Annotated in this window: 59 protein-coding genes; 52 read left to right on the top strand and 7 right to left on the bottom strand. The window is 49.5% G+C overall.

The annotated features are described in order from the left end of the window. Nucleotides 1–130 precede the first annotated feature (130 nt). From M0Q40_02935 to M0Q40_02790, 30 genes are all read left to right on the top strand, one after another. Nucleotides 131–466 carry a hypothetical protein gene (locus M0Q40_02935; GenBank protein MCK9221572.1) on the top strand — a complete coding sequence of 112 codons (336 nt, stop codon included), beginning with the start codon at nt 131–133 and terminating at the stop codon, nt 464–466. 168 nt (nt 467–634) lie between these two features. Then, the gene (locus M0Q40_02930) at nt 635–1,093 is read left to right on the top strand and encodes a ribosome maturation factor RimP (GenBank protein ID MCK9221571.1); all 459 of its coding nucleotides are present in this window, start codon (nt 635–637) and stop codon (nt 1,091–1,093) included. Nucleotides 1,094–1,158: 65 nt separating this feature from the next. Beyond that, on the top strand, nt 1,159–2,574 hold the full coding sequence (gene nusA, locus M0Q40_02925) for a transcription termination factor NusA (protein MCK9221570.1): 1,416 nt from the start codon (nt 1,159–1,161) through the stop codon (nt 2,572–2,574). Nucleotides 2,575–2,589: 15 nt separating this feature from the next. Then, nucleotides 2,590–2,889 (top strand): YlxR family protein, encoded by a 300-nt coding sequence (locus tag M0Q40_02920; GenBank protein ID MCK9221569.1) that lies wholly within the window; start codon nt 2,590–2,592, stop codon nt 2,887–2,889. Continuing rightward, nucleotides 2,889–3,206, top strand: coding sequence for a ribosomal L7Ae/L30e/S12e/Gadd45 family protein (locus M0Q40_02915; GenBank protein ID MCK9221568.1), 318 nt, complete (start codon nt 2,889–2,891; stop codon nt 3,204–3,206). The genes M0Q40_02920 and M0Q40_02915 overlap by 1 nt, the downstream gene beginning before the upstream one ends. A 57-nt stretch (nt 3,207–3,263) precedes the next feature. Further along, nucleotides 3,264–5,279, top strand: a complete 2,016-nt coding sequence (infB, locus tag M0Q40_02910) for a translation initiation factor IF-2 (protein MCK9221567.1) — start codon at nt 3,264–3,266, stop codon at nt 5,277–5,279. Between the two features lie 13 nt (nt 5,280–5,292). Then, complete coding sequence (locus tag M0Q40_02905; GenBank protein ID MCK9221566.1) at nt 5,293–5,574, top strand: DUF503 domain-containing protein; 282 nt, start codon at nt 5,293–5,295, stop codon at nt 5,572–5,574. Between the two features lie 44 nt (nt 5,575–5,618). Continuing rightward, entirely contained in the window at nt 5,619–5,987 is a 369-nt protein-coding gene (gene rbfA, locus M0Q40_02900; GenBank protein ID MCK9221565.1) for a 30S ribosome-binding factor RbfA, read from the top strand. Continuing rightward, on the top strand, nt 5,956–6,954 hold the full coding sequence (locus M0Q40_02895; protein ID MCK9221564.1) for a bifunctional oligoribonuclease/PAP phosphatase NrnA: 999 nt from the start codon (nt 5,956–5,958) through the stop codon (nt 6,952–6,954). The genes rbfA and M0Q40_02895 overlap by 32 nt, the downstream gene beginning before the upstream one ends. Next, nucleotides 6,915–7,829 (top strand): tRNA pseudouridine(55) synthase TruB, encoded by a 915-nt coding sequence (truB, locus tag M0Q40_02890; protein MCK9221563.1) that lies wholly within the window; start codon nt 6,915–6,917, stop codon nt 7,827–7,829. Before M0Q40_02895 ends, truB begins: the two co-directional genes overlap by 40 nt. Before the next feature lie 8 nt (nt 7,830–7,837). Next, nucleotides 7,838–8,755 carry a bifunctional riboflavin kinase/FAD synthetase gene (locus tag M0Q40_02885; GenBank protein MCK9221562.1) on the top strand — a complete coding sequence of 306 codons (918 nt, stop codon included), beginning with the start codon at nt 7,838–7,840 and terminating at the stop codon, nt 8,753–8,755. A gap of 172 nt (nt 8,756–8,927) precedes the next feature. Beyond that, complete coding sequence (rpsO, locus tag M0Q40_02880) at nt 8,928–9,200, top strand: 30S ribosomal protein S15 (protein ID MCK9221561.1); 273 nt, start codon at nt 8,928–8,930, stop codon at nt 9,198–9,200. A 65-nt stretch (nt 9,201–9,265) separates the two neighbouring features. Next, on the top strand, nt 9,266–11,377 hold the full coding sequence (gene pnp / locus M0Q40_02875) for a polyribonucleotide nucleotidyltransferase (GenBank protein ID MCK9221560.1): 2,112 nt from the start codon (nt 9,266–9,268) through the stop codon (nt 11,375–11,377). A 257-nt stretch (nt 11,378–11,634) separates the two neighbouring features. Then, nucleotides 11,635–11,838, top strand: a complete 204-nt coding sequence (locus M0Q40_02870) for a 4Fe-4S dicluster domain-containing protein (protein ID MCK9221559.1) — start codon at nt 11,635–11,637, stop codon at nt 11,836–11,838. Between the two features lie 34 nt (nt 11,839–11,872). After that, on the top strand, nt 11,873–12,913 hold the full coding sequence (locus M0Q40_02865; GenBank protein MCK9221558.1) for a 3-methyl-2-oxobutanoate dehydrogenase subunit VorB: 1,041 nt from the start codon (nt 11,873–11,875) through the stop codon (nt 12,911–12,913). After that, on the top strand, nt 12,907–13,674 hold the full coding sequence (locus M0Q40_02860) for a thiamine pyrophosphate-dependent enzyme (protein ID MCK9221557.1): 768 nt from the start codon (nt 12,907–12,909) through the stop codon (nt 13,672–13,674). The genes M0Q40_02865 and M0Q40_02860 overlap by 7 nt, the downstream gene beginning before the upstream one ends. Beyond that, complete coding sequence (locus M0Q40_02855; GenBank protein ID MCK9221556.1) at nt 13,664–14,212, top strand: 2-oxoacid:acceptor oxidoreductase family protein; 549 nt, start codon at nt 13,664–13,666, stop codon at nt 14,210–14,212. The genes M0Q40_02860 and M0Q40_02855 overlap by 11 nt, the downstream gene beginning before the upstream one ends. Further along, nucleotides 14,202–15,320, top strand: a complete 1,119-nt coding sequence (locus M0Q40_02850; GenBank protein ID MCK9221555.1) for a M20/M25/M40 family metallo-hydrolase — start codon at nt 14,202–14,204, stop codon at nt 15,318–15,320. The genes M0Q40_02855 and M0Q40_02850 overlap by 11 nt, the downstream gene beginning before the upstream one ends. A 12-nt stretch (nt 15,321–15,332) precedes the next feature. Next, nucleotides 15,333–16,415: a DUF3866 family protein gene (locus M0Q40_02845; protein MCK9221554.1), complete on the top strand. Its 1,083-nt coding sequence runs from the start codon at nt 15,333–15,335 to the stop codon at nt 16,413–16,415. A gap of 39 nt (nt 16,416–16,454) precedes the next feature. Next, entirely contained in the window at nt 16,455–17,618 is a 1,164-nt protein-coding gene (locus M0Q40_02840; GenBank protein ID MCK9221553.1) for an endonuclease Q family protein, read from the top strand. Between the two features lie 352 nt (nt 17,619–17,970). Beyond that, nucleotides 17,971–18,654, top strand: a complete 684-nt coding sequence (spoIIM, locus tag M0Q40_02835; protein ID MCK9221552.1) for a stage II sporulation protein M — start codon at nt 17,971–17,973, stop codon at nt 18,652–18,654. A 216-nt stretch (nt 18,655–18,870) separates the two neighbouring features. Further along, a complete protein-coding gene (gene xerD, locus M0Q40_02830) occupies nt 18,871–19,752 on the top strand; it encodes a site-specific tyrosine recombinase XerD (GenBank protein MCK9221551.1) in 882 nt (293 codons plus the stop codon). A 22-nt stretch (nt 19,753–19,774) separates the two neighbouring features. Further along, nucleotides 19,775–20,968 carry a phosphopentomutase gene (locus M0Q40_02825; protein MCK9221550.1) on the top strand — a complete coding sequence of 398 codons (1,194 nt, stop codon included), beginning with the start codon at nt 19,775–19,777 and terminating at the stop codon, nt 20,966–20,968. Then, complete coding sequence (locus M0Q40_02820) at nt 20,955–22,265, top strand: thymidine phosphorylase (protein MCK9221549.1); 1,311 nt, start codon at nt 20,955–20,957, stop codon at nt 22,263–22,265. Before M0Q40_02825 ends, M0Q40_02820 begins: the two co-directional genes overlap by 14 nt. Before the next feature lie 63 nt (nt 22,266–22,328). After that, on the top strand, nt 22,329–23,516 hold the full coding sequence (locus M0Q40_02815) for a D-alanyl-D-alanine carboxypeptidase (GenBank protein MCK9221548.1): 1,188 nt from the start codon (nt 22,329–22,331) through the stop codon (nt 23,514–23,516). 182 nt (nt 23,517–23,698) lie between these two features. After that, the gene (locus tag M0Q40_02810) at nt 23,699–24,085 is read left to right on the top strand and encodes an anti-sigma factor antagonist (GenBank protein ID MCK9221547.1); all 387 of its coding nucleotides are present in this window, start codon (nt 23,699–23,701) and stop codon (nt 24,083–24,085) included. A 12-nt stretch (nt 24,086–24,097) separates the two neighbouring features. After that, nucleotides 24,098–24,544, top strand: a complete 447-nt coding sequence (gene spoIIAB / locus M0Q40_02805) for an anti-sigma F factor (protein ID MCK9221546.1) — start codon at nt 24,098–24,100, stop codon at nt 24,542–24,544. A 7-nt stretch (nt 24,545–24,551) separates the two neighbouring features. Continuing rightward, nucleotides 24,552–25,337, top strand: coding sequence for a SigB/SigF/SigG family RNA polymerase sigma factor (locus M0Q40_02800; GenBank protein MCK9221545.1), 786 nt, complete (start codon nt 24,552–24,554; stop codon nt 25,335–25,337). Beyond that, the gene (locus M0Q40_02795; GenBank protein ID MCK9221544.1) at nt 25,334–26,176 is read left to right on the top strand and encodes a PHP domain-containing protein; all 843 of its coding nucleotides are present in this window, start codon (nt 25,334–25,336) and stop codon (nt 26,174–26,176) included. Before M0Q40_02800 ends, M0Q40_02795 begins: the two co-directional genes overlap by 4 nt. 232 nt (nt 26,177–26,408) lie before the next feature. Continuing rightward, nucleotides 26,409–26,957 (top strand): GNAT family N-acetyltransferase, encoded by a 549-nt coding sequence (locus M0Q40_02790; GenBank protein ID MCK9221543.1) that lies wholly within the window; start codon nt 26,409–26,411, stop codon nt 26,955–26,957. A gap of 17 nt (nt 26,958–26,974) precedes the next feature. Here M0Q40_02790 and M0Q40_02785 read toward each other — a convergent pair whose 3' ends face one another. From M0Q40_02785 to M0Q40_02775, 3 genes are read right to left on the bottom strand one after another with little or no spacing between them, the layout of a single operon-like run. Next, nucleotides 26,975–27,556, bottom strand: coding sequence for a chromate transporter (locus M0Q40_02785; protein MCK9221542.1), 582 nt, complete (start codon nt 27,554–27,556; stop codon nt 26,975–26,977). Then, nucleotides 27,556–28,152: a chromate transporter gene (locus M0Q40_02780; GenBank protein MCK9221541.1), complete on the bottom strand. Its 597-nt coding sequence runs from the start codon at nt 28,150–28,152 to the stop codon at nt 27,556–27,558. The genes M0Q40_02785 and M0Q40_02780 overlap by 1 nt, the downstream gene beginning before the upstream one ends. Before the next feature lie 2 nt (nt 28,153–28,154). Then, nucleotides 28,155–29,357, bottom strand: coding sequence for an ROK family protein (locus M0Q40_02775; GenBank protein MCK9221540.1), 1,203 nt, complete (start codon nt 29,355–29,357; stop codon nt 28,155–28,157). 1,164 nt (nt 29,358–30,521) lie between these two features. Here M0Q40_02775 and M0Q40_02770 point away from each other — a divergent pair. The 7 genes from M0Q40_02770 (at nt 30,522) to M0Q40_02740 (ending at nt 38,317) form a co-directional block, all read left to right on the top strand. Then, nucleotides 30,522–31,142, top strand: a complete 621-nt coding sequence (locus M0Q40_02770; protein MCK9221539.1) for a MotA/TolQ/ExbB proton channel family protein — start codon at nt 30,522–30,524, stop codon at nt 31,140–31,142. Nucleotides 31,143–31,194: 52 nt separating this feature from the next. Beyond that, nucleotides 31,195–31,599 carry a biopolymer transporter ExbD gene (locus tag M0Q40_02765; protein MCK9221538.1) on the top strand — a complete coding sequence of 135 codons (405 nt, stop codon included), beginning with the start codon at nt 31,195–31,197 and terminating at the stop codon, nt 31,597–31,599. An 18-nt stretch (nt 31,600–31,617) separates the two neighbouring features. Beyond that, complete coding sequence (locus M0Q40_02760; GenBank protein ID MCK9221537.1) at nt 31,618–32,511, top strand: energy transducer TonB; 894 nt, start codon at nt 31,618–31,620, stop codon at nt 32,509–32,511. 19 nt (nt 32,512–32,530) lie between these two features. Further along, entirely contained in the window at nt 32,531–34,567 is a 2,037-nt protein-coding gene (locus tag M0Q40_02755; protein ID MCK9221536.1) for a cellulosome anchor protein, read from the top strand. A gap of 42 nt (nt 34,568–34,609) precedes the next feature. After that, nucleotides 34,610–36,814, top strand: coding sequence for an S-layer homology domain-containing protein (locus M0Q40_02750; protein MCK9221535.1), 2,205 nt, complete (start codon nt 34,610–34,612; stop codon nt 36,812–36,814). 50 nt (nt 36,815–36,864) lie between these two features. Next, on the top strand, nt 36,865–37,152 hold the full coding sequence (locus M0Q40_02745) for a stage II sporulation protein P (protein ID MCK9221534.1): 288 nt from the start codon (nt 36,865–36,867) through the stop codon (nt 37,150–37,152). 421 nt (nt 37,153–37,573) lie between these two features. Next, nucleotides 37,574–38,317, top strand: coding sequence for a hypothetical protein (locus tag M0Q40_02740; GenBank protein MCK9221533.1), 744 nt, complete (start codon nt 37,574–37,576; stop codon nt 38,315–38,317). Between the two features lie 61 nt (nt 38,318–38,378). Here M0Q40_02740 and M0Q40_02735 read toward each other — a convergent pair whose 3' ends face one another. Continuing rightward, nucleotides 38,379–38,921: a hypothetical protein gene (locus tag M0Q40_02735; GenBank protein ID MCK9221532.1), complete on the bottom strand. Its 543-nt coding sequence runs from the start codon at nt 38,919–38,921 to the stop codon at nt 38,379–38,381. Between the two features lie 138 nt (nt 38,922–39,059). Continuing rightward, nucleotides 39,060–39,401, bottom strand: coding sequence for a LysM peptidoglycan-binding domain-containing protein (locus M0Q40_02730; protein MCK9221531.1), 342 nt, complete (start codon nt 39,399–39,401; stop codon nt 39,060–39,062). A gap of 183 nt (nt 39,402–39,584) precedes the next feature. Here M0Q40_02730 and M0Q40_02725 point away from each other — a divergent pair, with 183 nt between their 5' ends. The 9 genes from M0Q40_02725 to M0Q40_02685 all read left to right on the top strand — a co-directional run bounded on the left by M0Q40_02725 (nt 39,585) and on the right by M0Q40_02685 (nt 49,649). Beyond that, the gene (locus M0Q40_02725; GenBank protein MCK9221530.1) at nt 39,585–39,926 is read left to right on the top strand and encodes a hypothetical protein; all 342 of its coding nucleotides are present in this window, start codon (nt 39,585–39,587) and stop codon (nt 39,924–39,926) included. Between the two features lie 607 nt (nt 39,927–40,533). Beyond that, complete coding sequence (locus M0Q40_02720; GenBank protein MCK9221529.1) at nt 40,534–40,920, top strand: DUF134 domain-containing protein; 387 nt, start codon at nt 40,534–40,536, stop codon at nt 40,918–40,920. A gap of 11 nt (nt 40,921–40,931) precedes the next feature. Beyond that, nucleotides 40,932–42,059, top strand: a complete 1,128-nt coding sequence (locus M0Q40_02715) for an anaerobic sulfatase maturase (GenBank protein ID MCK9221528.1) — start codon at nt 40,932–40,934, stop codon at nt 42,057–42,059. A 26-nt stretch (nt 42,060–42,085) separates the two neighbouring features. After that, entirely contained in the window at nt 42,086–43,393 is a 1,308-nt protein-coding gene (miaB, locus tag M0Q40_02710; GenBank protein MCK9221527.1) for a tRNA (N6-isopentenyl adenosine(37)-C2)-methylthiotransferase MiaB, read from the top strand. Next, complete coding sequence (locus M0Q40_02705; protein MCK9221526.1) at nt 43,393–43,764, top strand: hypothetical protein; 372 nt, start codon at nt 43,393–43,395, stop codon at nt 43,762–43,764. Before miaB ends, M0Q40_02705 begins: the two co-directional genes overlap by 1 nt. 244 nt (nt 43,765–44,008) lie before the next feature. Then, entirely contained in the window at nt 44,009–46,606 is a 2,598-nt protein-coding gene (mutS, locus tag M0Q40_02700) for a DNA mismatch repair protein MutS (protein MCK9221525.1), read from the top strand. Then, a complete protein-coding gene (gene mutL / locus M0Q40_02695) occupies nt 46,603–48,354 on the top strand; it encodes a DNA mismatch repair endonuclease MutL (GenBank protein ID MCK9221524.1) in 1,752 nt (583 codons plus the stop codon). The genes mutS and mutL overlap by 4 nt, the downstream gene beginning before the upstream one ends. Next, nucleotides 48,341–49,273: a tRNA (adenosine(37)-N6)-dimethylallyltransferase MiaA gene (gene miaA / locus M0Q40_02690; GenBank protein ID MCK9221523.1), complete on the top strand. Its 933-nt coding sequence runs from the start codon at nt 48,341–48,343 to the stop codon at nt 49,271–49,273. Before mutL ends, miaA begins: the two co-directional genes overlap by 14 nt. Before the next feature lie 121 nt (nt 49,274–49,394). Continuing rightward, nucleotides 49,395–49,649 (top strand): DUF1540 domain-containing protein, encoded by a 255-nt coding sequence (locus M0Q40_02685; GenBank protein ID MCK9221522.1) that lies wholly within the window; start codon nt 49,395–49,397, stop codon nt 49,647–49,649. Nucleotides 49,650–49,775: 126 nt separating this feature from the next. Here the strand turns inward: M0Q40_02685 and M0Q40_02680 are convergent, their stop codons facing one another. After that, nucleotides 49,776–50,387 carry an FAD-dependent thymidylate synthase gene (locus M0Q40_02680; protein MCK9221521.1) on the bottom strand — a complete coding sequence of 204 codons (612 nt, stop codon included), beginning with the start codon at nt 50,385–50,387 and terminating at the stop codon, nt 49,776–49,778. Between the two features lie 263 nt (nt 50,388–50,650). Between M0Q40_02680 and speD the strand changes: the two genes are divergently transcribed. Both speD and speE read left to right on the top strand, forming a co-directional pair. After that, nucleotides 50,651–51,028: an adenosylmethionine decarboxylase gene (gene speD / locus M0Q40_02675; GenBank protein MCK9221520.1), complete on the top strand. Its 378-nt coding sequence runs from the start codon at nt 50,651–50,653 to the stop codon at nt 51,026–51,028. Between the two features lie 376 nt (nt 51,029–51,404). Further along, nucleotides 51,405–52,244, top strand: coding sequence for a polyamine aminopropyltransferase (gene speE / locus M0Q40_02670; protein MCK9221519.1), 840 nt, complete (start codon nt 51,405–51,407; stop codon nt 52,242–52,244). Between the two features lie 193 nt (nt 52,245–52,437). Here speE and M0Q40_02665 read toward each other — a convergent pair whose 3' ends face one another. Beyond that, the gene (locus M0Q40_02665; protein MCK9221518.1) at nt 52,438–53,370 is read right to left on the bottom strand and encodes an N-acetylmuramoyl-L-alanine amidase; all 933 of its coding nucleotides are present in this window, start codon (nt 53,368–53,370) and stop codon (nt 52,438–52,440) included. Nucleotides 53,371–53,560: 190 nt separating this feature from the next. Between M0Q40_02665 and M0Q40_02660 the strand changes: the two genes are divergently transcribed. The 4 genes from M0Q40_02660 (at nt 53,561) to M0Q40_02645 (ending at nt 57,585) form a co-directional block, all read left to right on the top strand. Beyond that, nucleotides 53,561–54,523 (top strand): AAA family ATPase, encoded by a 963-nt coding sequence (locus M0Q40_02660; protein ID MCK9221517.1) that lies wholly within the window; start codon nt 53,561–53,563, stop codon nt 54,521–54,523. Continuing rightward, a complete protein-coding gene (locus tag M0Q40_02655; protein MCK9221516.1) occupies nt 54,520–55,128 on the top strand; it encodes a 50S ribosome-binding GTPase in 609 nt (202 codons plus the stop codon). The genes M0Q40_02660 and M0Q40_02655 overlap by 4 nt, the downstream gene beginning before the upstream one ends. Next, on the top strand, nt 55,121–55,696 hold the full coding sequence (locus M0Q40_02650; protein MCK9221515.1) for a hypothetical protein: 576 nt from the start codon (nt 55,121–55,123) through the stop codon (nt 55,694–55,696). Before M0Q40_02655 ends, M0Q40_02650 begins: the two co-directional genes overlap by 8 nt. Before the next feature lie 416 nt (nt 55,697–56,112). Beyond that, a complete protein-coding gene (locus M0Q40_02645) occupies nt 56,113–57,585 on the top strand; it encodes a sulfatase (GenBank protein ID MCK9221514.1) in 1,473 nt (490 codons plus the stop codon). The last annotated feature ends 86 nt before the right edge of the window (nt 57,586–57,671 follow it).

The following is a 57,671-nucleotide window of genomic DNA, read 5'->3' as shown; positions in this document are numbered from 1 at the left end:
GACAGTGTATAATAAAAGCAAATAAAGGGCTTGGCACATCTGGGCGATTGGATGTTTTCGTGCTAGGCGTAACTCACATCCTGAAAATTGTAAAGTGTCAGCAAATGGTGATGCACTTGGAGGGACTGATGTGAGCAGAGAATTGAGCTTAAATCAACCACTGGGCAGAAACGGTGATTTCACTTTAGAAGATGTCCTGTCGGTCTATGAAACTGGCTACGAAGTGATGGAAAACGAGGAACTTGTCCTTCAAGTACTTAAAGAGCTAGACGCAGCTGATCTTGAATTCTTGAAGGGGTTAGCCCAGTGTATGGATCGGCCAGGATCATTGACCGAGGACTATTCGGTCTGTGAAATCCGCCAAGGACTGCTGATGATTGCGCACCGCATCGGTGAAATTGCAGGAAGCACAAACTGTGCCATGGTTCTTAAGGAGATCCTACGCCTGTTACACAGCTGCAAGTAGTACTTGCATCGGGGGGCAACCGATGCTATAATACTAATGGTAATTATGTTGTTGTGGTCAGTAGTTGTTAGTTTTTGACTTTGCGAATAGGGGTTTGCTTTGCGAAAGAGTGGGTGGATACCCACTCTTTCGTATTATCAGGGCAGGGAGTCTTAAGGAGTGTGGAACATGAAGGCCAAGGATATTGTTGCTCTCGTTGAGGAGCTTTTTGCGGAGGTAATTGATCCGCAGTATGAACTGGTGGATGTTGAATTCGGTTCAGGTAGGAATGGTGCAGCCTTAAGGGTCTATGTGGATAAAGAAGGCGGTATCACGGTGGATGACTGCCAAGATATTAGTACAATTTTAGGACCTCGGCTTGATGAAAGAGATCCCATTGCCACCCCCTATGAATTTGAAGTATCATCCCCGGGTTTAGAACGGCCCCTGAGGAAGTTGGAGCATTTCCAGAAGGTCGTTGGTAGTCAGATCCGGGTCAGGACGTACGGTCCTATTGACGGCCGGAAGAATTTCAAGGGCGAGCTTGTGGAGATCGATGATACCGTGTTGAAGATGAGTATTGATGGAAAACTATACTCTGTACCCTTTAAGCAGGTATCGAAAGCAAACTTGGTTTACGAGTTCTAATATGTGGCCCCGAATAAACTTGGCGCCGAAGGTAAGCGCCCATATTCTTGGAAGGAGTTATTGTAATGAACGCTGATTTAATTGGAGCGCTTAGAGAACTGGAAAAGGAACGGGGAATATCCCGGGAGGTCCTTTATGAGGCAATTGAGGCGGCTATTCTCTCCGCATACAAAAAGGATTACGGCAATAATCAAAATGTGTCCGTTAATATCGAAGAATCCACAGGTTCGATTAAGGTCTATGCCCGTAAGGCAGTGGTAGAGGAGGTTGAGGCTGGGGAGGATGAGATCTCCTTAGAGGAAGCCAAAAGAATCGATCCCCGCTATGAAGTAGGAGATATGGTGGAGACTGAAGTAACACCCAAGGATTTTGGCCGCATAGCCGCCCAGAACGCCAAGCAAGTTGTTGTGCAGCGGATCCGGGAGGCGGAACGGAGTGCCATTTATGATGAGTTCTCCAACCGTGAAGGGGACATTGTCACCTGTATAGTCTATCGTCATGAGGGTGCTAATGTCATCGTAGATCTAGGTAAGACCGAGGGGTTGCTTCTACCATCTGATCAGATTCGCCACGAACCGTACAATCAGGGAATCCGACTTAAGGTATATATCGTAGAGGTGCGAAAAACCACCAAGGGACCCCAGGTTATTGTCTCCCGGACACATCCGGATTTACTTCGCCGTTTATTTGAGCTGGAAGTGCCCGAGATCCATGATGGTATTGTGGAGATCAATGCAGTAGCACGGGAAGCGGGTAACCGTTCTAAGATTGCCGTCTCCTCCCGGGATCCAAAGGTTGACCCGGTGGGAGCCTGTGTAGGGACTCGAGGTATGCGGGTACAAACGGTCGTGCGAGAGCTCAGAGGAGAAAAGATCGACATTATTTCCTACCATCCGGATCCGGGATCCTTTGTGGCCCGGGCCCTTAGTCCGGCGAAGGTCAGTAAGGTGATCATTAATTCCAAGGAAAAGCAGGCCCGGGCAGTTGTTCCGGATAACCAACTGTCCCTTGCCATTGGGAAAGAGGGTCAAAACGCCAGATTGGCAGCAAAGCTAACCGGGTGGAAAATAGATATCAAAAGTGAAAGCGAAATGCAGGAGCTGGCAGAACGGCAGATCTTTGGCAATGTTTCCACTGATGAGCCTGTGGAGGAGAAACCGCCAGTGGCAGAACCTGCGGAGGAAGAAGCCTTGGATGAGGCTATCTTAGAGGGAGTAGGCCCTGAGTCCATTGAGGAGGACATCTCAGCTGAGGCGGAACCTGAGACCGAAGTGGAATTGGATGAAGTCTTCGATGACCTTGGCGCAGATGACCAAGACGGTATGTCTATTGCCATGCGGAAGTTCATGCAACGGATGAATGCGGCGAAAAAGGTGAAGAAGTCCCGCAGGAAAAACGACAAACAACAAGAGGATGATGGGGATGATGAGGAGAGTGTCCTTCGCAGTCTAGCTGATCTAGATCCCAATGACTTTCGTTAAGATAGGAGGGATTCCATGGGTGCAAAAACGCGGATTCCCCAAAGGACGTGTATTGCATGTCGCATGACCAAGGATAAAAGGTCCCTAGTGCGGATTGTACGCACCCCCGAAGGGGAAGTGCTGATGGATTTAACGGGCAAACGGTCCGGCCGGGGAGCATATATTTGTCCCACCGAGGAATGTCTGGAACTTGTCATTAGCAGGAAAGGCATCGAACGTGCCCTTGGATGTTCCCTGGATCCTGAGGAGTTAGCCCGGTTGCGCCATACGATTCTGCGGGCAGATATTGTCGGTCTGGGGAAGCAGGAGCGCTAATGCTACCGCGAAGTTTCTACAGTCTCTTGGGATTTTGCCAAGCCGCTGGGAAAGTGTGTTCAGGCTATAACACTTGTGAGGTAAATATGAACAAGGGCAATGCTTACTTGGTGGTGATTGCAGATGATGCAGCGCCCAACACTAAGGAGTTTTTTGAAGGATTGGCGTTACGTAAAAAAGTCCCAGTGATCAGAGGTGGAGCCAGTGAGCTATTGGCAAGGGCTATTGGAAAACCGAAACGAGTTGTGCTGTGCATTTTAGATCAGCAATTTGCAGCTTCTCTGCTAAATGCAGCAGGGGAAGCGGGAAAATGCTAGATATGGAGGGCGAAAGCATAATGTTACGATCATAATGTTGCTATAGGGGTGATACTCATGCAAAAAACGAGGATTTATGAATTAGCTAAGGAACTAGGGATACCCAGTAAGGAATTGGTTGAATTCCTAGATGATTTAGGGGCCGATGTTAAAAATCATATGAGTACTATTGACGATGAAATCGTGGATCTAATAAAAGAGCATTTTGATGTGGCCGACGAAGAGGAAGGTGCCAAAGAACGTTCAGAAAAGCGTAAGCCTGGGAAAACTACTAAGGGTAACAATCAGCAGCCTACCGAACAGACCAAGCGAAAGACAGAACCAGTCGAGAGTATTGTCTTGCCCAAGACCATTACCGTCCGGGAACTTGCGGATAAGCTTTCGATGCGTCCGGCGGAGCTGATCAAAAAGCTAATGGAACTAGGGGTTATGGCTGGCATTAACCAAGTTATTGATCAGGAAGCAGCCAAGGAAGTGGCCACTCGCGCTGGCTTTGCAGTGAAGCAACAGGAGGTTGAAGCCACGGTGGATTTCGGTAACCTCCAGATCGAAGCCCATCGCCTAGAACCAAGACCCCCAGTGGTGACGATCCTAGGCCATGTGGATCATGGAAAAACAACCTTGCTCGATGCTATTCGGGAGACGAAGGTGGCCGAAGGCGAGGCCGGAGGTATTACGCAACACATCGGAGCCTATCAGGTGGACCTTTTGGGAAAGAAGATTACTTTCTTGGATACACCGGGGCATGCCGCCTTTGCAGAAATGCGCGCTCGGGGTGCTCAAGTCACGGACGTGGTCATTTTGGTGGTTGCTGCTGATGATGGGATTATGCCCCAGACGGTAGAAGCAATCAACCATGCTAAGGCCGCCAATGTGCCAATCATCGTGGCGATCAATAAGAGCGATAAGCCCACCGCAAATCCCGACCGGGTAAAGCAGCAGCTAAGTGAACATGGATTAGTACCGGACGACTGGGGTGGGGATACTGTTACCGTGAGCGTTTCTGCCCTGCAGAAAGAAGGTCTTGACAGCCTTCTGGAAATGGTTTTATTGGTCGCGGAGATGGAGGATTTACGCGCCGATGCCAACCGGCCGGCCTTAGGCTCGGTAGTTGAAGCGGAGCTAGATAAGGGACGGGGACCGGTGGCGACGGTACTCATCCGACAAGGTACCCTTAGACTTGGGGACTATGTGGTGGCAGGCACAGCCACTGGTAAGGTCCGGGCACTCCTTGATCATCGAGGCAAGAACCTCAGTAGCGCTGGCCCATCTACTCCAGTTTTAGTTCTGGGACTATCGGAGGTGCCTGAAGCTGGGGATGTTTTTGAGGCTGTGTCCTCTAGTCGGAAGGCAAGGGATATTGCTAATGGACGTCTCCAGGAGAAACAGACCGAGGATTGGCGTTCCTCTCGGTTGACTTTGACGGACCTGTACAGCCGGGTAAAACAGGGTGAGGTAAAGGAGCTTCGGCTTATTGTTAAGGCTGACGTACAAGGATCTGTTGAAGCTTTGTGCAACTCCTTGCAGAAACTAGCAACAGATGAGGTGCGCGTGGGGGTGCTACACAGTGGGACAGGTGCGATCAGCGAGACCGACGTGAACTTAGCCGATGCCTCTGACGGTATTATTATTGGGTTTAATGTCAGACCTGATGCAGCAGCCCGTCGATCTGCGGAGCAAAAGGGCATTGACATTCGTTTGCACCGGGTGATCTATGAGGCCCTCGACGAGATTAAGGCCGCCATGGAAGGATTATTGGATCCGGAGTACAAAGAGGCTGAACTCGGACATGCGGAGGTAAGGGATACCTTCAAGGTACCAAAGGCGGGCATGATTGCCGGTTGTTATGTCAAGGATGGTAAGATTACCCGTAATGCCAAGGCCCGGGTGCTACGGGATAACGTTGTCATCTACGATGGACAGATCGTTTCCCTAAGACGTTTCAAAGACGACGTACGGGAAGTAAATGCGGGCTATGAGTGTGGAGTTGGCCTAGATAATTTCCACGATGTTAAACAGGGTGATATTATCGAGGTCTACGTCCTAGAGGCAATTAAGCGGACTTTGGACTAATAAGGGGAAGACAATGTTTGTAGCCGTGGGCAGGATCCAATTGACCATGCAGCAGAATAATTCTCTCAAGGACAAACGGCGACTACTCAGCTCAATTACAGGGCGGGTTCGCTCCAAGTTTAATGTCTCAATTGCAGAAGTGGATTTGCAGGATGTGTGGCGCCAAGGGGTACTTGGTATTGCTGTTGTAGGTAGCTCAGCTGCCTTTGCCCGGGAATCCTTAGAGACAGTAGTTCGCTTTATTGAAGGGTATTTCCCCGTGGAAATCCCATCGATCACCATCGATGTTTTGTGACTTGGGCCAGATGAATGATAGGAACCAGAAGGGAGTTGGCTCAAATGACAGTCCAGCGGGCCGAGAAGGTAAGAGAAGCTGTTCGGCAGGAAGCTAGTGATATTATCATGCGCAATCTGAAGGATCCCCGGGTGGGATTCGTCACTGTCACCGATGTGGAGGTTACCGGTGATTTGCGCCAGGTGAAGATTTTTGTCAGCGTCTACGGTGACGAAGAAAGCCGTAAAACCACCATGGAAGGATTATCTTCGGCGACGGGCTTTGTGCGCAGTGAGCTTGGTAAGCGGATCCGTCTCCGTCACACGCCGGAGATCTCCTTTGTTTTTGATGAATCCATCGAGCGGGGCGCTCGGATCTTCTCCTTACTGAGGGAACTGGATGATGCGCAAAAGGGAACGCAGTCCGATGAATGAACTAGGAATCAGACAGCAACTAGAGGAGATTGCCTCCCTTTTGCGGGAAGGTGATCACTATCTCATCTTCAGTCACGAGCGCCCTGATGCGGATAGTGTTGGTTCAAGTCTAGCTTTGGCCTATGCTTTGCGGAGGCTAGGAAAGCAGGTTAAGGTTTTCCTATCCGACGCAGGCTTTTACCAATTCGCGATTGGGGAAGAGCCCATCCACGGACCCGAAGATCTACCTACGGATCCGTGGCCCCACCCTGTGATTGTCCTCGATTGTGAAAGTAGTAGGACCGGGGAGTTTGCCGCCTTCACCCAGAATGCCCCGGTGATTGTGAATATTGATCACCATCCAAGCAATGTTACCAAGGCAACTTATCGTTTGGTGGAGCCGGAAGCTGCTGCCTGCGGAGAACTGGTATTTCATCTTGTGAAGACTTTGGGGGTTTCTTTGGATCAAAGGCTTGCGACCTTTCTCTACATTGCCCTAGCGGGAGATACCGGTGGGTTTCGTTTTTCTAACACAAAGGCCCGTGTTTTTAAGGTGGCGGCCAGTTTAGTGGAAGCCGGTGCCGATCCGGCGGATGTTGCTACCAACCTTTTTATGAGAAAACCCCTATCCTATTTCCGGATCCTCAGCCTCGCCCTTTCCAGGTTGCGACTTGATGCTTCGGGAAAGGTGGCATCAACTGCCATTACCCAGGAGGATCTTCGTGTTAGTGGTGCCAGCGAAGAGGAGTTAGAAGGAATCGTGGACTATACGCGGATGGTGATCGGTGTAGAAGTGGGTATTTTGTTTAAGGAGAAAACCGACGGGACCGTGGGTGTGAGCCTGCGTTCCACCGGTAGGGTTGATGTGGGTAGTATTGCCTCTGAATTCGGAGGGGGCGGCCATGTAGTCGCTTCTGGCTGTACTGTGAAGGGGAGTTTACAGGAAGTATGCACCAAGGTTATCAAAAGAACCTGTCAGGCTTTATAAATGTGTTGAAACCACCGGGAATGAGTTCCGCCGCTGTTGTATCCTATGTGCGCAGAACCTTGGATATGAAAAGGGTAGGGCACGCGGGCACTTTGGATCCTGGGGCGGCCGGTGTATTACCCATCGCCGTAGGATGGGCTACTAGGCTTGTGGAGTATCTGCATCAATGTACTAAGAGCTATCGTGCTGAGCTCACCTTTGGTATGGTCACAGATACCTATGATGCCCAGGGTGAGGTCATTGAACGTTACCCGGATTGTAAAGTAAATATGGAGGACCTAGAACAGGTCCTAGCTAGTTTCCAAGGGGAGATCTACCAGACGCCTCCGGCCTATTCAGCCCTTAGAGTCGGGGGGAGACGTCTGTACGAGTTGGCCCGGGAGGGCGTTAAGGTGACCCCCAAACCCCGTAGGGTACACATCAGTAAACTCAGAGTGGTTAAGGAGCTGCTTCCTGACCAAGAGAGGATTTCATCCTGCTTTATTGATGTGGAGTGTTCTAGTGGTACATATATCCGTTCTTTATGCTATGATATTGGCAAGCTCCTTGGCTGTGGAGCCTATATGTCCTTTCTCGTGCGGACGAGGGTGGGTCCTTTTTCCCTGGTAGAGAGCGTATGTCTAGAAGAGATTGGGAACGGACAGGCAGCAGAGGCAACGCTTAATAATCCCCAAGTAGCTATTTCCCACATGCCGAAAATTATGTTGACCCAAGAACAAAAGGACAGGTTTGTCCACGGTGTCCCTCTCGAACTAGAGTCGGTGTATGCCGAGGGGGAGTATGGAGTGTTTTGTAGTGGTACTGGCTTTCTTTTGGGTATTGGTGTTCTATCCAGGCACTATCTACAGCCGAAAAAAGTATTCCACAGGGATTGATTGCTGTTATGTCAAGTCAAACGATGCGGGGGCCCGTAGCTGCCCTGGGCGTTTTTGATGGAGTCCACCTAGGGCACCGCAGGATCTTGGAGCAGACGGTTCTTCGAGCGAGAACACTTCACACCGAATCATTGGTCCTAACCTTTGAACCTCACCCGCTGGTGGTGCTTGGAGGCAGGGTCCCAAAACTGATTAACTCCCTTACTGAACGTAGGCGACTAATCCACTCTTGTGGGGTGGACCGGGTTTTGGTGGAACCCTTTACGCCGGAGTATGCCGCCATGGAACCACAGGCCTTCTTTGAGCAGATCCTCGTCGGCAAAGTGATGATGCAGGAGATCGTGGTGGGCTATGATTATACCTTTGGAAGGGGAGGCCGTGGTGATGTGAGGACCCTCCGCACCCTTGGGGACCAACATGGGATCAAGGTTTTATCTGTGCCGCCGGTGGAAATCGATGGGGTGAAGGTATCTAGTACGGTGATCCGTAATCTGATTGCCAATGGTCGCCTGAGGCAGGTAGCAGATCTTCTCGGCCGACCCTTTTATCTTGTAGGTACTGTGATCTATGGGGATGGACGGGCAAGACGCTGGCAGGTTCCCACGGCTAATCTTCGGATCCCAGGGGAAATGCTAATACCCAAGGATGGAGTATATGTGGCATCGGTGGATTTGGGAGCGGCCCCGGATACTGGAACGAAGTTGCCTGCTATTGTCAGTATTGGTAGCAAACCGACCTTTGCCGGGAAGGAGCGGGCCATTGAGGTTCATGTCTTGGACCAACAGTTGGATCTATACGATGATGAGATTACGGTTTATTTTTACGATTACTTGCGCTCTCAATGCAGATTCAATAGTGAAGCGGAATTGTTTGAGCAGATTCGTCGGGACGTGGAGGTTGTGCGCGCCTTTTTTGGCCGGCGCTAGAAATGAATAAAGCAGCCAAAGATTGACGTAGCCCAATGGAGATAGTAGAATGAATGATAGGATCAAAGAACCTTTAGCTAGGGAGGACGATTCCCTCGACGTTATCCTTGGCTTGGGGGGATCCACTTGCCGAAGGAGAGTCATTCCTTGGGAGATTAGGAGGTGAGGGAAGTTGTCGCTGTCAAAAGAACGGAAAGAAGAGATTCTGAAGACCTATCAGGTACATGAGACTGATACCGGGTCACCGGAGGTGCAGATCGCACTTCTAACAGCTCAGATTAACAATCTGACTACCCATTTGGTCAATCACGAAAACGACCATCATTCACGTAGAGGTCTGTATAAGATGATCGGACAACGAAGAGGTTTACTTCGTTACCTACGGTCAAAAGATATTGAAAGATATCGGGCCTTAACGGAGAAACTAGGACTGAGGCAACAATAAAGAGCGGGAGGTTTTCCCGCTCTTTTTCAGATGTTAGTTGCTAACATTATACAGGAGGTAAGAGTATGCAGAAGTATCAATTGGAGTTCGGGGGGCGCCCCTTGGAAGTGGAGGTGGGTTGGTTAGCTGGTCAAGCCAACGGTAGTGTGTTGGTCAGGTACGGCGAGACGGTCTGTCTAGTTACTGCCACCATGGCGGCGGAACCCCGAGAGGGGATCGACTTCTTCCCCCTATTAGTAGACTATGAGGAGCGGATGTATGCCATCGGTCGGATTCCCGGCGGGTGGGGCCGTCGAGAGGGCAGACCCGGTGAAGGGGCTATCCTTTCAGCGAGAATGATTGACAGATGCCTAAGACCTCTGTTCCCTGATGGGTTTCATAACGATGTGCACGTGGTGGCAACAATCCTATCGGTGGACAATGATAATCCTCCAGATTTAGCCGCATTGGTTGGTGCATCCATGGCCTTGATGATCTCGGATATTCCCTTTGACGGTCCCATTGGCGGTGTGCGGGTGGGCCGGGTCGATGGGGAATTTATTATTAACCCAACCTTGGAACAGAATGCCCAGTCGGATATGTCGGTGACCGTAGCCGGCAGTAGTGATGCGGTTATTATGGTGGAAGCCGGAGCCAATGAGGTTCCCGAAGAGGATATGCTTGAGGCGATTATGTTTGCCCATGAGGAGATCAAAAGGCTCTGCTCTGTTCAAGAAAAGATGCAGACTGATATTGGCAAGGAAAAGGTGGATGTGCCCATTTATCGGGTGGATGCCACTTTAGAGGATGCGGTGCGCCAAAGGGCTACGGATCGCTTAGTAAAAGCAATCAAAAACCCAGATAAGCTAGAGCGGGAAGCGGATATCCAAGAGGTGTATGCGCAAGTAACTGAGGAGTTTTCCCAACAGATGTCGGAGGAGGAGTTTGCCCAGTCCAAGAAGGACATTTTGGTGGTCCTAGAGATGATCGTCCGGGATGAAGTACGACGGATGATTAGCGAGGACGGTATTCGACCTGACGGACGGGCCCTCGATGAGATTCGACCCATTTCCTCGGCAGTGGGGATCCTACCCCGGGCGCACGGTTCAGCTGTGTTTACGCGGGGACAAACCCAGGTACTAAACGTATGTACCCTCGGGGTGAAGTCCGACGAGCAGCGCCTAGACGATCTCGGGGATGAGGAAACCAAACGCTATATTCATCACTATAATTTCCCACCCTACAGTGTCGGGGAAGTAAAACCCCTCCGGGGTCCCGGTCGCAGAGAGATTGGGCATGGTGCCTTGGCTGAACGGGCTCTTCTACCTGTAGTTCCCGATGAGTTTGAATTTCCCTATACACTAAGGTTGGTTTCTGAAGTCCTTGAATCAAACGGGTCAACTTCCCAAGCCAGTGTTTGTGCCTCTACCCTGTCTTTGATGGATGCGGGCGTGCCCATTAAGCGTCCGGTGGCTGGTATTGCTATGGGGTTGATCAAACATGGTGATGAGTTTACGATTCTGTCGGATATACAAGGAATGGAAGACTTCCTAGGGGATATGGACTTCAAAGTTGCCGGTACGGAAAAGGGCGTTACCGCCTTACAGATGGATATCAAGATCCGGGGGATCACCAAGGAAATCCTACGACAGGCGTTAAAACAAGCCCATACTGGTAGAATGTATATCATGGAAAAAATGCTGCAGGCACTACCAACTCCTCGCACGGAACTATCATCCTATGCGCCGCGGATCATCACGATGGAGATTCCCAAAGAGAAGATCCGAGATGTGATTGGACCTGGGGGCAAAAATATCCGGAAGATCATCGATCAGACGGAAACAACCATTGACATCGAGGACGATGGCAAGGTCTATATTGCTGCGGTGAACCAAGCCGGTGGTGAGGCAGCTAAATTGGCCATCGAACGGATTACCGCTGATGTTGAGGTCGGTAAGATCTATACTGGGATCGTAAAACGGGTTGTTAAGTTCGGTGCTTTTGTGGAGATCCTACCTGGCAAAGAGGGTCTGGTACACATTTCCCACTTGGCTCCCAACCGGGTAAGTAAGGTTGAGGATGTTGTCAATGAGGGAGATTCGGTGATTGTTAAAGTAATTGAGATCGATCGACAGGGGAGGATTAACCTATCGATCAAAGAGGCCCTTCCCGCGGGAGACAATGGTAAAACCAGTTAAGCATATACATTTAAAGCAGGTATCCGCGCCTGCTTTTCCCCTCCCTGATTTCTTAGTATAAGAGATCCGGGATTCTTTTTTGTTCGGCACCAAACTAAGCCTATGATCGCTCCTTTCAGTTTGTAAATCATGCCACCGGAGATCCTTCGGGGGCTTCTTTTAAAAAGAGGACCATGGGGTGCTAGGTGTATCTGGACTAGTCCTTGTATTCTGACGCAAGTTGGTTTATATTTTTAGACAGAGAGGAGTTGCTGCTTATGGCAAAGATCACGATCGACAGAGAGCGCTGCAAAGGGTGCAGTCTATGTGTAGCTTTCTGTCCGCAGAAGATCCTAGAACTGGAAAAGGCAACTAACGCCAAGGGTTTTCACCCGGCTTCGATTAAAGATGAACAGAAATGTACCGGATGTGCCCAATGCGCAACTATGTGTCCGGATATCTGCATTGAAGTGTACCGGTAGTCTTGGAGGTGTCTACTTGAAAACGAAGCTATTAATGAAAGGTAATGATGCACTGGCCCGGGGCGCGGTTTTTGCCGGGTGTCGGTATTTCTTTGGTTACCCAATCACTCCCCAAAACGAGATCCCCACTTACATGGCGGAAGAATTGCCCAAGCTCGGAGGAGTTTACCTACAGGCAGAAAGTGAGATTGGTGCCATTAATATGATCTATGGCGCTGCTGGATGTGGGAAATTGGCGATGACCTCATCCTCAGGCCCAGGTCTAAGCCTGAAACAAGAGGGGATCTCCTATCTATGCGGAGCGGAGCTTCCCTGTGTTATAGTCAACATTATGCGGGGTGGCCCCGGTCTTGGTGGGATCTTGGCTAGCCAAGGGGACTATTTCCAGGCAACTAGGGGTGGCGGACATGGGGATTACCGGACATTGGTCCTGGCGCCAGCCACTGCCCAGGAAATGTATGATTTTGCCTGGGATGCCTTTGAAATTGCCTTTCGGTATCGAAACCCTGTGGTTATTCTAGGGGATGGTATCCTGGGTCAGATGATGGAACCGGTTGAACTGGTGTCCCGTCCTCCGGTAGATCCGGGCAATCTAGATTGGCCTACCACCATGGCCCAGGGTCGTAGCAAACGGTTGATCAATTCCTTGTATATCGATCCGGTAGACTTGGAGAACCACAATCGGAAACTTGGGGCAAAGTACGAGAGAATGAAAAAAGAGGAAGTACGCTATGAGGAAGTTGCCATGGATGATGCGGAGATCTGCCTAGTTGCCTATGGTACGGTGGCCCGTATAGCCCGTTCAGCGATCCAGCGGGCCAGGGAAGCCGGGATTAAGGCTGGCATGATTCGGCCCATTACCCTATTTCCCTTCCCAGACGAGATCATCCAGAAAAGGGCGGAACAGGTCAAAATGTTCCTTACGGTGGAACTGAGTCTAGGGCAGATGGTGGAGGATGTAAGACTGGCGGTAGCTGGTCGTCGTCCCGTGGAGTTTTACGGCAGACAGGGCGGCATGGTACCTACACCGAAGGAGCTTCTCACAGAGATTCAGAGATTGGGGGCATCATCGTGAAGAAAGTCTTTAGCAGACCAGAAAGCTTAGCAGATATTCCCTTTCACTACTGTCCTGGTTGCACCCACGGTATCATCCATCGTCTAGTCGCTACGGCCATTGACAGCCTGGGTATTAAGGAGCAGGCCATTGGCGTTGCTTCGGTGGGTTGCTCAGTTTTCACATACAATTACTTTGACTGTGACATGCAGGCTGCATCCCACGGCCGAGCTCCGGCAGTGGCCACGGGTATTAAGCGGGCGATTCCTGAGGCGGTAGTCTTTGCCTATCAGGGGGATGGGGATCTCGCTTCCATTGGAACCGCGGAGATTGTTCACGCGGCGGCTCGGGGCGAGAAGATTACTATTGTGTTTGTAAATAATGCCATCTATGCCATGACCGGGGGGCAAATGGCTCCAACAACTTTGCTCGGTCAAAAGACTACTACTTCTCCTGAAGGTCGGATGGTTGAGCGGGAAGGTTATCCGGTACAGGTATGTGAAATGCTGGAGAGCTTTCCTGGGGTGGCCTATCTAGAGCGGGTCTCGGTCCATGACCCCAAGGCAGTACGCAAGGCCCAAAGGGCGATCACCAATGCCTTTCGTGCACAGCAGCAGGGGTTGGGCTTTTCCCTCATCGAGGTCCTATCCACCTGTTCGGTGAACTGGAAAATGCGTCCGTTAGATGCCCTAAAGTGGCTGGAGGAGAATATGATCAACTACTACCCGACACAGAATTTCGTTAATAAGTTAGACAAAGGGGGGAACAATGATGTTGCATGAGGTGATCATGGCTGGTTTTGGAGGCCAAGGGGTCCTGCTTTGTGGACAGCTGGTAGCCCATGCGGGAATGGAGGCTGGGTTCAATGTAACTTGGTATCCCTCCTACGGCCCTGAGATGCGGGGTGGCACCTGTAATTGTTCTGTGGTTGTCTCCGATGAAGTTGTCGGATCCCCTGTCGTCAGTGAAGCTACGGCCCTGTTGGTTTTTAACAAACCTTCTTTGGAGAAGTTCGAGTCTGCGGTAAAGACCAATGGCATCATTTTGATTAATAGTTCCCTAGTAGATCTGACTCCCAAAAGAGAAGACGTGCAAGTTTACTACGTTCCCGCCAATGAGATTGCAGATGGACTCGGCTCTACTGTGGTGGCCAATATGGTTATGTTAGGTGCCTTCTTGGAGGCAACGGGGCTTTTGGGTGATGATGTGGTGGAAGCTGCATTGAAGGAGATTTTGCCTGAGCGGCGACATCATTTGCTGCCCATGAATATGCAGGCTGTCAGTGCCGGCAGGGATGTGGTGAAGGCCAATGACAACTAGTGGGTATATCAGCGAGGAAAGACTGAGAAAGCTATTCTTAGACTTAGTGCACATCAACAGTCCCTCCCGAGGGGAAAAGGACCTGGCGGACTTTGTCCAGACCCGTCTTGTGGAGATTGGTCTGGAAGTCACCCAAGGGGAACCCATTGCCGGGGGAAACTGCGGCAATGTCTTAGGGGTACTGCCCGGGGAGGGAAAGCATAAGATTCTCCTAGCGGCCCATCTGGATACAGTGGAATCCACCGAGGGGATCCTCTGTATTGAAGAAGATGGAGTAATTCGCACCGATGGCAGAACAATTCTGGGTGCTGATGATAAGGCTGGAATTGCTGCAATCTTGGAGGCTATCCGGACGGTGGTGGAACAGAACCTGCCCCATCCTACGGTGTATACTTTGTTTACCGTGGGGGAAGAGGTGGGCCTTTTGGGGATCAAATCCTGCCAGAGCTTGCCGCCGATCGATTTTGGTTATGTTATAGACAGCGACGGGCCACCGGGGACTATTGTCAATGGAGCGCCCTACCATTATGATTTTCGCGCGGTGATCCACGGTAAAGCGGCCCATGCTGGTGTTGCCCCGGAGCGGGGGATCAATGCCATTGTAGTTGCGGCCGCGGTAATCCAGCAGATCGAGTTTGGTCGCATTGGGCCTGATACCACCAGCAATATTGGGGTGATCCACGGTGGAAAGGCTCGGAATATTGTGCCTGATCGGGTGGAACTAACCGGAGAGATACGCAGTTTTGACGAGGAAAAAGCCCAGGCACAATTGTCGCGGATCAGGGAAGTATTAACGACAACCACAAGTGAGTATGGTGCCAAGTTTTGCTTCGATGTGGAAAAGTCCTATGGAGGCTATCGGGTCTTACCTGATCATCCCGGGGTGAGTATTGCTAAGCAGGCCGCAGAGCGGATAGGAATTACGCCAACGATTAAGCAAAGTGGTGGCGGTACCGATGCTAACATCTTGAATGAACTAGGCATTACTACGGTCCCTTTGGGTATTGCTGCCCAGGGAGAGCATACAAAGGAAGAACAGATTCGGGTTGCAGACTTAATAAAGGTGGCTGAGCATCTGACCGAGATTATGATCCTTTCGGCCGGCTAAGGGGGAACATGGGTGATTAGGATTAGACGGGGACGGGTATTATCTGTAGACGAACGGCACGTGGGTTACAGCAAGCTTACCGTGCAACTAGACGGCGAGAAACAAAGGGCCATCAACTATGACTCCCTAACTGGCAGTGTCGGCCAAGGGGATTTTGTCATCCTGAATACGACGGCCCAAAAGATGGGTTTGGGCACCGGGGGATATCACTTTGTCATATATGTTGAGGGCAATGATTACCGAGAGATCAATGAAGAGGGCCATATTTTCAAACTACGTTATACGCCGCAGCAGATCAAGGTACTCAGCGCGGAGGAAGAGGAAAGCCCCCATCATGATCTGGTTGCAGGCTGTCAGGAGATATCAGGTATGCCAGTGCTTGCTGGCTCCTTGCATTCCCAGGTAGCACCAGCCGCCTTGGCTATCGCCGCCTTGGCCGAGCCCGGTACGCAGGTAGCCTATATCATGACCGACGGGGGATGTCTTCCCTTAGTCTTTAGTGATCTAGTTCGGTCTCTAAAGAAGAAAGGACTGATTAGTACCACCATTACCTGTGGTCATGCCTTCGGTGGGGATTATGAAGCCGTTAACATCTACAGCGCTCTTATCGTGGCCAAAGCGGTTGCCCAAGCAGATTACGCCATAGTCTGCATGGGCCCTGGGGTAGTGGGTACCGATACTAAATGGGGGACCACTGCCATGGAGCAAGCCAGCATCCTGCATGCCACCGCTTCTTTGAAAGGAATTCCGGTTGTCATTCCCCGGATAAGTTTTGCCGACCCAAGGTCCCGCCATTACGGGATTAGCCACCATACCCTTACGGTGTTAACCGATGGGCTACATGTGCCCGTCTATGTTGGACTACCCAAGCTACATGGCGAAATGCGGGCCCACGTTTATTCCCAACTAGAAAAGGCTGGACTAGAAGAGCGTCACCGATTTGTGGAGCAGGATACGGCTTTTCTGGAGGAGCAGATGAAAGAAGAGGGTATCGCCCTTAGTACCATGGGTCGCTCCTTCGGCGAGGACCGGGAGTTTTTTATGGCCGCAGCCGCGGCCGGTGGCTTAGCAGTGGAGTTAGCTAAGAAAGATTAACGGAATAGTATCTGGATCTGTTTAGGGGGCACCGGCAAGTTGCAGGAGTATAAGGTTGATCTCCACGTGCATGTGGGGTTTGCCGAAAATGGGCAGGTTGTCAAGATTCCTGCGGGTAAAGACCTGACCCTGCGGGGCATTATTGACTACCTTTTGACTAGCGGTAAACTGGATTTAGTTGGAATCGTGGATTCCGCCTGTCCAGTGGTAATCGATGATCTGACTAGGCTAATAGAAGAAGGGTGGGGATCTCCCCTATCCGGCGGAGGGATCCTGTTTGCCGATAGACTTACGGTGCTTTTGGGCGTGGAAGTGGAGTTGGCCATTGGAGCGGGCAGGGCCCATTGTCTGGCCTTTTTTCCTCACCTCGAGGCGCTTCGTGCCTTTGGTGCTCGTCTCGATGGTCTAGTAACTAACCGTAATTTAAGCACCCAACGGGTGAGAATCTCCCCTGGGGACTTCATGAATTTGGTGGCAGTCTGCCAAGGTGTCCTAATTCCTGCCCATATCTTTACACCCTTCAAGAGTATCTATGGTGCATGTCATAGTACCCTCAAGCAGGCCTTCGGCTTAAGGCGAGCAGACCAGCTTTTAGCTGTCGAGCTTGGTCTTAGCGCTGATACAGCTTTAGCTGACCAATTTAGCGAGCTTCAGCACTACTCCTTTTTGACCAATTCCGATGCCCACTCCCTAGGGACAATTGCCCGGGAGTACAATATACTCTCCCTGGAGAAACCAGATTCTGCTGAACTAGTGCTGGCTTGTCAAAGAAAGCAGGGGCGGGGTATTGTGGCAAACCGTGGGCTCAATCCAGCTTTGGGTAAGTACCACAGGACCCTGTGCCGGGAGTGTGGGCGCATTGGTACAGACGCATGTGATCATTCCCGGGTTGTACAGGGGGTATATGATTATATCCTTGAAGCTAAGGATCTTCCACTACCCCAGCATCCAGATTATCGTCCTCCGTATTACCACCGCTATCCTCTCAGCTTCATCCCAGGGATTGGTCCAAAAACCCGAAAGCTCCTGTTGGCTGCCTTCCCCAGCGAGGAGTACATCCTGGATCGTGCCACCGCAGATGAGTTAGCCGCAGTCGTTGGTCATCGATTGGCTTTGCGGATCATCCAGGTACGTAAGGGCCAATTTCGCATTATTTCCGGTGCCGGGGGTATTTATGGAAAACTGGTGTTAGAGGACCCATGAGTCTGGTAACTGTGCACTGTTGAAACATGTGGATCTGGACAGACTGTTAGCAGCCGTACATTGTGGTGCCTCTATTTGGCGTTGAGGAGTCATGTCTCTTGCGATATCCAATTGCGGCGTGATGATCCCGCTTGCATTATACGCGGGTTTGTCAACAAAGAAGTACTTCACCTGTATCGTTGTTGGGGATTCAATGATTCGCTTTGAGTTGTTGGTTCAGGTACTACTTTCCGATATTTGTTAACCAGCCGGAGTTTTGTTTTCTAGACTCAGTTCATTCTCAACCGTCTAATTTAGAACTTGTCTGCATAGATTGTATGGACAGGACTTCTTGAGGGAGGATTAGACGGCCTTGAGTACAAAAACCGACGTTCTCATCCGCAATTACATTATGACCCGCAGAATTGCTCTATTATTTGTGAGTATCATTTGCATCATGGGGTTCATCTTTGGTGTTATTGCCATCAACACTATGGAGCCCTCCTATCGAGAGGAGTTATCCGGGTTTTGGGCAGGCTTTTCCCAGAAGGATGCCACAGAAAATTCCGGAGGGTCTGTGTTTCTGCACTCGCTGCTATACAATATTGTGTTCACGGCGCTTTTGGTTTGGGTTTTGGGACTAACCATTATTGGTAGCCCGCTAATAGTCGTGATCGTGTTTCTACGGGGATTTGTCCTTGGGTTTACCGGTGGCTTCATTGTCCAACAGATGAGTTGGAAGGGTATAGTGTTTTCCCTTGGCACCATTGGTCCGCACAACTTGGTGATTATTCCAGTGATTATATTGATTGCTACTTCTTCTCTGACGTTCTCCTTTGCTGCGTTGAAGATGCTGATCTCAAAGGATCGTTCAGCCATGTTTCCTCAGTTTGTGCTCAACCTGCTCCACCTGCTTATTGGCTGTGGGCTCTTAGTGATCGGGGTTCTGGTGGAGACTCATATTACCCCCTTGCTGATGCGTAGCCTATCTAACTTGTTGGCTTCCTTGGAACTAGATTCCTGGAGCATGGGTAAGCTGCTATTATGGTTTCGGTAAGTCCCTGAGCTTTCGGGAGCAGCCGCAAGGCACAGATATCTACGTGATCACTCCTTTAAGTGTTCACCTAGCTTGCCCTAGGGCCTACGTATCCTTTCTATGCTTCCCCGATCTCCAAAACAACCTAAATACACCCCAAACATACCCGCCCGGTTGGTGAAGGGGGTGTATGTCGTGGTACAATATGGTTAATGAAGGTAGGGTGGGGGTAGCAGGATGTCCGAGGAATTAGTGGGTTTTGTGAACTATCTGGCGTTAGAGCGGGGGCTTTCCCCAAATACTGTGGAGGCCTATCGGTCGGATTTGGAGGATTTTGTTTCATTTTTGTCCGGGTTTGATTGTCCCTTACTAGCCGTAGATCAAACGGTGGTGTTAGCCTACCTGGTGGATCTACGTAAAAGGGGGATGAGTACAGCCACAACAGCTCGGCGTATGAATGCTTTGAGGTGTTTCTACGGTTTTTATCACGAAATCGGTAAGCTTAAAGTCCTGCCTACGGATCAGCTGACAGCGCCAAAGCAGGAGCATTTGCTACCGCAGATTCTTTCGGTTGCCGAAGTGGATCTGCTTCTTTCGAGTATGCCGATAGATACCGCTATTGGCATCCGCAATCGGGCGATGCTAGAGGTCTTGTATAGTGCGGGGCTACGGGTGTCTGAACTAGTTAACCTCAAACAAGATGATGTGGATTGGGAAGAAGGATTTGTCTATTGCCTTGGTAAAGGATCCAAGGAACGCTTGGTTCCCTTAGGCAGAGTGGCCCTGGACTGGCTTCATCGTTACTTTGTCCATCGTAAAGAGATACATACCCGCCCAAAGACCCAGTGTATCTTTGTTAACCGCTTTGGAAATAGGTTAAGTCGGCAAAGTGTCTGGAAGGTGACTAAGGATGCGGCGAGAACGGCTGGTCTTTGTGCAGATATATCCCCCCATACCCTGCGTCATTCCTTTGCGACCCATTTACTTGAAAATGGTGCAGATCTTCGTTCGGTTCAGGAGATGCTAGGACATGTGGACATTTCGACCACTCAAATCTACACTCATTTAACTAAGGCCCATCTACGCAGTGCATACAACCGGACGCACCCCCGGGCCTAGGGATCTAGGAGGCGCATGGATATTGAAACGAGCAGTGATTCTGATTTTAGACGGTGTCGGCGTTGGGGCATTGCCCGACGCAGATAAGTACGATGATCTAGGGAGTAATACGCTCCAGAACACCGCAACAGCGGTGGGTGGCCTCCACCTGCCCCAACTAGAAAGATTGGGACTGGGCAATATTATCGATATTCCTGGGGTGAGCGAGGTTAGTGTTCCTTTGGGTTGCTACGGTAAGATGAAGGAACTATCCGCTGGAAAAGATACTACCACAGGCCACTGGGAGATTGCCGGAGTTCCTGTGCTACATCCTTTTCCCACCTATCCTGAGGGATTTCCGAAGGATCTAATAGATCGCTTTGAAGAGGAAATTGGTATTGGTACCTTGGGAAATTACCCTGCATCGGGCACGCAGATTATTCAGGAATTAGGGGAGGAACATATCTGCACCAAAAGGCCCATCGTGTATACCTCCGGGGATAGCGTATTCCAGATCGCAGCCCACGAAGAGGTTATCCCACCGAAAGAGCTCTATGAGATTTGTCTTGTCGCAAGGAGACTCTTAGTGGGGGAGCATGGTGTCGCAAGGGTGATTGCTAGACCCTTCATTGGGGATGGGACTAGGGGATTTACCCGTACTGAAGGGCGCAAGGATTTTAGCCTCCCACCGCCCCATCCTACGATGTTAGATGTCCTAAGCAGCGCGGGCTACCCGGTTTGCGGAGTGGGGAAGATCCCTGATATTTTTGCTGGGCAGGGGATTACCGAAAGACTACCTGCCCATAGCAACCAAGAGGTAATGACCCAGACAATCACCTGGTTGAAGGAGGCAGAAGCTGGTCTCATCTGGGCTAATTGTGTGGATTTCGATATGCTCTATGGACATCGAAATGACCCTTGGGGGTTTGCTAAGGCTTTAGAGGAAGTGGATATAAGGATCCCAGAGCTTCTTGGTCAATTGAGGAAGGATGATCTTTGCTTTATCACCGCAGATCACGGTTGTGATCCTACAACTCCAAGTACAGATCATTCCCGGGAGTATGTCCCTCTTCTTGTTTATGGTCCTTCGGGAGGGCCGGGTGTGCATCTTGGTATCCGGCACACCTTCGCTGATATAGCGGCTACCATTAGCGAGTTCTTTGGATTGGAGCCTCGCTTTGCAGCCCAAAGCTTCCTAAAGTCAGTTATGGGAGGTGCATCCTATGAGAACCGTTGACTTAATCAAGGCTAAGCGAGACGGTAGGATTCTTCAAACGGAAGAGATGGAATGGCTTGTAGTTGAGTATGCTAAAGGACACATTCCCGATTACCAGATGAGTGCCTTCTTGATGGCGGTGTACTTTAACGGATTATCCAATGAAGAGACCCTTGCCCTGACCAAAGCAATGGTTGCGCAAAGCGATCGTTTGGATTTAAGCAGCATCCCTGGTACGAAGGTGGATAAACATTCCACCGGTGGAGTGGGGGACAAGACGACGATTGTCTTGGTTCCGCTCCTTGCTTCCCTAGGGGTTCCGATGGTTAAGCTATCGGGACGGGGTCTTGGGCATACCGGTGGTACGGTAGATAAGCTTGAGTCTATTCCCGGGTTTTCCACTGAGCTTGCGCCAAGCCAGATCCTCAACCAGGGAAGACGGCTAATGGGGGTAATGGCTGGGCACACCCAGGATCTAGTGCCTGTAGACCAAAGACTATACCAGCTGCGAGATGTCACGGCTACCGTGGAGAGTCTCCCTCTAATTGCTGCTAGTATCATGAGCAAGAAAATCGCCAGTGGCGCCACAGCCCTTGTGCTCGATGTTAAGGTGGGAAGCGGTGCTTTTATGAAAGACCTCGACCAAGCCCGTAAACTGGCGCAATTGATGATTGACATTGGTACTTCTAGTGGGGTGAGGACTGTGGCCCTACTTACCGATATGTCCCAACCCCTCGGTTATTGTGTGGGAAATAGCCTTGAAGTGGCAGAGGCTATAGATACCCTAAAGGGCGAGGGCCCTTTGGATCTGACTTTGCTCTGTGTGGAACTGGCGGCCTGTTCTTTGACCTTAAGTAGGGATCTAGGGATTGAGGATGCCCGGAGGATGGCCCAGGAGCACCTATGTAACGGCCAAGCTTTGTCGAAGTTCAAAGAGATCGTTAGCGCCCAAGGGGGAGTTGAGGAGGTTATCTCCGATTACAGTCTCCTGCCCCAAGCTTCCCTGACCCATACGCTCACCGCACAGGTTACGGGTTTCATCACGGAGATCAACGCGGAAGCGGTTGGTACCGCTTCAATGATTCTTGGGGCCGGCCGAGCGACCAAGGATGCTACTATAGACCTTGGCGCAGGATTGCGCCTCCTTGCCAAAAGAGGAGACTTTGTGAACAAGGGCCAGCCCCTTGCCCACCTGTATACCAATAACAAACAGGCACTTCCCGAGGCCTGTAGTATTTTGGAGAAGAGTATTTGTGTCGCGAAGGAGAGACCAGGTATCAAGAGCTTGATCATTGACCGTCTAGAAGGCCCCCGATAGTGATATTCCCGCTGAAAAATGAATATGTTTTAAATGCAGGAAAACAGCGGGAAGGGGAAAGACATGAGATATGTAAAGCTTTTGGTAGCACTGTGCTTATTGGTGAGTTTGTGTTTGCCAAGCCGGGCGATGGATCTAGATAGTGCCGCATGTTTGTTGATGGATGCCAAAAGTGGTCGGATTCTCTATGAGAAAGATGCTGATGAGCCAAGGGCCATTGCCTCTTTGACGAAGATCATGACCCTGGTGTTAATCCTTGAGGAAATGGCCCTTGGGAAGATTAGCCCAGATGATGTAGTGGTGGCATCCCCTTATGCCAATAGCATGACGGGCACTCGGATTTGGCTAGAGCCCTATGAGAAGATGACCTTAGGCGAGTTGGTCTACAGTGTGGCCGTGGGCTCGGCAAATGATGCGGCGGTTGCCTTGGCCGAACATATCGCTGGCACCGAAGCTGACTTTGTCCTAAAGATGAATCAACGGGCCCTAGAACTGGGACTGACAAGCACCTCCTTTGGAAACTCCACAGGGCTTCCAGCCAAGTACACTGCCCAGCCCGATTGGCCCAATTACTCCACCGCAAAGGACATGGCTAGGCTATGCCAGCATGCAATTACGGTGCCTGGTTTTTTAGAATATGTGTCCACATATCATTATTCCGTTAGAGAAGGCCGTAAACCCCAGATCGAGCTGTGGAATCTCAATAAAATCCTAGAACGCACGGTAGGGGGAAAAACCTACGGATATATCGGCGTAGATGGAATCAAGACAGGTACGACTACAGAAGCGGGCTATTGCATTGGGGCCACAGCGTTACGAGGTAACCTGCGCCTAATCGCCGTGATCCTCGGGGCAGATAATGAAGAGCAGAGGACAGAAGAGGCAACCGCGCTTTTTGACTACGGTTTTCGGAACTTCCAGGCCCAGTTGGTAACAGAAAAGGAGGCCTTCAGACTACCGGTCAAGGTGCCCTTAAGTGCTACTTACCAGGTGGAGGCGGTTCTAGGAGAAGATTTCTATGTGGCTGTTCCTAAGGGTACTAGGGAGCAACTAGAGGTAGAGGCGGTACTTATCGAAGGACTTGCAGCACCCTTGGAGAAGGGAGAGGCTGTTGGCCACCTTGTGTGTAGATGTGAAGGTGTGGAATTAGGCAGGGCTCCCCTTTTGACCAGTGGTCGAGTCAAGAAGGGAAGCATCTTGCATATCGCCTATTATGTACTCCGGGACATGTTAGTTAATTTGCTGGAATAGCCCAAGAATAGATAAAAGAAGGATTATCCGTCTATGCGCAGAATTTACTAAAAGGTAATGTGCTTGAAGAACAACCGTTAGAAAATGGGGTGTTGATCTGGACAAGCACTATTCTTGAGACGGCAAATATGGGAATAGACATATGTGGTTATTGACATTGCTGCAGCGAGGAAGCTTATCTTATGCGAAAGGCGGTGTGGCGACAAAGATCCGTGGTTCTGTCGCCAGGGTATATGAATACGCAAAAACGGGGTAATGCATTACTTGTACGGCTCAGTGGCGAATTGGATTTGGTGACGGCCCCGCAGTTTCGGAGCCAAGTTGATGGTGAACTAGCTAACCATGACTATTTGCGGCATATTATTCTTAACCTTACTCAGGTCAAGTTTATTGACTCATCCGGATTAGGTGCCATTTTAGGAAGATACAAGGAAGTGCAAGGGCGGGGTGGAAAGTTAGTGATTGTGGGAGCAGTTCCCCAGGTTCAGCAGATCTTTGCGGTTTCCGGTGTCTTGAAGCTTGTGGAAATGTGCCAGTCGGAGAAACAGGCTTTTGAAATTATTCGATAAAGGGGTATTCCTATGGAGAGTAAATCTGCAGTTACTAATCATGTGCGAATGGAGTTTCCCAGTCTTGCGGAAAATGTGGCCTTTGCCAGGACTGCGGTTGCGGTATTTGCCGCCCAGCTAGATTTTACCCTAGAGGAACTAGATGAGGTTAAGGTGGCCGTATCCGAGGCAGTGTCTAATTGTGTTATTCATGCCTATGCCGAGACTGTTGGTACTGTTGTGATTGAGATGGCAATTCTTAATGCAGATACCCTACAGATTACAGTACGGGATCAGGGGCGGGGTATTAAGAATGTTGATCAGGCCTTAGAACCTACATATACGACCTTGCCTGAGGAACGCATGGGGCTTGGACTAGCCTTCATTAATATGTACATGGATGAAGTAGTACTAGATTCAACGGTGGGTGTGGGTACCACAGTTCATATGAAGAAGCAAAAAGCAGGCGAAAAGGATTGAAGCAAGGATGCGAGAACTATTCGAAATCGAGCTACCCTGCACTGAACTGTTAACCGAAAACGAAACCAGGCAACTTCTAGAGGATTCCCAAGCCGGTGATCCCGTCGCCCGGGAACGGTTAGTTCATCATAATTTGCGACTAGTGATGAGTATAGTGCAGCGATTTGTGCATCGGGGGAAGAATGCAGAGGATTTGTACCAAATTGGTTGTGTCGGCCTATTAAAGGCGATCGATGGATTTGATTTGGAAAGACAAGTACAGTTTTCCACCTATGCCGTGCCTAGAATTGTCGGGGAGATCAAACACTACTTAAGAGAAGACCAACCGATTAGGGTTAGTCGGAGTATGCGGCAGTTGGCTATGACCGCCCGGGCTCTTCAAGAAAAGATGACCCAGGAATCAGGGGCCAGCCCAACACCCGCTGAGCTGGCCGAAGTACTGGAAGTTAGTAAAGAGGAGTTGGTGGCTGCCCTGGAGTCCATTCAGGCTCCCATGTCTTTGCAAGAACCCATCGTGGAAGGTGAAGATAGTAGTATACTCCTGGAAGACCGGCTTAGCAACGAGGTAGAAGATGAACAATGGGTAGACAATATTGCGCTAAGGGAGGCTCTTGGTAGGCTTTCTCCACGGATGCGCCAACTAGTGATTCTGCGGTTTATTCAAGATAAGACCCAGACGGAGGCAGCAGGGGAGTTGGAGCTGTCCCAAGCCCAAGTGTCTCGGTTGGAGAAACAAGTTTTGTACCAACTACGAGACTTGCTTGCCGACTCCCTCGACAAGGATGCGGGGTGAGCTACTTAGTGGTTGCAGATTTGCATATTCATACCAATGCTTCAGATGGGACCTATACTCCTGAGGAGATTGTCCAAAAGGCATGGGAACAGGGCTTTAGTACAATTGCCATTACAGATCACGATGCAATTGATAATGTTTTTCCCACCATGCAGGAAGGGGAGAGGTTACAGGTTAATGTCATTTCAGGAGTCGAACTAAGTACCGAATTGGGCCAGGGGGAGATTCATATCCTCGGGTATTGTTTTTCTCCAGCGGATCCATTCCTGCTTTCCGCACTGGACCAACTGCGACTCTCGCGTATGAGACGGGTGACTAGAACTGTAGAGCTGCTGCAGCAGATGGGGATGTGCCTAGATCTGAATGATGTTTTGGCCGTCGCCGAAGGTGCGGCGGTGGGCAGGGCCCATGTGGCCCGGGTGCTAATGGCTAGAGGCTATACTAGTAGTATCGCGGAAGGATTTGCACGGTTTCTTGGCCAGGGCAAACCGGCCTACGTTTCGCGGGCCCGTTGTCATACGTTGGAAGCTATTGATTTGATCATCAATGCCGGGGGGGTACCGGTCCTCGCCCATCCTGGCCTTAGCCCCGCGGGTTTGAAATACCTTCCTACACTTGTTGATGCGGGCCTTGCTGGTCTTGAAGTCTTCTATCCACAGCATAGCAAAGAGCAAGAGGAGACGTTTATGCAGATAGCAGAGGACTATGATCTGCTCGTTACCGGGGGGTCCGATTGCCATGGTGCCGGAAAGGATCAGATCTACTTCGGCTCAGTACGTCTGCCTGATTATTACATTAGGGCATTGATGATGCGGGCAGCCGATCTACAAACTAACTGATACCACCTAAATAACACCACCTTGCCTATTATTACTTGCAGGTATACCGGCCTTAAGAACGAATCTTGAGAATATAATTTTAATAGCGTAAAAAGCAAGTATACCGAATGGTGCGAAAGAAAGGTTGTGCGGCGGGTGGCCTTTGATCCTAACATCCAAAAGATTAAGACTTGACGGACACCTACTTGTGTTGATGCAGGTTGGATCCTACTTTAGGAAAGGTGGCCGTGTCATGCTAGAAGGGGAGATTGTCAGATTACGGGCAATTAACGAGGGAGATTTCGTTCGGATTGCCAGGTGGGGCAGGGATGATGAGCTGAAGTACTACATGGAAGGTGATTACCCCACCACTGTTGCTGAGTGTGGGCCTTGGTTGGATAAGGCCAAAAGTGATCCCCACGCAAAACTGCTGGGAATTGCGTTGAGAAGCAACAACTTGATCATCGGCGATGTTGGGCTGAGCCGTATTGCCTGGCGTAGTAAAGAAGCAGAGCTGGGGATCCGCATCGGGGATCACAAGTGTTGGAATCAAGGTATAGGAACTGAGGCGGTTTCTTTGATGTTGGCCTACGGTTTTGACCACCTTAGTCTAAATAAGATATACTTGCGCGTCTACGACTACAATCAGCGGGCCATTCATTGCTATAGCAAGTGTGGTTTTCGCGAAGAAGGCTTTGTCTATCGACAAAATGAAAATAAGCAGACCTGCCGAATCATCCTGATGAGTCTGGCTTCTCAGGAGTATCGGGCGGCGAGGGTACCGTTCCATCCTGCTATTTGAAGCGATACCCACTATATCTATGGCCAATAGGTGAGTATGATGCCAGCTAGAGCCGAACAGGTCAGAACTAGGATCGGGTGGGCCTTAAGGCGTCTTACTCCCAATAGGGTCAGGCCGAGGATAACCAGCGCTTTGATGTTGATAAGCTCTGGTAGCTGAGCAAATCCTTTTGGAAGGCCAAGGGTAATCGGTTGTTTGAGGATAGAGGTCTCAGCGACAAAGAATGCCGCGGCAACGATTAGTCCACAGATCACTGGGCGCATAGCCAAAAACGCCTCTTGCATCAATTCGCTCCTTTCATGTCTTTGCATAAACTTGGATATGAGCAAAGCTAGAAGCAATGATGGTAAGACAATGCCCGCAGTGGCTATCGCAGCCCCAGGGATCCCTCCCACGTGATACCCCACCAAGGTGGCGGAGTTTACGGAAATGGATCCGGGGGTGATCTCAGAGATGGCAATCAAGCTGTGGAATTCGGTAGTGTCCATCCAACCTTGAATCTCCAGTTCATCTTGGATCAGGGGGATCATCGCGTAGCCGCCACCAAAACTAAACAGACCAATCCGAAAGAATATGAAAAACAGCTTGATGTAGATCACTAGGCTCGCGCTCCTTTCGTCGGCTTATTAGTACTTAGCAGTGAGCGGACAATGCCAACGACCAGGCCGATGGCGATTGCAAATATGGCATGCACGTTTGCACCAACTACCAGCAGGACGGTACCGATTACTAGTAATATCCCCATTGCATCTTGTACGCTCAACTTGATTAGGTCGATGGCTGCATGTAAGATTAGCCCGACCACACAGCAGCGAATTCCCCAAAAGGCCGCGGTAATAACTGGATTGGCGTCAAGCTCCGAGGCGAAGGCAGCAACGCAGCTTAGGATAACAAAGGAAGGCAGAACAACGCCTAACATGCCTCCAATGGCACCGGCAAAGCCCGCCAGACGATAACCCAGCAGGGTCGCAGAATTAACTGAGATGGAGCCGGGCATTGATTCCGAAACGGCGAAAATGTCGATGATATCCTCATCACTGATCCAGCCCTTCTTATCCACTGTTTCATCTTTGATCAACGGGATCATTGCGTATCCGCCCCCGATGGTAAAAAAACCAATCTTGAAAAAAGTTGCAAATATCTCGAATACCTGCTGCAGCCGATCTCGTCTAGCCTGTGTCTGTACAGCTTCCATGGTTACACTCCTTTCTGTAGATAGTGTGAGAGGACCAACGCGGCTGCTCCGGCGGCAATTGCATTGTGACCCCATGCAGGACGACGGAAGGCACAGCGGAGATGGCCCGGGTTATAGAGCATGCGCTGTGCAGTTCGGACTGCCTCGCGGTAATAAAGATCGGATGTGTCAGAGATCATCCCTCCGAGGACAACCATTTGTGGGTGCAGGATGTTCACAATATTGGCGATGGCAATTCCCATGTAGTTGGCTGCCTCTTGTAGAACCTGAACAGCCAGAGGATCATCGTTGTCCGCTGCGATACAAATGTCCTTGAAGGTGATGCTATCTAGGGTCATGTTGCTCATCAGGTAACTATCCCGACCTTTGCGGATCTCGGAGCGAAAGGCATTAACAATTGCCGGAACAGTGGAAATCGCTTCGATGCAGCCAAACTTTCCACAGTGACAGGGTCGTCCTCCCGGCTCGACGATCATATGTCCGTAGGCACCCTCGGTATCACTGTCGCCGCTTAGTAACATATCCTTAGCGATGATTCCACAGCGGATCCCCACCCCGATATTGATATAAATGACACTGTGCACTCCCCGGGGGGCATGGATGACATGTTCTCCCATAACGGCGGTAGTGGCGCCGTTAGCGATAAAGACAGGGGTTTCAAACTTGGATTCGAAGATATCCTTCAAATCGATGTTCTGCCAGGTGGGATTAGGGAAACTAGAGGGGTTCAGCAGAATCCCATGCTCAAGATCCAGTGGGCCGACCGAACCAATACCGACGCCGATCAACCGCTCTTTTGGTCGCTCCCTAAGATGTTCCTCAAGAAGCCCGGTCACAGAACGGAAGACATCCAAAGCATTGCGTTTTGCATCAATGGCTAAATCGCAAACCCAAACTGGTTCAAGTAGAGCGTTACAGATAAGCACCCGGATGTTAGAGCGGGACAACTCGATGCCGACCATGTGTACACCATCGGGGTTAACGGAGAACAATACGGGTGGTCTTCCCACCGTAGTAACGTCCGTGTTTTCCTGTTGGACTAGTTCAAGATCAACAAGTTCCTTAATATTCCGGGCTAAAGTGGTCCGGGGCATACCCGTAAGCTCCATCAAGCTTGTGATAGTTGGACTAGTCTGCATGAGAATACAGTTCAGGACGCGCAAAGTATTTTCATCAAGGGTAGAAAGAACGTGCTTATTTTCCAACTTAATCCTCCCCCTATACAAATTCTATCCGATTTGGACATAACTCCGCTCAAAACTAGGCAACTCGGTGTGCTTTCTTGCCAGTTCTTTGAAGTTATTGAGAGCGAAAGAAAAGCTGAGGAACGCAGCCAATAGTGGGACACAGGTGTTCGTGGACCCAGGTAGGACTTGGTGTGCGCGTAGCGTTCTCACTTGTGTTTCATTAATATTACCATATTGGTTAAAAGTCGTCAATACGATTTGTAAACGTTTTTACGCCAGCCCCAGTTAAGGATCTGATTGGCGGGGAAGGGAATGCTGCTAGACGTCGTGTGGGGCTGCCGATCGGGGTCCATCAGAACCGGTAGAAACCCCAACAAATTCGTCCGTTTTCGTTGCGGGCGGAGGATATGGAGTGGCTAAAACTGCGATCAAGATATTCTAGTCTTACTTGAAGTACTACTTCCACCCAACTTAACTTAAGGACACTTAGTCGATTACTGCATGTGCTGGCTATTGAAGGTCAAACAGGTAAGCCCACGGCTCTGTGGAAAGACTTCACCAGGGTACTTGTAGCTACCTGGTTTTGGTGCTGTGTATTGCCAAAGTCCAAGGGGTCTGCCCGATGTTAGAGTGACCACGGGATATTTGCATCCCTGAAGGCATTTGTTAGTGATGGTCTGGCTTAGATGCAACAAGTTCTATACATATTATATAGGCAACCATCCAAGGAACCTGATTCTGGCGAAGCTTGTCTTCTGTGGCCTCCTTGATGGCCTTGGCCATAAATCCTACTGCTCCCAAGGGTGACGATAGGCATGGCTTAGTCGGTGGTTTCGCCGGGGCAATGTAACCTAATGTTCTGAAGTGCAGTGACCACCTAACTGTAGCGGTGTTCAAAGGATGTCGTTGCCACATGATCATGCTGTTTTCAAGAAGACTAGCTACTGGAAATTCATGAATGTGTAACGCTGATTTTCCGTGGTTTTCATGCACCGTCACAGTGAGGACAAGGCGTATTCCCCTGGGCAGGAATACTATCACCCCTTTTTTGCTTAATGTGCAGGGAACTGCAAAATACACCAGATTAAAGCAGGAATTTGTCGAATGGATGTGGAACCTACTGTTAGCAAGATATCGTTCTTGACGTGAGTGCAAGCTGTTGGCGCGGAGGTTGATTTGGACATGGTGGATATCCTGGTTAAGGGTGGACCGGTCATGGTCCCACTTTTGCTTTGCTCGATTATCGCATTGGCAATTAGCTTGGAGAGATTGATTTATACTGCTCGGTGTCGATGGGATACCAGGGATTTGATCGAACGGATCAAGCTTCTTCTCGGGCAAGACAAGCCACTAGAGGCAATGCAAGCGGCAAAGAAAGCTAGAGGTCCATCAGCCGCGGTATTAAGTAGTGGAATTGCCAATTATGATCGTGATGTGGAGACGATTCGGGAGTATATGAAGGCTGCCGGACAGCAGGAGATTTATAGGCTAGAACGGGGTTTGCCCATGCTCGATGCAATTATCTCCATTGCGCCGTTACTTGGGTTGCTCGGTACGATTACAGGTATTATGAAGAGCTTTAACATTCTTGGTGCCTTAGAGGGAATTGCTGAGCCAGCTTTACTCAGCGTCGGTATAGCAGAGGCCTTGATTACCACTGCGGCAGGATTGATTGTTGCCATCCCCACCGTGGTCCTTCATTACTTTATTTCCACCCGAATTGAGCGCTTGGTGGCTGATATGGATGTGCGTGCCACCGAATTCATTGATTTTATCAAGGTTATAAACGGTAAGTCATCTTGATGATATAATTCGTTTACTTATCCGCTACACGCGGAGGATACAGGTGAGCCCGATGCTGTTTGAACGAAGAAGAAAGTATCGTATAGAAGTACAGATTGTACCCATGATTGACGTCATGTTTTTTCTGGTCGTCTTCTTTATGCTATTTACTACCTTTAAGACAAATCCTGCGGGAATAACCATTGATATCCCCCAGGCGAACACCAAGGACACCCAACCAGTGGAGTACTTGGTTGTTAGCGTTGACCGTGATAGTAAGCTATATGTGGATCGACAACAGGTATCTCTGCTACAGCTACAGGACCTTGTAGCAAGGCGTATTAAGGACAACTCTCAATTGCCAGTGGTGATTGAGGCAGATCGTCGCGTTCCCTGGGAGAGAGTCATTGAAGTTGTTGATGAGATATGTGCTGTGGGAGGACATGTGTTCAGCTTCGCGGTCGCCCCTAAAGAATAAAGTGTGGGAGTGATAATAATGTTCGGGGACGACAGTTCTCTTGGTAAGTATATTGTAGTATCAATTGTGTTGCATGCCGTGCTTATCGGTGTCTATCCTCGATGGCAAAGCAAAACCCCGGGAAATGTGGCCACGGGGTCTCCTTTACTTTATGTAGTGCCTTACACAAGACCGAGCCCTCCCGAGACAGCAACTGAGTCACCGGTGCAGAAAACTGAACCGAAAAAAGCACAGACAGTGCCAAAACAAGAGGAGACTCCGCCACCGAAGGAGCCGGAGAAGAAGGTAGCGCCTCCGCCGAAGGCGCCAGAACCGGATCCCGTACCACCGTTGCCGGAGAAACCCAAAGTGGAGCCTGCGGCATCGAAGACGAAAGTCCCGGAACCAGTTCAGGAAAAGGCCCCTGATGTGGTTTCATCATCAACGAGCGAACTCGTTTTGCCCATCGCCCCAGAGCCTGAGCCTGAGCCAGAACCAGAGCCAGAACCGGAGCCGGTTGTAGAAGAGGCACCAGTGGACGAAGGGACTACCGATGTTGTCGGGGATGTCACCTCGGCAGCGCCACAAGAGCCTGTACCCTCTGGCTTTGGAGAAGTTGTGGTTGATTACAGGATGGTTCCGACTAAGGCGATTGACCCAATTAGCAAGGATATTGTGGATATTGAAGTGGTCGTCGAAGGCGGTAAGGTGCAGGATGCCAGGATCCATAGTTCATCGGGTAATGCAAGATTCGCTGAGAACGCGCTGCAAACCGTACTTAGATGGGAATTTGTGGAGCGAAAAACACGCTACTTGGTGCGCATCAGGTTTATCTACGAATTGATCACTCTAAAAGACGGTTTCTCCATGCCAAAACTGCATGAACCCGAGTTGATTCACTTTGAATATCTCAGTGATTCACCGCGAATATGATTAAAGAGGGGTTAGTTGAATGCCACGTAAGGTTGTGCTACTTAGCTGCGTGTTTCTTCTGATGGTTACAGCTGCGGTCTATGGTTCATCCTTTTGGGATAACTTACCGGAGACTTTGGTTCTTAAGAACGACTACATTGCTATTCTCGTTAACCTGTCCGAGGAGGGCATGGCAAGGTTTTCCTTAAGTACTACGGGGGGTGATCCCACTAGGGCGGATGATCAGAATAAGCAACTACTCTTTGGGCAAGAACGGCCGCGTACTTCATACACGACGGTCCAGATTAATGGAACTGATTATGTCTTTGGAGGACCATCCTATCGCCGGGGCGGCAGAGATGTCCGTTTCGGGGCCCTAGTTGATGGTCCGCGTATTGACAAGAACGGCGAAGCCATCATTACCACCTATGCTTTTCCAGACGCATTAGTCACCCAGACTTTAAGTTTTGCCCGAAGTTCAACCACGGGGCTGGAGGATACGGCGCGGATTTCATATCAGGTGGTTAATGAGGGGCAGGATCCAATAAGGCTGGGGCTACGAATCATGTTAGATACAATGCTTGGGACCAATGACGGAGCACCTTTCCGAATTGGGGATGAGGCGATAAAGAGTGATACCTTCTACTCATCCGATGATATGCCTCAGTTTTGGCAAGCATTTGATTCCTTGATTGAACCGGCTGTAATGGCTCAGGGTACCCTCAGTGGAGCAGACATCACCACACCTGATCGGGTGTACTTTAGTAATTGGGGCGACTTGGCCGATGGCCCGTGGGATTTTGAGTTTTACCCAGGACGAGATTTTACCCGGGCTGGTGATTGGGAACAAGATAGTGCCATGGCGCTTTTCTGGGATCCAGTTACCGTCGGGCCGGGTGAGGAGATCGAGTACGTTACTTACTATGGTTTAGGGGGCATCACCATTGCACCCGGGGAACTCTCACTGGGCGTTACAGCACCTGCCAGTGTTGTACCCTCTTTAGACGAAGAGCCATTCTCTATTGTTGCCTATATCCAGAATACCGGACGGACGACTGCTAAGGATGTTGTGGCCACCCTTGAGCTGCCAGCGGGGCTTACGTTACAATCAGGTTCACTGCAAAAGGAATTAGGGGATCTACCGGTCCATGATACGGTACAAACCTACTGGTTAGTGAAGCCTGATCCACAAATTGCAGGGGATAAGCTTTTCTTCACGGTACGTCTCCGTTCGTTTAATACCGATCCCAACTCGGTTACCCGGGGGATTACCGTTATTCCACCACCAAGACTGAAGGTTGAGGCCCAACCACCGCGCCTTGTGGGATTTTCCGGCGGAGTAGGTCTATATGAAGTGGTCGTATCTGTTACCAATAACGGGGGATTTGTGGCAAACAATGTCTGGGTTGATTTCACCGGTCCCACTTTGCAGCTAGCAAACAAGGAGACGAAGGAGAAATACTTAGGCAACCTTACGCCGGGTGAGTCGGTTTCACTTAGCTGGTTTGTGCGACCTAATCTAGCCTACAAGGCTAAGGATGACCAAGGAAAGATTCGTTACTTCTATTCCTTTGTGGGACGAGCCTCCAATGCGACCAATGCCACGCTGTCGGGCCAACTCTATGTTGAGGATCTGCTTCCTAAGGTCTACGTAAACAGCTGTGAAGAAGTTGCGCCAGGGGACTTCGTTACAGTGGAGGTCATGGCAGACGATATTGGAAGCTTTTTTGGTGGTAGGGTGTCTGTAACCTACGATCCAACTATGTTGAGTCTGCTGCCCGGTGGTGTTGAACGGGGCACCCTCTTTACTGATGTGAGTGAGGGAGGACGCACACCGCTTCACTGGGCTGTGCTGAAGAACAACATCGTTGATGGTGTTGTGAGCATTGAAGGGGACCGAAGCCCCCTCGGAGCCATAGGGAACACCTCTGGGAGCTTGGTGCGACTGCGTTTTATTGCTGTTGGAACGGGGACGACAAAGATAGCGGTGGAAGAAGTAAAGGTAATTGATGGTGCGGGTAACCCAGTCGATGTATTGGCCCTTCCGCAGACCATCACTATGGTACCGGTGAATTGACATTAGTTTTGTAAATAGATTCCGGTAAGGGGGAGCTTGATTATGCGGACTAAGAGAGTATTGGTCCTAGTAGTAATGATCTTAACATTTTCCGCCACATGCGGAGCACAGGTTCGGCAGTTTAAGGATGTAGATCCTGGCCACTGGGCCTACGATGCGATCAAACAGCTTGTTGATGCGGGCATTATCCCTGTTTTCGAAGACGGGACCTTCCGGGGCAATGATTCCGTTGACCGGTATACTCTAGCCAGTGTTATAGCTGCTGCGATTGAGAAGGCGGCAAAGGATCCCACTGGACTTACTGAGGAAGATCTAGTGCTGCTAAAACGCCTGTCTACGGAGTTCCGTGAGGATCTAGTCCGGTGGTATGAGGATCGCCAAGCGCTCCTTGACCGCATGGAAAGTGTGGAGAAGCTTACGGTATCCCTAGATGAGAGTATTAATCAGTCCCTTTTGGGGATCCATGCTTTAGATAATAGAACTGTGGAGCTTAAAGAGCGTATTGAAAGGGAACTGGTGACAAAGGGTCAACTAGAAGAAGAGCTAACGGTTATTTCTACGACGGTCGCCAGCCTATTAGTGGAGTTTAGCCAGGAAACCCAGCTAGTAGACAAAATTCAGCAGGATGTGGCATTGCTCCAAGACAACGCTGTAGCCATGGGGGTTAGCACTTCGGATCTCCAGGGTGGACTGGAGAAGCTAAATGTCCAGCAACAACAGTATGCAGACGACGTTCAAAAAGCCCTAAATCGTCTTGAAGGTTTGATGGGGACTCTGACAGAGGAGAATACCGGTCTTGCTACTCGCTTGGGGCTATCCGAAAGTGACCTTGCTAGCTTGAACAGCCAGGTGGACTCGATACAAGCGGACGTCACCAGTTTGCGGGATTCAGTCAAGGAAATGTCCTGGCGAATTAGCGAACTAGAAGAACGATCGCTGGAGATGGATCTAAACCTTTCCCAGCTAGATGATTTGATGCAGAAGGAAATCGAGGATCGTCAAAGGCAGATCCTGGAGTTGACCGATGGCTTAGGAGAATTGAGGGAGCTTTTGGGGCGAAATGCCGAGGAGACAGCTGCAATACTAGGTGAGTTGCAGGTTAATTTATATACTCTGGAGGATGTTGTGGGGGTCCTGCAACCAGATTTGTCCAGTCAGCTCAGTGGAACCAGGGATGAGCTTAAGAAAATGCTTGATGCCCAAAGCAAGTCGTTGGAGGAACATAATAAGGTCCTAGACACCGTTCAGAAAACCCTCTCAACCCATGGATTATCCTTGGGGGAACACAAGCAGACCCTGTTGGCTTTGCAGGATTTGCTTGCCACACATGGCTCGCTGTTGGAGCAACAAGATGCGGCTTTGACCAATTTGCAGCAGGTGACCTCACAGCTTCAGGGGGAAATTGACAAGATTGAAGAGGCTCTAAGCGAACGGGATCAGGTGTTAGCAGCTTTGCAGGAATACACTGGAGCACAACAGGCAGCCCTAAGTCAACAGGAGAAGCTCCTTGGGGAATTGACAGATCGGTTCAATTTGCTAGCCGATGATCACCAAAGACTAACCGAGCGGCAAGCCAACGCAGAAGCTACTCTTACACAGCGATTGGTTGCGTTGGAGGATTCGATTACGGCGCTGCAAAGGGAAGATGAGAGGATCAACAAAGGCCTTCTTGAACACCAAAGTGCACTTAGTGATCAAGGTGCAAAATTGGCTGATCTCGAGGGACAACTAGGCGTACTAAAGCAGGAACTTGCGGAGACAAGACTGGAACTAGGCCTACTTGGTACCGACTTTGAAGACGGTCAGAGTAGTATAACTGCCAAGTTGGAGGTTATTTCACAAAAGTACGATGTTCTCGAGAGCGATCTCCAATCATTGCTTGCGGATCACCAAAAACTTGACAGCAATGTATCAAGCAATCTAGAGACAATGGAGCGGCGCCGGATCCAGGAACTTGCTGGATCGGAAGCAAAGCTGCAGATGGAGATTAAAGGCCTAAGCAGTCGGGTGGAGGATCTAGGTACTCAGATTGAGTACTTGAACACTAATCTAGCTGAGGAAGTTGCCGCCCACGTATCCGGTTACCGGATCAGTGAAAGTCAGTTAGTGGATAAGTTGGAGAACTTAACTCAGCAGTTTACTAGTTATCGTCAGACTAGTAATGCTCATGTGGAAGCCCTGGAAGGTAAGGTCAAGACCATGCAATTAGTGGCAGTGCTAAGCTTGATTATAGCTTTGATAAAGTAACACATTGAACCTCAAGCAAATGGGCAGGATAAAGTGGGAGGTAGAAAGTGTTGAAGCGCTTCATATTTTCCATAATCCTGCTCATTTTGCTTTTTGGAGCTTTGTTTCTTGGGGGAGTCTTGCCCATAGAGGAAATCCCTCCTAATCCAATTAACAGGCCACCCTATTACGTAATCGTTGATGAGGTCGATGCAAAGTACCTTATGTATACAGAGGTAACGGTGCGGGTTGGTGATGAACTGATTACCGGGGACAATAGACTATATCGAGTGGTGGAGGTTAAAGGGAATCGAGCAAAGGCACGATTTATTCGGGAGGAGATACTAGAAGACGTGTGATCTTGAGCCTCAGTCCGCTTAACGGCTCCGTCGTTAGTTGACAATTAAGGATATTACAGGTATAATTTAGAAGAAAAAAATTGTAAACTGAGATTATATTGGCAAAAGTTGTTTCTGTAGGTTAACAGTGGATACTTGGGTCAGTTACGCGTACTGTAGCGTTGAGGAAACCGGGATCAGTGAGGCCTGCGCTTTAGGGTATGCGGAGGTAAAAAATGAATGTGGCAGGGGGGTATTTAAAGGGCATATCTAGGCTTCGTTACATGTGGTGGTAGGCATGCAGTAAAGAACCCTCACGTTCAGGTGGGGTTTATGCATAGTAGTAAGGGCGTCGCTCCAGCGTAAGGAGGTGCCCGTTAGTTCTGCCAGCTGGGAACAGATGGACTGGAAAACTAGGTCATGATAGGAGAGGGGATGTCCCATGGAGAAATATCTGCGCCCTCTCATTGATTACTTCCACACTGAAATACTCCCTGCTAATTATGATCAATTAGTTGAAGTATTTGGACGGGTTGTTCCTGAGTGCAACGTGTACTTAGTTGACGATGAAGGTAACCTACTAGGCTTCTGTCAGCAAGATGATATCAGCTTGGTGGAAGAACAATGGGTAGCGGAGGGTACTATTCTAGAACTGCTCGACAAGTATGCTAGTATCCATGTATATAAAGAATTGGTGTCCGGCAAAGATACTCTAGTGAATCCACTGAAGTATGGGGGTACTGCCGTAGGCACGTTGTGTGTAGTGTCTTTGCCTAATAAGATCACGCAAAAGCATGAGTTGATCTCGGAATACATGGGGGGAGTCCTGGGCTTATTGTTGGGCAAGGAATTGGCAGGGGTGGAGCAGAGCAAATTGAGGGCTAGAATCCAGGCCCGAAAGGCTTTACAAGCCCTATCGTATTCAGAAATTATTACATTGCAGAAGATCTTCACCTGTTTAGATGTCAACTATGAAGGTTTCTTTGTTGCTGGCGAGGTTGCTGCTGAATTGGGAATTACCAGATCGGTCATTGTCAATGCTCTGAAGAAGCTCCGTTCGGCCAACATCCTCGAATCAAGATCCCTTGGGATGAAGGGTACTTTTGTGCGGGTGCTCAACCAGGAGATTATTGAGATGGTTAATAGTCATGATTATCGGAGTTTGCAGTCTTTGCAGAAAAACTAGTTCAAAAGGGAGTATACCCAAGCGTGCCTAACAGGGCCTTAAGCGGGCAAAGCCCGCTTGCCTAAGAGGCCTGCTGGCTTTTGTCCCTTTGGAGGATATTCCCTAATCTTGTCTTCAGCTCCTGAAGGCTCATCACTTGCTGAATACAGTATCGTTGATAAATCTCGTTAAGCTCCTCCATCAATTCTGTATCTAAACCGTGCTCTAGTTGCTCCCGTAACTGGGCCGTTTCTTCCTTGACTTTGTCATAGTCCTGCAGACTTGTAGCAAGGTCACTGAGTACCTGAGACCAATTGGTGCTGCCATGGTGACCTTCCAGTTTGCTTAGTCGTGCCTCAACGTCGCTAAGCTGGTCTTTAAGATCCTGCAAAAGATTCAGGATCTCCATGGCTGGTTCCGATTGCTCCGGTGTTTGCTCCTTTTTCACACACTTAGTGTAGTAGCAGTTTGTAATGCCAGCTAAGGTACGATTGGGCAGAAATTCATGGGCCTTACGGAATCCATCGGCTTTGGGTAGACCCTGTTGTACCGCTTCTCGGACACAGTCTTGAATAATGCTTAGTTCCTTGGTGGACCAAGTCTGATTCGCCTCTCCAAAGGACATTATGTAGGCTCCCCCTTCTTCGTTTGAAAGTAGGATATTTGGAAGTTCATTTAGATTATGTGCCGATTTACCAGCTTTTATGCCGAGAAAAAAGTAAAGAAGGATGACAGGGCGTGCAAAAGCCCTGTCGTCGGAGTCTTAGAGAATCCCCACGGACTTTAGAAGGAGAAAGATACCGATCCATCCATAGTTTTGGGTCCAACTCCACAGACTCCCCAAAAGCCCGTCGTCATTGCCCGTCTGTCCGTTTTGGGGAAGTCCCTGGTCGAGTACTAGTACTTGACCAACGGATAGCGTATCAGGGTTGGTAATATTGTTCAGACGCATAAGCTCTGAAACAGAGACCCCGGTACGCAAAGAGATTGAGTAGAGCGTGTCACCGGCCTTAACCTGATAGGTGCGGACCGCGGCGGCCGCTAAAGTAGAACATAGGGTTAATACAATTACAAGCATCATTGCAGCAAAGGTGAATTTGCGCATTGCCTAGACCTCCTTTAATTACTACAGTTATCTGTTAATTCGCCGTTAACAGAGAAAAGTCCTGTGGTAAGTGTGGGGACCTCAAGCAGCAACTAGTCAAATTGGGCAACGATAACACCTAGCCTGTGGTATCCACTCTTCCACTATTGGGAATTATAGTACTAAAGGAAGGAGGATGCAACGGTGGCAGGTCAAAAATCCATTCTTAGTTACTTCAGTTCAAAGAACAACGCGGCGGCGGCCTTACAGCGATTACAGGAGGAGGGCATCCTGGATGTGCGCTTGGATCGAGTTAGTCTCTATGAACAAGATCCCATGCGCTACCGAGGTGGTTTATTCAGTGGTGGCATTAATTCTTTAGAAGGAGTAGGTAGTGCTGACGTTCTAGACGGGACTCAGACAACAGAGAGTGGCTTAAGTAGTTCATATCTGCTTGGACCTACCTATCTGTTGACCGTGGTGATAGACGATGCCCAGTTTGACCAGATTAAAACAGTCATAGAGAACTATGGGGGAACGGTATAAGGACGTTATCCTTACTATTGAAAGGCTAGATGGTGTGCGGACGTATGTTGCTGAGAGGCTAAGTAATTGGCAATGGGATACCCTGGAATTGGTCGCCAGTCCAAGGCGCGTTGCTTACAAAGCAGCGTGGAGGTGTCTTTTGGTTCATAGTGGGTCCGAACGTCGGTTATCTCCGCTCTGAATAGCCTAGGTTAAGGGTATGCAATTTTCATGGAAACAAGGGGTGTGGGCAACGTTTTCCCGCCCTCCGTTCAAGCTGCTTAGCTATTGTGAATCATATGGTTTGAACTTCTATTAGAAGGTAGTCTAGTAATCGGATGATAGACACAGCAGTCTGGGTACCAGAAGGCTCCATAACCTCCAGGAAAAGGTGTGATGGTACTTAATTGGGTTGTTCCATGGCGGAAATAGCATACTTAGATCATATCCAGTTATCTTCTCTGCTCTCTCCAATGTGAGAGTCGGCGTGTTAGCATGTATATACGACGACTTGATTGTTGTATGGGGAAGACTTATCCTGTTGGCAGGGATCTGGTTGTGAGTTTGACCAGGGAGCACAGACGCAGTATAATTAGCGTGTAGAGAACTCAGTTGGAGACGTGATTTTGTGGCTAGACCGCCAAAAGTTCGTAGAGTAGAATTTGTTCCCCATGCTACCTATTTCAAACCTGCGGGTATTCCTGCCAAGGAACTAGAAGAGATTGTCTTGACCGTTGAAGAAGTAGAGGCTATGCGACTGAAGGATGTGGAAAAACTAGATCAGGAATCCTGTGCGGCAAGCATGCATATATCCCGCGCCACCTTTCAAAGGATTCTAACCAGTGCCCGAGAAAAAACAGCCAATGCTATCATTGATGGAAAAGCGTTGCGGGTGTCCGGAGGAACCTATCGTTACTCTCCTCCTAGTGGTGGCAGAGGCCACCGGCATCAGTTTGGCAGAAGGGGCCAAGCTGGACCTGGGGGTGGGAGCAGTATTGAACGGAACAAACGCTAGGGAGGATTAGGATGCCTGCAGTTAATCTACTAATTAAGCCGGCCTCTAGTAGCTGCAATCTGCGCTGTGATTACTGTTTCTACCATTCGCTTGCAGCCATGCGCTCAACACCCAACTACGGGACCATGTCGATAGAGACTCTGGAGAATTTGGTAAAAAGGGCTTTTGAGTTTGCTGACGGGTACTGCGGCTTTGCGTTTCAAGGGGGAGAGCCAACCCTAGCCGGTCTACCGTTTTATGAGAGACTGATTGAGCTACAAGAGAAATACAGACCCCGGGGTGTGCAAGTAAAGAACTTTCTGCAGACCAATGGGATTGTTCTAGATAAAGAGTGGGCCAAGTTTTTGAAAGACCATGATTTCCTGGTTGGTTTATCATTAGATGGCCCGAAGAGGATCCATGATTTGCATCGTAAGGATATCCATGGTCGGGGTACCTTTGGACAAGTTATGAACGCTGCCCAGGTGCTGGAGAGTTACCAAGTAGAGTTTAATATTCTCAGTGTGGTAAACTCCACCGTAGCCCGGCATCCCCAAAGGATCTATAATTTCATGAAAAAACAAGGCTTTAACTACTTGCAGTTTATTCCCTGTTTGGATGCCTTAGATGGGGAACAGACGTCTTTTTCCTTGAGTGCCGAGGACTATGGTAGATTCTTGTGTGTGTTGTTTAACTTATATGTAAAGGACCTAGAAAGCACCCGGCCTGTTAGTATTAGGTATTTTGATAACCTGATTCAAATGGCCTTAGGCTATCCTCCCGAAGCATGCGACCAGCAGGGGCACTGTAGCATTCAGTTTGTGATCGAGGCCGACGGTGGGGTTTATCCTTGCGATTTCTATGTCAGCGATGCCTGGTATATGGGAAACATCAATGAAGCTTCCTTGGTGGAGCTTAGCAGGTCACCTGCGGCAAAGGAATTCGTTCGCTCCTCCTTGGACCTTATACATGATGATTGTAGGAAATGCCGTTGGTACTATCTGTGCCATGGCGGTTGTCGCCGCCGCAAGGAACCTGTCCACTCAGGACAGAAGAACTTGGACGTATTTTGCCCGGGATTTCAAATGTTTTTCCAATACGCAGAACCCACCATTCAAGAGGTTGCACGGCGATTGAGTTGGCGATTGCAGGGAAGATAAAATGGGGGTAGTATAAGTTGAAATTCATGACTGTTACCCTAGGTTGTCAAGCGAATTTTCATGACTCTGAGAAGATTGCAGGTTACTTAATCCAATGTGGTCATACTCTTACGCAAGAACTTGATGAGGCTGACCTTGTGATCTATAACACTTGTTGTGTCCGGGAGAATCCGGAACGTAAGCTCTACGGGCAAGTAGGTGGACTAAAAGCTTGGAAAAGGGAAAAACCCGGTCGCTTGATCGGTGTTTGTGGCTGTATGGTTCAGCAAAGTGCAGAGCTACCGGTGATTATCAAACGGTTATCCCATGTGGATCTCATTTTCGGTACCCATAACATCCACCGTTTGCCAGAACTGTTAAAACGCTGTCTTGCCGGGGAGAGAGTCATTGAGGTTTGGGATAAAAGTGATGGAGTATACATTCATCCTACTTTCCGAGAGGATAAACTTAAGGCTTGGGTGGATGTGATCCACGGTTGTAACAATTTCTGCACCTATTGCATAGTTCCCTACACCCGAGGTAGGGAACGGAGCCGACCGGTGGAGCATATCATAGATGAAGTCAAGCAACTGGCCGATGCGGGGATTAAAGAGATCACATTGCTTGGGCAAAATGTCAACTCCTATGGGAAAAACCTTGTGGGCCAGCCTTCCTTTGCGGATCTGCTAGGGGCATTAGATGACATCCCCGGGATTTGCCGGATTCGGTTCATGACCAGTCACCCTAAGGACTGCTCACCCCAATTGATTAAAGCTTTAGGGCAACTGGAGAAGGTCTGTGAGCACTTGCACTTGCCACTACAAGCAGGAAGTGATCGGATTCTGAAGGCGATGAACCGCAGGTATACCAGGGCATACTATTTGGAACTGGTGGAAAGAATAAGAAGCGAGGTCCCCCAGATTAGTCTGACCACGGACCTGATGGTGGGTTTTCCCGGAGAAGACGAGGAGGATTTTGCGGATACCCTATCCGCCGTAGAACAGATCAGATTTGATAGTGCCTTTACCTTTATCTATTCACCCCGAAAAAACACCAAAGCCGCTGCGATGAAAGGGCAGGTACCCGATGAAGTCAAGTCAGATCGGATTAGTCGGTTGATCGAAGTGCAGAATCAGATTAGCTTTGAGAAGAACCAAAAGCTAATTGGTACACGACAAACAGTCTTGGTCGAAGGAACGAGCAAGGACGATGCTAAAAAGCTTTCGGGCAGAACCCGGACTAACAAGCTTGTGCTATTTCCCGGTGACCAAAACCTGTGGGGAAAGGAAGTTGTGATCAAAGTCGTAGGTGCAGGGACTTGGCACCTAGAGGGTGCCTTAGAGGAGGCCGATTGATGAACCAGGAGACTGGTGCGAAACGAAGGCTTTTAGAGACAAAAAACCGTGATCTGTGGCAGTCGGAACTGGTCAGCGCTGAGGGGCGTGTGTTGGGACGGATTGTCCGTCAGATCATAGAAGTTGACATGTATACCATCCGTTATTTCATCGTTTACTGCCAGGAAAGTGGCAAGCATCTGATCGTCCCTAGTGACGCCGTACGTGACATAGAGGATAACCGGGTCTATACCTATGTGACCCAGGAAAGCCTCACCAAGCTGCCAGACCTATCTCGCCCGGTGGAAAATGTTGAAGAAGAGATCTACCGGGTTATTGGTCGTAAGCCCTACTGGGAAGAAGAGGCCCTTCCTGAAGACTTCCCCTACTGAGTGGATCACTTGGCAGGATTTTCATCTATCTCTAACGAAAATTATATTTTCAAGGAACAAGGCCATCCGGGCATGGACATGAGACGGTACGGCTTTAAAGACTGACTGGCAACATTGCTGGATAGTATCTTCATGAGTTGGCCGTCTAGGTGATCTTTGAGCCTTGAATCCTGTGCTAAGGAAGGGTCTTTTGAAGGGAGGAACGCCAGCTTGACTGGGCTTGGGATCCTCTGGCGAAATGTGAATGAGTACACCAATGATGCGTCAATACAATAGGATTAAACAACAACACCCTAACGCCTTAGTGTTTTTCCGGTTGGGTGATTTTTATGAGATGTTTGGTGATGATGCCGTTTTGGCGTCAAAGGAATTGGAGATCACCCTCACCTCTAGGGAAAGCGGCAAGGGCAATCGCATCCCGATGTGTGGTGTTCCCTACCACGCTGTGGATCGTTATCTAGCTCAATTGATGGAGAAAGGGTACAAGGTGGCCATCTGTGATCAGGTGGAGGACCCGAAGGAAGCCAAGGGTTTGGTGGAGCGGGAAGTAACTAGGGTGGTCACACCGGGTACGATTTATGAGCAAGAACTGTTAGATGAGCACCAGAACAATTACTTGATCGCCGTATGTGGCAGCAGCTTAGGTTTCGGACTTGCCTATGTAGATGTCTCCACAGGGGAGTACGCGGCCTGCTCTATCCAGGAATCGATGGGGATTGGGACGCTAATAGATGAACTCTATCGACTTAACCCCGCCGAAGGATTGGTAGATAGCAAGGAGACCTTGGACCGATTGGTGGACCTTTTGCCGCCGAACTGGCGGGGACGTTTTAGTGTGGATGAAGCCAGGCTATTTAGTGGTAGCCGGGGTGAACAGGCTTTGCTAGATCACTTTGAAGTACAAAACCTCGCTGGATTTGGATGTGGCAATGAACCCCTACTAGTTACGGCAGCAGGTGCCTTGTTACTATATGTACAGGATAACCATCGACAGAGCCTTGGTCATATTACCTCACTGCGGGTGTATAATACAGCGGAACATATGTTGTTGGATCGGGCTACCAGACGTAACCTGGAGCTGACCCAGACCATGCGGGAGGGGAAAAAGGAAGGCTCCCTGCTATGGGCTATTGATCGAACTTCAACCAGCATGGGGGCAAGAACCCTCGCCAAGTGGATTAATCAGCCATTGATTGATCAAGATGACATTAATCGACGCCAGGAACTAGTGGAGCAGTTAGTTCAGGATATGGGCCTGCGGGAGAGGGTCCGCTCCCTACTTCGAAGGGTCTATGACCTAGAGCGGTTAGCGGCAAAAGTCAATTGTGGTTCTGCCAACGGACGGGATCTGTTAAGTCTTTGCGAATCCCTAAAACAACTGCCTAGCCTCATCGCGAATCTAATGGAAGCAGGGGGCCTATTGGCTGACCTTGGAGGGACCATTGATCCTCTAGAGGACGTGCACGGACTCCTGGAAACCAGCATTGGGGACAATCCCCCGGTTAGTATTACAGAAGGCGACTTGATCAAGACGGGGTACAATGCTGAAGTTGACGAATTGAGAGTCCTAGCCGCGGCAGGGGATGACTGGGTGGCCGCTTTTGAGCAACAGGAACGAGAGCGGACTGGGATTAAATCTCTTAAGGTGGGGCACAACCGGGTATTTGGTTATTATATTGAGGTGACCAAGGCGAATTTGCATCTGGTTCCCGAGGACTACACTCGCAAGCAGACCCTTGTTAATAGTGAGCGTTTTATTACCCCTGAGCTGAAGAGCAAGGAAACTCAGATTTTCAGTGCAAAGGAACGCCTCATGGAGCTTGAGTATACTCTCTTTGTGGAGATCCGCAGCATGGTTGCGGAGCAAGTAAGCCGGATCCAACATACAGCCGCGGTTATCGCCCAGCTCGATGTGTTGACTGGATTTGCCCAGGTGGCGGTGGAACACGACTACTGCCGTCCGGTGGTGGATGATAGTGACCGGATTACACTAAAAGAGTGCCGACATCCGGTGGTGGAAAGACTTCTAAAGAACCAGACCTTCGTACCCAATGACGTAGATCTCAATGGTAAACAACAGTATGTTATTCTGACTGGCCCGAATATGGCAGGAAAGAGTACATACCTGCGGCAGGTGGCCCTTGCGGTTTTGCTGGCACAGATTGGCAGTTTCGTCCCCGCAAATGAAGCCCACATCGGCGTTGTAGATCGCATTTTTACCCGGGTGGGGGCCTCAGACGATCTAGGGACAGGGCAATCGACATTCATGGTGGAAATGACCGAGGTAGCCAACATCCTTAACAATGCAACAGAGCAAAGCCTGATCATTCTTGATGAAGTTGGCCGGGGAACATCTACCTATGATGGTTTAAGCATTGCCTGGGCCGTTAGTGAGTACATTCATTCCCGGATTGGGGCTAAGACACTTTTTGCTACCCACTATCATGAGTTAACGGAGCTAACAGACAAACTAGAGCGGGCGGCGAATTTCCGAGTAGCCGTGGCCAAGGAAGGAAAAAGGGTGGTGTTCCTGCACTCCATAGTACCCGGAAGTGCGGACAAAAGCTATGGGATCGAGGTGGCCCGTCTAGCGGGGTTGCCGGAGGAAGTGCTAACAAGGGCGGGGAAGCTGCTGAAGAACCTGGAGAGGAAGGCCCCGGGCAGTAAGGAAGTAGCGGCAGCTAGTGAACCAGTGGCGCAGCTTAGCCTGTTTTACCAACGGGATCCATTGGTGGAGGAACTAAGCGGTTTGGATTTAAACCAGATGCGGCCCATTGATGCGTTAAACACATTGTTCCGGCTACAGGAGATGGCAAGGCGTACCCTTGGAGGAAAACAATGAGTCAACGAATTGAGCAACTAAGTACTGATGTTTCCAATAAGATTGCCGCGGGCGAAGTGGTGGAAAGACCGGCTTCTGTGGTCAAGGAGTTGGTGGAAAATGCCATTGATGCGGGGGCAGGGCGGATAGAGATTACTTGTCGGCAAGGCGGGAAGGAACTGATTCAGATCAAGGATGATGGGCACGGAATACGGAGCGCCGATGCCCCTTTAGCCTGGCAGCGCCATGCCACAAGCAAGATTACTGGTGCAGAGGATCTGTTTTGTATTAAGACCTTGGGCTTTCGGGGGGAGGCGCTACCTAGCATTGCTGCGGTCTCTGATATCCAGATGTTGACCCGGCATGTGGATGAGGAAATCGGTACCTTCCTGGAACTCAGGGCGGGAGAGCTCACTGCCCACCGGGATCAGGCTTACCCTGTGGGTACCACCATTATGGTGAACAACCTATTCTATAACACCCCGGCCCGGTACAAATTCCTTAAGACTACTGCCACAGAAAGACGTCATATTATAGATCTGGTGTCCAACTTAGCCCTAAGTAACGGGGAGATCGCCTTTAAGCTAGTGATGGATGATGAACAGGTGCTGCTAGCCCAGGGCACTGGCAAGCTGGAAGACGCTGTACTTGCGGTGTATGGTGCCGAAGTGGCGGAGAACATGCTGTGGGTGGAACAGGGCCTAGGTCCTTACCGGTTGACAGGCTTGGTGGGGAGACCTGAGATTGCCCGGGGAAACCGCAATTACGAAACAGTCTTTGTCAATCACCGATGGGTTAAGGATCGGCTGATCTTAGCCGCTGTCGAGAAGGCCTATCGTGAGTTTCTGCCGACCAAACGCTTTCCGGTGGTGGTTCTCAACTTGAGTGTACCGGCGGATCTAGTGGATGTGAATGTACACCCCGCCAAGGCGGAAGTCCGGTTTAAGGATGAATCCATGATTTTCCGGTTGGTTATTACGGCGCTGGAAGGGGTTTTCAAGCGAAACCAGCTAATTCAACCCTTCGAGATCGAACGGACACCGATATATCATCAAGCAAGACCGGTGCAGCAGACCCAAGCAGCGATGGACTATGGAACTGCTACTCGCTATACTCCCCGGCAAGAGCGCATGGCGGATACGCCGTCCTGGGAAGGCATTCCTAGGATTCAAGATGAGTCTGTAGTAGAGGATATACACATTATTGGTCAACTCTGGGATACATATATTCTTATGGCTGATGAGGAGAGCTTCTGGTTAATTGACCAGCATGCTGCTGCGGAGCGAATCAACTTCGATAAACTAAAGACCCAGTGGGCGGCGTCGGTGGACTCAGGGCTAGCAAGGCAGGCTTTAGTGGTCCCAATCCCCCTTGAACTGCCCTTAGCACAGGGTGAATTAATCAATGAGCATCGTGGAAAACTGGAAAGGCTTGGATTTAAGGTGGAGCCCTTCGGACAGTCATCCTTTTTACTACAGGAGATTCCTGTGGCATTGGAAATGCTTAGAACATCTCCGGGGGAGATTGAAGCCACCGTGGAGGAGATTCTCAGGCAAATCGAGGAGGAGGACGATTGGGAGAACCAGGCCCTAAGCAGTATTGCTTGTAAAGCTGCCATTAAAGCCAATCATAGGCTTCAGCCGACGGAGATGCAAGGTCTAGTGCAAAACTTCAAAAAAACAGCAAACCCCTATACTTGTCCCCATGGGAGACCAGCCATTCTTGAGCTGTCCCGTAAGGAGGTCGAAAAGAGCTTTGCCCGGCGTTAAGTTACTAGTTATTGTGGGTCCTACGGCAGTGGGGAAATCCAAAACGGGATTGATGCTGGCCAAAAGGCTTGGTGGTGAAATAGTCTCCGCTGACTCGATGCAGGTCTACAAACTGATGGATATCGGTACAGCAAAGCCCACAAAAGAAGAACAATCGGATGTTGCACATCACCTAATCGACGTGGTTTATCCCTGGGAACAGTTTAGCGCCGCGGCTTATCAGGAACTGGCCGATGTGGTCATCCAAGACATATCCCGTCGAGGTAGGATCCCTATTATCCTCGGGGGAACAGGCCTATACATTACCGCCCTTGTTGATGGATTCTTGTTCCCTGACAAGAGTCATACAAAAACCCGTCGTCGTCTGGAGAAAGTAGCCGAAAACAGTCCGGACCTACTTTACCAGCGTCTTACCCAAGTTGATCCCGTGGCTGCAAGGAAGATTCACCCGAACAACATTAGAAGGGTGATTCGGGCCTTAGAGGTCTACTATGATACGAAAAAACCTATCTCGCTCCATCAGGAAAAAGCAAAGGCGCAAAATCCCCGTTACCGGGCTTGCTTCTTCGGATTGACCATGCCAAGACCACGTCTTTATGAAAGAATCAACCAGCGGGTAGACCAGATGATCGATGCAGGCTTACTAGAAGAGGCAAAAAGCCTCATGGATTACGGCCCTAGCGTGACCAGTATGCAGGCCCTAGGATACAAGGAACTGTGGCGCTACTTATTCGGTGAGTGTTCCTTTGATGAGGCAGTCAGGCTGCTTAAACGGGATACCCGCAGGTATGCCAAACGTCAGTACACCTGGTTTAAGCGGGATCCCCGCATCCAGTGGATCGACCTCGATGAGGTCGGTGGTACCGAGAACGCGGTGGCCCTAATTGTGGACTCATTTCTGCGCTTCCAAGGGGACTAGTGATTGTTGTCCTTGTGGTACCTTTGGTAACCCTCTCCTTCCTTGGTGAGCAATCGCCGAGATTAAAATACCCACAAATGGTTAGATTATTACTGACCGTTACCGGGAAAGGAGGGGTACCATGGACGAACGGATTCGGTGTAGTGTCGACAATTGTCATTACTGGACCCAAGGCAATATCTGCCGGGCATCCCAGATTATTGTGACCTCCGATGCTATTGTAGATAGTGGTGTTGACATCTACGAGTCCCCAGCATCATCAATTACAGTGTCAACCCCAGCGGATACTAGCATAGAAACCTGCTGTCAAACATTTATTGCCAAAGGGGCGCCCCATGCCCGCCAAGATCGGGTGACACACAAAGGGTGGAACTGAAATTGTTCGGCGGTCATCGACTTTGACGACTGCATGACAGAGCAATCCTGCTGACCGCACAACCTTAGTTTTGAGTGTCCGTGGGAATCGAGTAGCAATCAATTTCACCTACTCGATTCCTTTTAACTAGCAGGGCTTGTATACGTGTTTTTCGATGCATTCCGCAATCCAAGTACCTTCGTTGCAGGAACGAGCTAGGTCATCAAGTAGCTCTCCTAAGAGTAATATGATCTCAGGGTGGGCGTGATCCTTTCTAGTCTCAATAATATGACAAAAATGCAGAAGGTTGGTCTTAATGATAAACGGTGTGTCAACGCTTAAAGGAAAATGTCCTCGGACTACATCGGGCTTACTGTCCAGCTTCTGAATAAACTTTAACGTAGTCAGATCCCTTTGGAGTTCATCTTCGGTATAGTGTTTTGCATACCAGGGAGCCACCTGAAAGGTCTTACAGTAGCGGGTACTCTTGGCAATGAAGGTGGAGAAGGTGCCGTGGGTGCGAAGATCATCGTAAGAGCCCCGTCCCAGCCCGGTAATGAGCCATGACCAGGTTACGAACTTAAGCAATTGACTGTGGCCTTTTTCAAATCCCCATTTTTCTAAAGCGGCTAAACGTTTGTCGTCAATAATGACCTGCCCAGAGTCGTCAAATATGTTGTCTTCATTCCCCTTAGATATGTACAAAGCGGCAATGGCGGTATCCAGAAGTGGTCGTTCAATTAACTTGATCTCGAACAATGCGTTCCCTCCAAGTAGTTAGAATTACAGATTGCTATTCGTGATCTTTAGACCAAAGTCCTGCACTGAATAATCTGTCAGGGCTGGCAGTTGCTTTATTAGTCTGGTATGGAACGGCTAGTATTTCAAAGAGAAGGGGAGCTTGCAGGAGCAAGCACGAGACAACGCAAATGGTTCTTGACTTCTGGGTAAAAACTGCTAGAATATATCTGTCCTGCTGTTCTGAAGCAGATTTGCAATTTCATACTTAAGGGGGCTGGGAAATGACGAATGCTCTGGGGCGTCACATTTTATGTGAAGCTTACGGTTGCAGGTTTGAAACTTTAGACAGTTTAAAGATGGTGGAGAAGGTCTTAGTAGAGGCCGCTATCCAAGCCGGTGCTGATGTAAGAGAGGTTGCCTTCCATCAGTTTAGTCCACAGGGAGTGAGTGGTGTTGTTGTGATTTCCGAATCACATGTAGCCATTCATACCTGGCCGGAGTATGGATACGCGGCCTTAGATGTTTTTACCTGTGGCGATAATGTGGACCCGTGGGATATTTGCCGTATTATCCTGGAACAGTTTGGTACATCGAACTATACCGCACAGGAAGTTAGACGAGGTATTTTTGATAAAGAATTGCAGAGAAAGATCTCGTAACGAAAGAGAAAATGCTGACTACGCCAAGGACATACACTTTGGTGGCCCGACTGCCGAAGGAACAACACCGCCAGATGCCTTTTGTTGACTGCGGGAGTCGGCATTTGGTTCGCGTCAGCAGCATACTACCTTCAGCGCCCGATACCGGGCTCTCTTTTACCTAGTGCCTAGGAAAGTACTAGCTCATCACTCCTGATGGGCCGGACGTGTACAAAGGAAGAAACCAAGCACTGGGTTTCCGAAATGGTGTGTTGGGAGGGTTTCCTGATTCGGGAACTCGAACTTGCAGAAATCAGAGTAAACGCAAGAATACAAAGTACAAAGGGTGGGATGTGCTTTCGTAGCTGTTCCCCAATGATATTAAGGAGTGAAGTGATTGACACAGCTTTGGTTTACTGAGAAGCAGACTGCCGACCTTAAATTGTCCCTGAGGGTGAAAGAGACAATTTACAGGGAGAAAAGTCCCTTCCAGCAGATTGACGTGGTGGATACCTATCAGTTTGGACGGGTGTTGTTATTAGATGGTATTGTACAAACTACAACGGTTGATGAGTTCGTGTATCATGAGATGATTTCCCATGTGGCTTTGAACAGCCATGCCAACCCACAGAGCGTTGCCGTAGTTGGCGGTGGGGACGGAGGAACCGTACGGGAGGTACTCAAACACGAATCGGTGCAGCAGGTCAGGCTAATCGAGATTGACGGGGCAGTGGTGGAAGCGAGTAAGCGGTTCTTGCCTGAGATTAGCTGTGGCCTAGACGATCCTCGGGCAAAGGTCCGTATTGAGGACGGGATTAAGCATATGGCCCAGGCTAAGGAAGAGTACGATGTGGTGATTGTGGACTCGACTGATCCCGTTGGGGCCGCTGTGGGTTTGTTTTCTCAAGAGTTCTATAGGTCAGTGCATAATGCGTTGAAGAGCGATGGCATCTTGGTGACGCTGGCCGAATCGCCATGGACCGAACCCGAAGCGATCAGGCGGGTGCAAGGTGCTTTACGCGGGGTATTTCCCATTGTGAAGTTGTATCTATGCAATGTTCCCACATATCCCAATGGACTATGGAGCTTCTCCATCGCTTCAAAGGTGTATGACCCCACAAGACCGATCCGACAAGAGTTGCCCTTCGCCACCCGCTACTATACCCCGGCGATACACGAAGCGGCCTTCACGTTGCCGCCCTTTGTCCAAGAGATTATCGCCGGTATCGGAAAGTGAATAAGCGCTTCTAGGCCCGTTGTTATTAGCAAAATCCATCTTACCAGGTACTGCACGCTATCGGATAAGCCTGGTACGAGGTTCGAACAAGGACAACTTTCCAGCACCGGGGGTGGTCTCTTTTTGTCCGGATTACCGCGATTCTTACCGCCAAGTGAATAAGGGAACTACTAATGATAACCAGGACAAGGGCTTAGAAGATTAGCCCTTGTTCCCTTGCCCAAGCTATGATCCCTTGGAACAGGCCCTGGGCGATTTTCTCTTGAAAGCTATGGGTTTGCAGAAGGGTCAATTCCTGGGTATTTGTCATAAAGCCGGTTTCCACAAGCACTGCTGGCCGGGACTGATGGGTGACGGTAAATCCCCGTTGGATCACTCGGCCTAGCGCGTTGGGACTGCGACCGGTGGTCTGCTCCTGGTGTATTTGGAGTAGATAGGCAAGCCTTGTGGTCCTTTGGGGTGCTCCCCAGTAAACGTAAGAATTACTGCCCCGGGCCGATGGATTAGTGGGGCTGGCATCGGCATGGATACTGATAAACAGGTCTGCTTTGTTCCAGTCGGCCATCGCCGCCCGTTCAGAAAGAGTTCTTTCTATATTGTTTGTTGAGGTTCTAGTCATGACCACGTGGTGACCTGCAGAACGCAGCTGGGAAGCAAGGATTTCGCTAATCGCCAGATTAATATCGCTTTCTCGCACCATACGAGGTCCGTCCCAAGCCACTGCTCCGGGATCTGTTCCTCCATGGCCAGGATCTAGTACAATGGTTAGGGAAGGAGATGATGGATCCGGTTTCGATGGAGTGGTTGGGGTAAGTTGTATAGGATCAAGATAAGTATTTTGCTCCAAGCTAATCTCCACAGTCTTTTCTTGGTAACCGTCGACAATGAATCGTAACCTGTAGATGCCCGGAGTCAGTCCTGTAACACGAAAGTACCCTTCGCTGATGGACTGCTCGGTTAGCCATTGACCCTGGCCGTCTTGGATTACTAGATATCCGTTTAGAGCGGTGCCCGCTACCCCATCTTGGATGCGGCCAATAACTGATACTGCACCGGGGTTTTGCACAAACTGACAACCGGTTAGAACTAGGGCACCGATACACAAGCATAGGAGTCTTCTTCTCAAGGATGGAACCCTCCTCAATACCAACATTTCACTGTTGAATCAAATACTTCGTAATTATTTCGATTTTACCTATAATGAATCCTTCAGAAATTTGTGGTAAGTTATGCCGGGGGAACGGTAACACCCAGGGCGTCTTGTGCGTATACTGATCAGAAGTAGGGGATCTAGCTTATACCTAGGAGAGAGTCCGATGAAAGAACGCATTACCCAGCCTTCGGATCCAAGACAGATCTTTGATTTGGTTGAAGCAGGTATTCTCACACCAACCACTGCTTTATCCCGCCTGTCCCAGTGGGAGCGGGCCATTGTAGTGCCACAGATAAAGGAAGAACCTAAACAAGAGACCTTAACAGAGATCATGGATGAACTAGACCAGCTAATTGGCTTGAGTCAAGTAAAGGTGCTAGTTAGGGAGATCAAGGCCTTTATTGAGATCCAACAAAGACGCGAGCTAGAGGGTTTGGTCTGTAAGAGCCTAGTTTTGCATATGATTTTTAGGGGAAACCCAGGGACCGGAAAGACTACCGTAGCCAGGATACTGGGGAAGATGTTTCGGGAGATGAATGTATTATCTAAAGGGCACCTAGTGGAAGTAGAACGGGCTGATTTAGTCGGGGAGTACATTGGACACACTGCCCAACGGACCAGAGAGCAGGTCAAAAAAGCCATGGGTGGGATCTTGTTTATAGATGAAGCCTACTCTCTAGCACGGGGGGGAGATAAGGATTTCGGTAAAGAAGCCATAGATACGTTGGTTAAAGCCATGGAGGACCACAAATCCGAGTTGATCTTGATCCTAGCGGGCTACCGTGATGAAATGGACCGGTTTATGCGCACCAATCCGGGACTGCGTTCCCGATTTCCGCTGCATATTCAGTTTCCGGACTATACACCTGCGGAACTAATGGAGATTGCCCAACTTATGCTAAAGGAGCGGGAGTATATACTGAGCGATTCCGCCAAAACTCGGCTTTGGACCTTTGCGGAGGAAATCAATAAGCAGCAGACCAGCGGCAATGCCCGGGCGGTTCGCAATCTGATTGAAGGAGCCATCAGACGCCAGGCGGTTCGCTTGGTTAAACAAGAAAGCATCACCCGAGAGGATCTAATGCTGATTACGGTAGAGGATCTTGGCGAGGCGGTGACTCAATGAGTCAATGCATTATCCTAGGAAAAGCGAACGTAGGTAAAACCCTCTTTGCGATCAATTTCGCTGATTACCTTGGTATTAATGACCTAGAGATCGTATCAACCTATCCCGAAGGTCGTGCCCACGTACAAATATACCGTAAAGACGAAGCAATCGATTCACTGACTAGTATTAGTCCCCATCAGACCCGTTGCCTTCAAGCCTTTACTATCCGTCTACGTAAGGGGAAAAGCGAAAAACAGCTGATTTTGCTAGATAGTACAGGGTTGATTGAGGGCATTCATGCTAATCCTCAGGTTAGAGCTGCTATGGCCCAAACCCTTGCGGCAATTCGTGATGCCCAGGTAGTCTTGCATATGATCGATGCATCCTCAGTTGGCATTGATGGAAGCGACGGGGCCATTGGCGAAGTGGATCGACAACTGTGCCAATATGCCCGTCTAAAAAGAGGATATGTGATTTTGGCCAACAAAATGGACTTGCATGGTGCCGCCCTTGGGCTAGAACGCATCAAAGCCACCTTTCAAGGGCAGACAATCATTCCCATATCTGCATTGAAAAAACAAGGATTTGCCGAGGTGAGACGGTTTGTGGCCATACATGCATAGTATTGGAGGTCAGTTCTTTAGAGTAGGGGCTGCGGTCGTGGCCACTGGAGTTAGTGTGAAGATGATGGACGACTATTTGGACAAAGACCTTGATCTGCACGGAAACATATACCATGTACTAAAAGAAGGGCTCTTGCCTTACGCCCTAGTTGCCTTAGCTCTAGGTAGTCTGGGAGCACCCTCCATCGCGGTATCCTTGTTTCTTAGCGCGTACTGTTTGGGAATGGCATTTTCGCCATTGGATCGCCTACCAACGGATCTAGTGGGGTACCAGGAATTCCTAGTGTTAATGCTTGTTCAGTTTCTGCTATTACCCTGGGTTCGGGTACTCAATTCCCTTGCCGTGATTGCCTGTGTACAGATCCTAGATGATCTCATAGACCAGGATATTGACCAGGGGGATAATCTGGTTCAACGATTAGGATTCGGCGAGGCCATGATTATTGGTGGGTTTTGCTTAATTCTTGGGGTGTATACAGACTGGATGGTTACGGTCTGGGCAATGCTTCTTATGGTAGTGATCAACCTCTGGCAACCCGGGGACTTTCCTCCAGAAAGGCTGAGCTAGATGGCCACTACATATCTGATTATACTGCTCTTTTTTGCTATACTGATCAGCTACATCCTTGGGCGGAGAGTCGGGTTCAAGGAAGGTTTCATACATGGAGTTTGCTATGGCCCATTGGAGCTACGCAAACAGGCCTTGGAAAAAGGTTATTGTCCTATCTGTGGTTACGGAAGAGAGTCCTTAGAGTACGATGCAGAACCAAGTTGTGAGTGCGAGCATACTGCAGAGGACTGCTAGCCAGGTTATCACGTTGAGAGCAACTTCGAATGGAGTAACGGGGACTGCGATATCAGGTGTTTAGTCGACACAATTTCTGTTAAATAGGGAGCTGAGCAAGGTGAACGTAGTTATTCGTTTCAATCAGTGCGGTATAATGGAAAGGAATAAATTACTGCACAGAAGGCGACTCTGCATTCATGAAGTTGACTATTTTCATGCCAACTATGGTGCTTAAGCTTGGGACCGCGTTGCACTATCGATTGTATATCATCAAGGAAAGGATTGGCATAGTGAATCATAAGTGTGTGGAAAGCCCAAACCTAATATATGTTTTCGCTGATCAATTGCGATTTTCGTCATGTGGATTTGCAGGGAATGCACGTGCTCGTACACCGAACATTGATTGTCTTGCCAGGGAGAGTATCAACTTCTGTAATGCGGTGTCAGGAAGTCCTGTTTGCGCACCGTATCGAGCTTCCGTATTTACCGGAAAGTACTCCAGCAGCACGGGGATGGTCATCAATGAGCTTCGCCTAAATCCGAACCACAAGTGCTTCGGCCACGTCTTGCGCGATGGTGGATACAATACCGCTTATATCGGAAAGTGGCATCTGTGGGCAAACGAATTGGGGAACCATCGGGATCCAAAGAATGCATTTGCTCCTCCAGGCCTGTATCGTTTCGGATTTGATGGCTATTGGGCGGCCTACAACTTTTGGCATGAGTACTATACGGCAAGATACTACCACGATACACCCGCACCCATTTCTGTTGAAGGATATGAGCCCGATGTGCAAACCAATCTAGCCATCGAACAACTTAGACGACATAGAGATTCGGACAAGCCATTCGCTCTTTTCTTGTCCTACGGAACACCGCATGATCCTTGGAATAAGGAAAACGTTCCTCCGCAATACTACGATATGTTTCGGGATGTAGAGTTCGGTTTTCCCCCTAACTATAAACCTGAGAACGATCCTTACGCCGACCCTTGGGCTAGACTCAATCCGGCTGAACGCGCTCAGTTGGATGAGTGGCAACGCGTTTACTATGCCATGACAGCTAACCTCGATTGGAATGTCGGTAGGTTGCTTCAAGCCGTGAACGACTTAGGGTTACGTGATCATACGATTTGTGTCTTCACTTCGGACCATGGTGAAATGTTTGGTGCCCATGGTCGACGAGCAAAGAACATTTTCTACGAAGAAGCAATTCGTGTACCGTTTCTTTTGCGTTATCCGGGACATCACGTACCAGGTCAAGTGAGTGATGTATGTCTCAACACGCCGGATGTCATGCCGACGCTTCTACCTCTTATGGGTCTAAGTGTCCCTGATACAGTTGAGGGCATGGATCTGAGCCATTATATTTTGGGAGAAGCTGGTCCTGAACCTGAAGCAGCCTATATGCAAGGCATGGGTTGTACTGCAGCGTGGGAAGATGGTTACGAATGGCGAGCTCTGCGCGACAAACGCTATACCTATGCTATCATGTACGTTGATGGAGCAGAATTTCTCTTTGATAACAAAAACGATCCTTATCAGATGGTAAACTTAGTGGATGATAAAGACAAAGACCATCAGTCCATCTTACAGGGGTTTCGAGACTTACTAAAGCAAAGGATGTTTGAGCTCAGCACTTCCGCAACTAAGATGGCAAAACCAGGTTAAGGAATAGTGGTTATGCACGTTAGGCACATTATCATATGTATTGGGAACTATCGAAAAAGTTATCAGGCAATTCGCGCGCATTGATC

The organism is Limnochordia bacterium (assembly GCA_023230925.1).
Taxonomy (GTDB): Bacteria; Bacillota; Limnochordia; order DUMW01; family DUMW01; genus JALNWK01.
This window is presented reverse-complemented; position numbering and strand designations above follow the sequence as displayed.

Coding starts and splice junctions, on each gene's coding strand:
- M0Q40_02705 (MCK9221526.1), top strand. CDS start 43,393: ATGAACCAGGAGACTGGTGCGAAACGAAGGCTTTTAGAGACAAAAAAC.
- M0Q40_02920 (MCK9221569.1), top strand. CDS start 2,590: ATGGGTGCAAAAACGCGGATTCCCCAAAGGACGTGTATTGCATGTCGC.
- M0Q40_02650 (MCK9221515.1), top strand. CDS start 55,121: ATGCATAGTATTGGAGGTCAGTTCTTTAGAGTAGGGGCTGCGGTCGTG.
- M0Q40_02740 (MCK9221533.1), top strand. CDS start 37,574: ATGGAGAAATATCTGCGCCCTCTCATTGATTACTTCCACACTGAAATA.
- M0Q40_02865 (MCK9221558.1), top strand. CDS start 11,873: ATGAAAGGTAATGATGCACTGGCCCGGGGCGCGGTTTTTGCCGGGTGT.
- M0Q40_02765 (MCK9221538.1), top strand. CDS start 31,195: ATGCTGTTTGAACGAAGAAGAAAGTATCGTATAGAAGTACAGATTGTA.
- M0Q40_02800 (MCK9221545.1), top strand. CDS start 24,552: ATGCGAGAACTATTCGAAATCGAGCTACCCTGCACTGAACTGTTAACC.
- M0Q40_02715 (MCK9221528.1), top strand. CDS start 40,932: ATGCCTGCAGTTAATCTACTAATTAAGCCGGCCTCTAGTAGCTGCAAT.
- rbfA (MCK9221565.1), top strand. CDS start 5,619: ATGACAGTCCAGCGGGCCGAGAAGGTAAGAGAAGCTGTTCGGCAGGAA.
- M0Q40_02810 (MCK9221547.1), top strand. CDS start 23,699: ATGCGAAAGGCGGTGTGGCGACAAAGATCCGTGGTTCTGTCGCCAGGG.
- xerD (MCK9221551.1), top strand. CDS start 18,871: ATGTCCGAGGAATTAGTGGGTTTTGTGAACTATCTGGCGTTAGAGCGG.
- spoIIAB (MCK9221546.1), top strand. CDS start 24,098: ATGGAGAGTAAATCTGCAGTTACTAATCATGTGCGAATGGAGTTTCCC.
- M0Q40_02780 (MCK9221541.1), bottom strand. CDS start 28,152: ATGGAAGCTGTACAGACACAGGCTAGACGAGATCGGCTGCAGCAGGTA.
- M0Q40_02930 (MCK9221571.1), top strand. CDS start 635: ATGAAGGCCAAGGATATTGTTGCTCTCGTTGAGGAGCTTTTTGCGGAG.
- M0Q40_02770 (MCK9221539.1), top strand. CDS start 30,522: ATGGTGGATATCCTGGTTAAGGGTGGACCGGTCATGGTCCCACTTTTG.
- M0Q40_02815 (MCK9221548.1), top strand. CDS start 22,329: ATGAGATATGTAAAGCTTTTGGTAGCACTGTGCTTATTGGTGAGTTTG.
- M0Q40_02870 (MCK9221559.1), top strand. CDS start 11,635: ATGGCAAAGATCACGATCGACAGAGAGCGCTGCAAAGGGTGCAGTCTA.
- pnp (MCK9221560.1), top strand. CDS start 9,266: ATGCAGAAGTATCAATTGGAGTTCGGGGGGCGCCCCTTGGAAGTGGAG.
- M0Q40_02905 (MCK9221566.1), top strand. CDS start 5,293: ATGTTTGTAGCCGTGGGCAGGATCCAATTGACCATGCAGCAGAATAAT.
- M0Q40_02660 (MCK9221517.1), top strand. CDS start 53,561: ATGAAAGAACGCATTACCCAGCCTTCGGATCCAAGACAGATCTTTGAT.
- speD (MCK9221520.1), top strand. CDS start 50,651: ATGACGAATGCTCTGGGGCGTCACATTTTATGTGAAGCTTACGGTTGC.
- mutL (MCK9221524.1), top strand. CDS start 46,603: ATGAGTCAACGAATTGAGCAACTAAGTACTGATGTTTCCAATAAGATT.
- mutS (MCK9221525.1), top strand. CDS start 44,009: ATGAGTACACCAATGATGCGTCAATACAATAGGATTAAACAACAACAC.
- M0Q40_02735 (MCK9221532.1), bottom strand. CDS start 38,921: ATGTCCTTTGGAGAGGCGAATCAGACTTGGTCCACCAAGGAACTAAGC.
- M0Q40_02685 (MCK9221522.1), top strand. CDS start 49,395: ATGGACGAACGGATTCGGTGTAGTGTCGACAATTGTCATTACTGGACC.
- M0Q40_02820 (MCK9221549.1), top strand. CDS start 20,955: ATGAGAACCGTTGACTTAATCAAGGCTAAGCGAGACGGTAGGATTCTT.
- miaB (MCK9221527.1), top strand. CDS start 42,086: ATGACTGTTACCCTAGGTTGTCAAGCGAATTTTCATGACTCTGAGAAG.
- truB (MCK9221563.1), top strand. CDS start 6,915: ATGCACCAAGGTTATCAAAAGAACCTGTCAGGCTTTATAAATGTGTTG.
- M0Q40_02645 (MCK9221514.1), top strand. CDS start 56,113: ATGAAGTTGACTATTTTCATGCCAACTATGGTGCTTAAGCTTGGGACC.
- M0Q40_02855 (MCK9221556.1), top strand. CDS start 13,664: ATGTTGCATGAGGTGATCATGGCTGGTTTTGGAGGCCAAGGGGTCCTG.
- M0Q40_02755 (MCK9221536.1), top strand. CDS start 32,531: ATGCCACGTAAGGTTGTGCTACTTAGCTGCGTGTTTCTTCTGATGGTT.
- M0Q40_02750 (MCK9221535.1), top strand. CDS start 34,610: ATGCGGACTAAGAGAGTATTGGTCCTAGTAGTAATGATCTTAACATTT.
- M0Q40_02850 (MCK9221555.1), top strand. CDS start 14,202: ATGACAACTAGTGGGTATATCAGCGAGGAAAGACTGAGAAAGCTATTC.
- M0Q40_02895 (MCK9221564.1), top strand. CDS start 5,956: ATGCGCAAAAGGGAACGCAGTCCGATGAATGAACTAGGAATCAGACAG.
- M0Q40_02730 (MCK9221531.1), bottom strand. CDS start 39,401: ATGCGCAAATTCACCTTTGCTGCAATGATGCTTGTAATTGTATTAACC.
- infB (MCK9221567.1), top strand. CDS start 3,264: ATGCAAAAAACGAGGATTTATGAATTAGCTAAGGAACTAGGGATACCC.
- M0Q40_02915 (MCK9221568.1), top strand. CDS start 2,889: ATGCTACCGCGAAGTTTCTACAGTCTCTTGGGATTTTGCCAAGCCGCT.
- M0Q40_02790 (MCK9221543.1), top strand. CDS start 26,409: ATGCTAGAAGGGGAGATTGTCAGATTACGGGCAATTAACGAGGGAGAT.
- nusA (MCK9221570.1), top strand. CDS start 1,159: ATGAACGCTGATTTAATTGGAGCGCTTAGAGAACTGGAAAAGGAACGG.
- M0Q40_02885 (MCK9221562.1), top strand. CDS start 7,838: ATGTCAAGTCAAACGATGCGGGGGCCCGTAGCTGCCCTGGGCGTTTTT.
- M0Q40_02655 (MCK9221516.1), top strand. CDS start 54,520: ATGAGTCAATGCATTATCCTAGGAAAAGCGAACGTAGGTAAAACCCTC.
- M0Q40_02760 (MCK9221537.1), top strand. CDS start 31,618: ATGTTCGGGGACGACAGTTCTCTTGGTAAGTATATTGTAGTATCAATT.